A 56251-nucleotide genomic window follows, 5' to 3' on the forward strand; every position below is an offset into this window, starting at 1 on the left:
CCGTCGAGCGCATGATGCGCGACGCCAAGATCACCCAGATCTACGAAGGCACCAACCAGGTCCAGCGCATCGTCATGGCCCGCAACCTCCCGTAATCGTCTGCCACTGGAAAGGAGCCAGGCCGTGACCCTGAGGATCGCTGTCTGTGTGAAGTACGTACCCGACGCGAGCGGCGACCGCGGCTTCGCGGACGACCTGACCGTGGACCGCGACGAGGTCGACGGTCTGCTGTCGGAGCTCGACGAGTACGCGGTCGAGCAGGCGCTGCGGATCGCCGAGGAGGCGGACGAAGCCGAGGTCACCGTCATCACCGTCGGCCCGGACGACGCCAAGGACGCCCTGCGCAAGGCGCTGTCCATGGGCGCCGACAAGGCCGTCCACGTCAACGACGACGACATCCACGGCAGCGATGTCATCGGCACCTCCGCGATCGTCGCCAAGGCGCTGGAGAAGACCGGGTTCGACCTGGTCGTCTGCGGTATGGCCTCGACGGACGGCACGATGGGCGTGCTGCCCGCGCTGCTCGCCGAGCGGCTGAGCCTGCCGCAGATCACCCTGCTCTCCGAGGTCTCGGTCGAGGACGGGCGGGTCAAGGGGCGCCGGGACGGCGACGCCGCCACCGAGCTCCTGGAGGCCCCGCTGCCGGCCGTCGTCTCGGTCACCGACCAGTCGGGCGAGGCCCGTTACCCCTCCTTCAAGGGGATCATGGCCGCCAAGAAGAAGCCGGTCGAGGAGCTGGACCTGGACGACCTCGGCATCGACGCCGACGAGGTCGGTCTGGCCGGGTCCTGGACCCTGGTCGAGTCGGTCGCCGCGCGCCCGGCCCGTACCGCGGGCACGATCGTCACGGACGAGGGCGACGGCGGCAAGCAGCTCGCCGCGTTCCTCTCGGCCCAGAAGTTCATCTGACCCACCGTCACTATCCTTCAGGAGCAAGGAATCATGGCTGAGATCCTGGTTCTCGTGGACCACGCCGACGGTGCGGTCCGCAAGCCGGCCCTCGAACTGCTCACCCTGGCCCGCCGGATCGGCGAGCCCTCGGCGGTCGTGCTCGGCGCCGGTGACGCCGCGGCGTCGATCGCCGCCACCGCCGGCGAGTACGGCGCGGCCACCGTGTACGTCGCGGACGGCGCCGAGTTCGCCGAGCAACTCGTCGTGCCGAAGGTCGACGCGCTCACCCAGATCGCGAAGGACAAGGGTGCCGCCGCCGTCCTGGTGACCTCGTCCGGCGAGGGCAAGGAGGTCGCCGCGCGCGTCGCCCTGCGTCTCGGCTCGGGTCTCATCACCGACGCCGTGGAGCTGGAGGCCGGCGAGAACGGCCCGGTCGCGACCCAGTCCGTCTTCGCCGCCTCGTACCAGGTGAGGTCGACCGTCTCGCACGGTGTCCCGGTCATCACCGTCAAGCCCAACTCGGCCGCTCCCGAGGCCGCTCCGGCCGCCGGTACCGTCGAGAACGTGTCCGTCGCCTTCACCGGCAACGCCGCCACGGTCGTCTCGCGCACCCCGCGCGTCTCCACCGGCCGCCCCGAGCTGACCGAGTCCGCGATCGTGGTCTCCGGCGGCCGCGGTGTCGGCGCGGCCGAGGGCTTCGGGGTCGTCGAGAAGCTCGCCGACTCGCTCGGCGCGGCGGTCGGCGCCTCGCGCGCCGCGGTCGACGCGGGCTGGTACCCGCACGCCAACCAGGTCGGCCAGACCGGTAAGCAGGTCTCGCCGCAGCTGTACATCGCGGCGGGCATCTCCGGGGCGATCCAGCACCGGGCCGGCATGCAGACCTCGAAGACGATCGTGGCCGTCAACAAGGACCCGGAGGCCCCGATCTTCGACCTGGTCGACTACGGCGTGGTCGGCGACCTGTTCGCCGTGCTGCCGCAGCTGACGGACGAGATCGGCGCCCGCTGAGACAGCGGGCCCGGTGAACGAAAGGGCCGGTCGGTGGCACTGAGTGCCACCGACCGGCCCTTCGCTGTCCGGGGAGACTCAGAGCCAGCCGTCGAGAGGGACCTCTTCGCAGAGCCGGACGACCGGCTGACCCGGCGCCGTCCCGGCGGAGGAGAGCTTGACCCGCACGCCGGGGCGCACCGCGTGCAGCGGCCCGTCGACCCGGCAGCGGACGACGAAGCCCTCGGCCATGTGGACCGGCCAGAGGTCGGCGTGGGCGGCGGTGAACCCGCGGCGCACGGTGATCACCCCCTCGCCCTGGCTGCGTTCGGGCGCCAGGTCGGTCGACCCGCAGGTCGGACAGAGCAGGCGCTGGAAGGTGGTGGTGTGGCACCAGCGGCAGCGCTGGAAGTAGAGCTCGGCGCCGGCGCCCGATTCCTCGGTCCGGACGGCGCTCCCGCTCCTCAGTCCCGTGTGGAACACGATGCCTTCTCCTCGCACTCGGCGGCTCGACCGTGCATGGTGCAAAGATATGGCACTGAGTGCCATAGAATAAAGACCTGAGTTCCCTTAATTCGAGATACTGAGATCCCTGCGAGCGTTTCCGGACAGGGCCTAGCCCTCTCCGATGCTCGACTCCACCTCGCGCACCACCCGCCACATCGGGGTGGAGCGCTTGGTGATCACGACCACGACGTCCTCGGCCTCCTCTGCGGGGGCGCCCGGGCCGCCGGGAACGCCCTGCGGGCTCCAGGTGTCGCGGACGAACTCCAGGGCCCGGTCGACCTCGGCCAGCGGATCGCCCTCGCCGCCCGAGCGAAGCCAGTGCCGCAGGGCGTGGTTGTGGGCGGCGACCACGGCGGCGGCGATCACATTGGCGCGCAGGGTGCCGTCGCGCCGGTCGGCGAAGCGGGTGCGCAGATAGTCGCCGAGGGTCTTCTCGTACCGCCAGACGACGGAGAGTTCGTAGGTGCGAAGGCCGGTCACCTCGCGGGTGAGGCGGTAGCGCTGCACGGAGAACGTGGGGTTCTCGGCGTACATCCGCATGACGAGCCGGGCGGCGTCGCAGACCCGGACCAGCGGGTCGTCGCCGTCCCCGCTCGCGGCGAGGAACGCGGTCATGTCGGCGAGGCACTGCTCGTGGTCGGGGAAGACCACGTCCTCCTTGGAGGGGAAGTAGCGGAAGAAGGACCGGCGGCCGACCCCGGCGGTCCGGACGATGTCGTCGACGGTGGTCTGTTCGTACCCCCGCTCCAGGAAGAGCTGGAAGGCCGCGGCGATGAGGGAGTCCCGCATGCCGGGCTTCGCGGAGTTCGTCGGCGCTGTTCCCGTTCCCATGGCCCGAACCTAACACCCCGGGCAGGCAAGGGCGGCACTTGGTGCCACCACAAGGCGGCACCAAGTGCTACGGAAGAGACAGGGCGGTCGGGCGTGGCTCAGCGGGCGGCCATGCGCAGGGCGCCGTCCATCCGGATGGTCTCGCCGTTGAGGTAGTCGTGCTCGGTGACCATGGTGACGAGCCGGGCGTACTCCTCGGGCCGGGCGAGCCGCTGCGGGAAGGTGACGCCGGCGGCGAGGCCGGCCCGGACCTCCTCGCCGAACCCGGCCATCATCGGGGTGTCGACGATGCCGGGCGCGATGGTGACGACGCGGATGCCGAACTGCGCGAGGTCGCGGGCGGCGGTGATCGTCATGCCGGCGACGCCCGCCTTGGAGGCGGCGTAGGCGATCTGGCCGACCTGGCCCTCGAAGGCGGCGATGGAGGCGGTGTTGACGACCAGGCCGCGCTGGCCGTGCTCGTCGGCCTCCTGCCGGGCGATGACCTCGGCGGCGAGGCGCATCACGTTGAAGGTGCCCAGCAGGTTGACCTGGAGGACCGTACGGAAGAGGTCGAGGTCGTGCGGTCCCTTGCGGCCCAGGATGCGGGCCGAGGGGGCGATGCCCGCACAGTTGACGGCGAGCCGCAGCTCGGCGCCGTCGGCCTCGATGCGGGCGAGGGCCTCGCGGACCGGGCCCTCCTCGGTGACGTCGGCGGCGAGCAGGGTGACGCCGTCGGGCAGCGGCCCGGCCGCCGCGACGGCCTTGTCCAGGTCCAGGCCGTAGACGGTGGCACCTCGGGCGGCGAGTGCGGCGGCGGTGGCGGCGCCGAGGCCCGAGGCCGCGCCGGTGACGAGCGCGGCGGATCCGGCGATGTCCATGGATGCTCCTTGCGGGAAGAGGTCCGTCGGCAGACGGCGGCGGCGTGCGGAGGCGGTCAGCGGGCGAGGGAGCGGCTGATGACGAGCCGCTGGATCTGGTTCGTGCCTTCGAAGATCTGCATGATCTTGGCCTCGCGCATATAGCGCTCGACCGGGAAGTCGCGGGTGTATCCGTACCCGCCGAGGACCTGGACGGCGTCCGTGGTCACCTTCATGGCGGCGTCGGTGGCGGTCAGCTTGGCCACGCTGGCCTGGCGGCTGAACGGGCGGCCGAGGTCGCGGCGGCGTGCGGCGTCCAGATAGGTCGCGCGGGCGGAGTCGACGGCGGCGGCCATGTCCGCCAGGAGGAAGCCGAGCCCCTGATGGTCGACGATCCGCCGGCCGAAGGTGGTGCGCTCGTTGGCGTACGCGACGGCGGCGTCGAGGGCGGCCTGGGCGAGGCCGGTGGCGCAGGCGGCGATGCCGAGGCGGCCGCAGTCCAGCGCGCTGAAGGCGATCTGGAGTCCCTGCCCCTCCGCCCCGATGCGGCGGTCGGCGTCGATGAGGGCGCCGTCCCAGTGGGCGGAGGTGGTGGGCACGGCCTGGAGGCCCATCTTGCGCTCCGGCTTGCCGAAGGTGAGGCCGTCGGCGGCTCCCGGGGCGAGGAAGCAGGTGATGCCGTGGCCGCCGGGGGCGGTGCGGGCGAAGAGGGCGTAGAAGCCGGCCTTGCCGCCGTGGGTGATCCACGCCTTGTTGCCGGTGATCCGGTACGCGTCGCCCCTCTCCGTGCGCTCCGCCTTGCAGGACAGGGCGGCGGCGTCGGAGCCGGCCTGGGGCTCGGAGAGGCTGTAGCCGCCGACGAGCTCGCCTTCGAGCATCGCGGGGAGCCAGCGCTCCTTCTGCTCCGAGGTACCGAAGGAGTGCAGGGGGTGGCAGGCGAGCGTGTGGACGCTGGTGGCGACGGCGACGGCCGCCCAGCGGGCCGCCAGCTCCTCCAGGACCTGGAGGTAGACCTCGTACGGCTGGCCTCCGCCGCCGAACTCCTCGGGGTACGCCAGGCCGAGCAGTCCGGCCTCGCCGAGGGTGGCGAACAGGCCCTCCGGGTACGTCTCGGCGGCCTCGTGCTCGTCCACGCGGGGAGAGAGTTCCTTGTCGGCGATCTCCCGGGTGAGGGCGATGAGGTCCGCTGCCTCGGGGGTGGGAAGCAGGCGGTCGACATCCATGGCGACTCCAGTGACAACAGAAGCGGTACTGCGGCCGGTACGGCAGTACCGGTTAGCGTAGCGCAGAAGGGTTTCCCCGTAACCCCCGAACGGGTCGCCCGGCATACTGTTCGGGTGATCGAGACCTCAGCCGCCGACGCACCCAAGCTGACGGGCCGCGGTGCGGCCCGCCGGTCCGCCCTGTTCGAGGAGCTGGTCGCCCTCCTGGTCGGTGAGGGCTTCGCCCAGCTGACGCTCGACGATCTCGCCGCGCGGCTGCGCTGTTCGAAGCGCACCCTCTACGGCCTGGCGGGCAGCAAGGAACAGCTCGTCCGGGCGGCGGTGGTCCACTTCTTCCGGCGCGCGACGACCAGGGTGGAGTCGGTGCTGGCCGCCGAGACCGAGCCGGCCGAGCGGCTGGCCGCCTACCTGCGGGCCGTCGCGGCCGAACTGGCCCCGGTCTCCCCGCAGTTCTTCGACGACGTGGCCGCCTTCGAGCCGGCCGCGGAGGTGTACGAGCGCAACACGCGCGCGGCGGCGGGGCGGGTGCAGCAGCTGATCGAGGAAGGCGTGCGCGCGGGCGTCTTCCGCGAGGTCCATGTGACCTTCGCCGCCGATGTCATCGCCTCCGTGATGGTCCGCATCCAGCAGCGCCAGGTGGCAGCGGCGACGGGGCTCGCGGACGCGGAGGCGTACGAACAGCTCGCGGAGCTCCTGCTGAAGGGACTGACGAAGTGAGCGATCCCCTGTCCGAGGACAGGGGATCGCTCACCGAGTTCGATCGGGAAGGGGCCGGCGGGCGAGCGCCGGCCGGGCGCGGAGCGCCGGGTTACGCGACGGAACCTATCCGTCCGTCGGCTTCGCGCGGGCCGTCGTGGTGGATGGGGGTGTGCGCGCCGGTGAGGGAGGCGCCGCTGCCGCCGCGGCGGTTGGCGACGATCTCGGCCGCGATGGAGAGGGCCGTCTCCTCCGGGGTGCGGGCGCCGAGGTCGAGGCCGATCGGCGACCTCAGCCGGGCGAGTTCGAGCTCGCTGACGCCGACCTCGCGCAGCCGCTTGTTGCGGTCCTCGTGGGTGCGGCGGGAGCCCATCGCGCCGATGTAGGCGACCGGGAGCCGCAGGGCCGCTTCCAGCAGGGGGACGTCGAACTTGGCGTCGTGCGTGAGGACGCACAGCGCCGTACGGCCGTCGACCTCGGTCGACGCCAGATAGCGGTGGGGCCACTCGACGACGATCTCGTCGGCCTCGAGGAAGCGGGCGCGGGTGGCGAAGACGGGGCGCGCGTCGCACACGGTGACGTGGTAGCCGAGGAACTTGCCGACCCTCACCAGCGCGGAGGCGAAGTCGATGGCGCCGAAGACGATCATGCGGGGGGCGGGGACGGACGACTCGACCAGGAGGGTGAGCGGCTGCCCGCAGCGGCTGCCGTCCGCACCGATCCCGACGGTGCCGGTCCGGCCGGCGTCCAGCATCGCGCGGGCCTCGCCCGCGGCGGTGCGGTCCAGCTCCGGGTGGCCGCCGAGGCCGCCTTCGTACGATCCGTCGGGACGGACGAGGAGCGCCCGGCCCATCAGGTCGTCGGGGCCCTCGACGATCCGGGCCAAGGCCGCCGCCTCCGCCGAGGCGGCGGCCCGGAGTGCCGCGGGGAAGACCCCGCCGCGTACCGGGGTGACGAGGATGTCGATGACTCCGCCGCAGGTCAGGCCCACGGCGAAGGCGTCCTCGTCGCTGTATCCGAAGCGCTCGACGACGGTGTTGCCGTCTTCGAGTGCCTGTTGGCACAGGTCGTAGACCGCGCCCTCCACACATCCGCCGGACACCGAGCCGATCGCCGTGCCGTCGCTGTCGACGGCGAGTGCGGCGCCGGGCAGACGGGGCGCGCTGCCACCGACCGCCACCACGGTGGCGACGGCGAACTCGCGTCCCTGCTCGACCCACCGGTGCAGCTCTTCGGCGATGTCCAGCATCTCGAACTCCTCGATTTGTGTGGAGGGCGGCGGTACGGCGTCAGCTGACGCCCAGCCAGCTCTCGATCGGATGGATCGCGAAGTACACGACGAAGATCGCGGTCAGGCCCCACATGAAGGCCCCCACTTCGCGTGCCCTGCCCTGCGCCACCTTGATGACGGCGTAGGAGATGACACCGGCCGCCACACCCGTGGTGATGGTGTACGTGAACGGCATCAGGACCACGGTGAGGAACACCGGGATCGCGACGGAGCGGTCGCTCCAGTCGACGTGCTTGGCGTTCTGCATCATCATCGCGCCGATGACGACCAGGGCCGCGGAGGCGACCTCGGCGGGCACGATCGCGGTGAGCGGGGTGAAGAAGAGACAGGCGGCGAAGAACGCGCCGGTGACGACGGAGGACAGGCCCGTACGGGCTCCCTCGCCGACGCCCGTGGCGGACTCCACGAAGACGGTCTGGCCGGAGCCGCCGACACCGCCGCCGATGACCCCGCCGGCGCCGTCGATGAACAGGGCCTTGGACAGGCCCGGCATCCGGCCCTTGTCGTCGGCGAGGTTGGCCTCGGAGCCGACACCGATGATGGTCGCCATGGCGTCGAAGAAGCCGGCGAGCACCAGCGTGAAGACGATCATGGTGATCGTGATGTAGCCGACGTCGCCCCAGCCGCTGAAGGACACCTCGCCTATGAGCGAGAAGTCCGGTGCGGAGACGGCGCTGCCGTTGAGCTCCGGCGCGCCGGCGAACCAGGCGCCCGCGCCCTTGGCGGGGATGTCGGCGATCGCGTTGACGATCATGGCGACGATGGTGCCGACGACGATGCCGATCAGGATGGCGCCGGGGATGTGGCGGGCCTGGAGGGCGAAGATCAGCAGCAGGGTGACCGCGAAGATCAGGACGGGCCAGCCCTGGAGTTCACCGAGGGGGCCGAGGGTGACCGGGCCACCGCCGGGAGAGGGGTTCTCGTGGACGAAGCCGGCCTTGACGAAGCCGATGATCGCGATGAAGAGGCCGATGCCGATGGTGATCGCGTGCTTGATCGCCAGCGGGATCGCGTTCATGATCATCTCGCGGAGGCCGGTGACCACCAGGAGACAGATGATCACGCCGTAGGCCACACACATGGCCATCGCCTGCGGCCAGGTCATGACGGAGACGACCTGCGAGGACAGCACGCCGGAGACGCTGAGGCCGGCCGCCAGGGCGAGCGGGACCTTGCCCCAGAAGCCCATCAGGAGAGTGGTCGCAGCGGCGGCCAGAGCGGTCGCCGTGATGAGGGCGGGCTGGCTGAGGACGTTGCCGTCCACATCCTTGCCGCCGAGGATCAGGGGGTTGAGCAGGAGAATGTACGCCATCGCCATGAAGGTGGTGACGCCGCCGCGGATCTCCGTCGCGACGGTGGATCCTCTCTCCGAGATGTGAAAGTACCGGTCGAGCCAAGATCTGCCGGCGGGGACGTTCGAGCCGGAGCCCGCGTCCTCCGAAGCGGTCTTGGGCTCCACAGACGACTGGGTCATGGGGCCTACTCCCAAGGTTCAAAGGGGCACCCGCATAAGACTTTCCGAAGGTCAGAGAAGCTGCGGGATTTGGGATGCTGCGTGGGCTGCACGACCCGGGGGACGGCCCGAGACGAACGGGTGGATCAGTACTGCTGGTACTGCCGGGGGGTTGCTCCGGGCGGTGGGGGCGGGGAAGTGTGACGTTCCTGGGAGGCACACACCGCCCGGAGGGTCCTACAGGGTGCCGGTGAGCGCCTCGGGGCGGACCGGCGTCTTGTTCAGCTCCAGGCCCGTCGCGTTCCGGATCGCCGCGAGGACGGCCGGGGTCGACGACAGGGTCGGGGCCTCGCCGAGTCCCCGCAGGCCGTACGGCGCGTTGGGGTCGGCCAGTTCGAGTACGTCGACCGGGATGGTCGGCGTGTCGAGGATCGTCGGGATCAGGTAGTCCGTGAAGGAGGGGTTCTTCACCTTCGCGGTCTTCGGGTCCACGATGATCTCTTCCATCACCGCGACGCCCAGGCCCTGGGTGGTACCACCCTGGATCTGGCCGACGACGGAGAGCATGTTGAGCGCCTTGCCGACGTCCTGGGCGGTCGCGAGCTCGATGACCTTCACCAGGCCGAGCTCGGTGTCCACCTCCACCACCGCGCGGTGCGCGGCGAAGGTGTACTGGACATGGCCGTCGCCCTGGCCCGTCTTCAGGTCGAACGCCTGGGTGGGACGGTGGCGGAACTCGAGCTCGATGTCGATCGGCTCCTCGCCCTCCAGGATGTCGGCGATGTCCGCGAGGACCTCGCCGCCGTCGGTGACGACCTTGCCGCTCTCCAGGAGCAGCTCGGCGGTCGCCCAGGCGGGGTGGTACGAGCCGTTCTTGCGCCGGCCGATCTCCAGGACCTTCTCGCGGACGGCCTCGCAGGTGTTCTTCACCGCGCCACCGGTCATGTACGTCTGCCGGGAGGCGGACGTCGAACCGGCGGAGCCGACCTGCGTGTCGGCCGGGTGGATGGTCACCTGGGTGACGCCCAGCTCCGTGCGGGCGATCTGGGCGTGCACGGTGACACCGCCCTGGCCGACCTCCGCCATGGCCGTGTGGACCATCGCGACGGGCTCGCCGTTGATGAGCTGCAGGACCACGCGGGCGGTGGAGTAGTCGTCGAAGCCCTCGGAGAAGCCGACGTTCTTGATGCCGACGGCGTAGCCGACACCGCGGACGACACCCTCGCCGTGCGTGGTGTTCGACAGACCACCGGGCAGCGCGCGGACGTCCGCGCCCTCGCCCGCGGACTCCCACTGGCGCTCCGGCGGCATCGGACGGGCCTTGACCCGGCGCAGCAGCTCGGCGACCGGGGCCGGCGAGTCCACGACCTGGCCGGTCGGCATGATCGTGCCCTGCTCCATGGCGTTGAGCTGGCGGAACTCGACCGGGTCCATGCCCAGCTTCGCCGCGAGCTTGTCCATCTGCGCCTCGTACGCGAAGCACGCCTGGACGGCGCCGAAGCCGCGCATCGCACCGCAGGGCGGGTTGTTGGTGTAGAGGGCGATCGCCTCGATGTCGACGTCGTCGACGACGTACGGTCCGACCGAGAGGGACGAGGCGTTGCCGACGACGGCCGGGGAGGCCGAGGCGTAGGCACCGCCGTCGAGCACGATCCGGCACTTCATGTGCGTGATCTTGCCGTCCTTGGTGGCGCCGTGCTCGTACCAGAGCTTCGCCGGGTGGCGGTGCACGTGGCCGAAGAAGGACTCGAAGCGGTTGTAGACGATCTTGACCGGCTTGCCGGTGCGCAGCGCCAGGAGGCAGGCGTGGATCTGCATCGAGATGTCCTCGCGGCCACCGAAGGCACCGCCGACGCCGGAGAGCGTCATCCGCACCTTCTCCTCGGGGAGACCGAGGACGGGGGCGATCTGCTTGAGGTCAGAGTGCAGCCACTGGGTGGCGACGTAGAGGTCGACACCGCCGTCCTCGGCGGGCACGGCGAGACCGGACTCCGGGCCGAGGAACGCCTGGTCCTGCATGCCGAAGGTGTACTCGCCCTCGACGATCACGTCGGCCCTCTTGCGGGCCTCCTCCACGTTGCCGCGGATGATCGGCTGGCGGTGCACGATGTTCGGGTGCGGGACGTGACCGGCGTGGTGGTCGTCGCGGCCCTCGTGGATCAGCGGCGCGTCGGGAGCGAGCGCGGAGGCCTCGTCGGTGACGAGGGGCAGCTCCCGGTACTCGATCTTGATCTTGGCGGCCGCGCGGCGGGCGGTCTCCGGGTGGTCGGCGGCGACCAGGGCCACCGGCTCACCGTGGTGCCGTACCCGGCCGTGGGCGAGGACCGGGGTGTCCTGGATCTCCAGACCGTAGTTCTTCATCTCGGCCGGCAGGTCGTCGTACGTCAGGACGGCGTACACGCCGCCCATCGCGAGCGCCTCGGAGACGTCGATGGAGACGATCTCGGCGTGGGCGACGGTGGAGCGCAGGGTCTGGCCCCACAGCATGTCCTCGTGCCACATGTCCGAGGAGTACGCGAACTCGCCCGTGACCTTCAGGGTGCCGTCCGGGCGGAGCGTGGACTCGCCGATGCCGCCCTTGGTGTGGTTCTGCGTGACGTTCGTCGGCGTACCGGCCGGAACGGTGCGGGTGTTCTGAGCCATGTCAGACCGCCTCTCCCTGACGTTCCTGGCGGGCCGCCGCCAGGCGGACCGCGTCGAGGATCTTCTCGTAACCCGTGCAACGGCAGAGGTTGCCGGAGAGGGCCTCACGGATGTCCTGGTCGGACGGGTCGCTGTGCCGCTCCAGGAGCTCGTCGGCTGCGATCAGCAGACCCGGGGTGCAGAAGCCGCACTGGACGGCGCCGGCGTCGATGAACGCCTGCTGGATCGGGGAGAGTGCGACACCCTCACCGGTCTGCGAGTCCTGACCCGGCTTGGCCTCCCACCTCTTGGCCTCGTCGAGCGTGGTGCCGCAGGCGCCGCTCGCGCAGCCGCCGTGCTCCTCGCGCTGCTTGGCGAAGTCGGCGAGACCCTCGACCGTGACGACGTCACGGCCCTCGACCTGCCCGGCGGCGACCAGACACGAACAGACCGGCACACCGTCCAGGCGGACCGTGCAGGAACCGCACTCGCCCTGCTCGCAGGCGTTCTTGGAGCCGGGCAGGCCCATCCGCTCACGCAGGACGTAGAGGAGGGACTCCCCCTCCCAGACGTCGTCGGCTTCCTGCGGACGACCGTTGACCGTGAAATTGACGCGCATGGTTATGCAGCTCCCTCAAGCGTGCGGCCGGTGCCGCGGTACTGCTCCCAGGTCCAGCCGAGCTGGCGGCGAGCCATGATGCCTACGGCGTGACGGCGGTACTTGGCGGTGCCTCGGACGTCGTCGATCGGGTTGGCGGCACCCGAGCACAGGTCGGCGAACTGCTTGGCCACCGACGGCGTGATGATCTTGCCGCTGTCCCAGAAGCCGCCTTCCTCCAGAGCCGCGTTCAGGAAGGCCTCGGCCTCCTTGGCGCGGATCGGGGTCGGCGCGGCCGAACCGATGCCGGTACGCACCGTCCGGGTCTCCGGGTGCAGCGCCAGGCCGAAGGCGCAGACCGCGATGACCATGGCGTTGCGCGTGCCGACCTTGGAGTACTGCTGGGGCCCGTCCGCCTTCTTGATGTGGACGGTCTTGATCAGCTCGTCGGGCTCCAGCGCGTTGCGCTTCACGCCCGTGTAGAACTCGTCGATCGGGATCAGGCGGCTGCCGCGGGCCTGCGACTCGACCTCGACCTCGGCACCCGCCGCGAGCAGCGCGGGATGCGCGTCACCGGCCGGCGACGCCGTGCCCAGGTTGCCGCCGACACCACCGCGGTTGCGGATCTGCGGCGAGGCGACCGTGTGCGAGGCCAGCGCCAGACCGGGGAGCTCGGCCCGCAGGTTCTCCATGATCTGGGTGTACGGGACGGAGGCACCGAGGCGGACGTTCTCCTCGCCGACCTCCCACTCGCGCAGCAGCTCGATACGGTTCAGGTCCAGGAGGTACTCGGGACGCCGGTGGTCGAAGTTGATCTCGACCATGATGTCCGTACCACCCGCGATGGGCACGGCCGTGGGGTGCTCGGCCTTGGCGGCGAGCGCCTCCTCCCAGCTGGCGGGGCGAAGGAAGTCCATGGTGGCTCTCTTCTAGTGATTCTGATGATCAGGGGTCCGTCGCACGGGCCCGGGGGGACGGCCGGCCCTCGACTTCGATTGCTAGTTCATGTGCTGTTCACGCGATGTGTGGCCTAGTACACAAGCCCGGCAGGCCAGGGTGCAGTCACCGAAAACATGAAGGAGTTGGCTGGTGACCTTCCTCGTCTTGTAGATTCGAACGAAAGGCGGGGCTCGGTAACCTCGCCGTTTTCCCCTGGAAACGGCGGCACGACGCCACCGACGACAACGGGACAGTTTTCGCGACGCACGAGCGCGACGGACGAAAAGGAACGGCGGAGACGAGATGCGGCTGCGCGCACTGCTGGAAACCGACGCGCTGGGGCTGCGCCTCCTCGGTGGCGAGGAAGAGCTGGACCGCACGGTCCGTGGCGTGATGACGACGGACCTCAAGGACCCCAGCAGGTATCTGTCCGGTGGCGAACTGGTCCTCACCGGCCTCGCCTGGCTGAGGGAGCCCGAGGACGCCGAACCCTTCGTACGGATCCTCGCCTCCGCCGGAGTGGCGGCCCTGGCGGCCGGCGAAGCCGAACTCGGCGACATCCCGGACGATCTCGTACAGGCGTGTTTGCGCCATCGGCTGCCCCTGTTCGCAGTGAATGAATCCGTTGCGTTCGCAACGATCACCGAACACGTTGTTCGACAGGTCTCCGGCGAGCGCGCCGGCGACCTCGCCGCCGTCGTCGACCGCCACCGACGCCTGATGACCTCCGGCCCCGCCGGCGGCGGACCCGAGGTCGTCCTCGACCTCCTCGGCTCCGACCTGGACCTTCACGCCTGGGTCCTCTCCCCCACGGGCCGCCAGATCGCCGGCGCCGGGGAACCCCTCGAAGCCGGACTCGCCGCCACACTCGCCGGCGAACACCTCGCCGCCACCCGCACCGGACGGCGCGGCCCCCACCGCCTCCCGCTCGGCGGAACCACCTACTCGCTCTTCCCGATCCGCAACACCGGACGCGGCGCCCCGTCCGCCTCGCGAGACGTGCGCGAAACCGTCCTGTCCGACTGGCTGCTCGCCGTCGAAGCCGACGCAGGCGACTGGCCCGCCGCCCGGCTCGACCTCCTCCAGGGCGTCACCCAGCTCATCGCCGTCGAACGCGACCGGCGCGACGCCGCCCGCACCGTACGGCGCCGACTCGCCCAGGAAGTCCTCGAACTCGTCCAGACCGGCGCCGCACCCGCCGAGATCGCCGCCCGCCTCCGCGTCGCCGCCCCCGTCCTGCTCCCCGGCCTCGGCACCGCACCGCACTGGCAGGTCGTCGTCGCACGCGTCGAATGGGACCAGGAAGGCGCCACCGGCACCCCCCTCGACACCGGGCCCGTCGCCCAGGCGCTCCTCGAGGAAATCCTCGTCGACCCCGCCACCGTCGGCGCCGACTCGGCCGACCGGATCGCCGTCGCCCACCACGGCGACGAAGCCATCGCCCTCGTCCCCCTCCCCGCCGGCCCCCTCCCCGACAGCGAGGACGAAGGCCAGACCCCCGGCATCGGCCTCCACGCCGACGCCCTCCTCGCCGCCGTACGCGACCCCCTCTCCTCCGGCCTCGCCGACGACGGCCGCCTCACCCTCGGCGTCAGCGCCGCCGTCCACTCCGCCGAAGGACTCCGCGGCGCCCTCGAAGAAGCCCGCCACGCCCGCCGCGTCGCCGCCGCCCGCCCAGGCCGCGTCTGCGCCGCAGGCCACCACGAACTCGCCTCCCACGTCCTCCTCCTCCCCTTCGTCCCCGACGACGTCCGCCGCGCCTTCACCGCCCGCCTTCTCGACCCCCTCCGCGACTACGACCGCCGCCACCGCGCCGAACTCATCCCCACCCTCGAAGCCTTCCTCGACTGCGACGGCTCCTGGACCCGCTGCGCGACCCGCCTCCACCTGCATGTGAACACCCTGCGCTACCGAGTCGGCAGGATCGAGCAACTGACCGGCAGAGACCTCTCGCGCCTGGAAGACAAGCTGGACTTCTTCCTCGCCCTCCGCATGAGCTGATTTTTTTGGGGGCTCGGTTCGCCTCGGCGCAGGGGGTCACCGGGGGAGGCGGTCGTTTCTGCCGTCACCTGGGGGTCTCGGCGGGGATTCACCTTTTCGGGGGGCCTTGGTGGCAACGGCGACGGGGGCGGGCCGAGTGGAGCGGGCGCTGAGTGCGGGGCCCGGACGGGGCAGTGGAGGTGTCCGTATACCGGAGTCCGTCAGGCTCTTGTGAAATAATTCACCTGACCCCTTGGCCAGGCCCTCTGGTTCGTGCTGAGATGCGACCTGACCCAACGGCTCAATGGCGCGCTCGGGGAGGGCAATGTGGCGGACACCGCCATGTCTGGTTCCGAAACGACGGGTGGCGACGATCCGTCCCTTGCCTACGGCAAGGAGACCCCCATGGAGACCGCCATATGGCGGCTGCGCTCACGCGGCTGCTGGACGGACGCGGCCGCCCTGCTCACGCCCCGCGCGGCCGAACCGGCCGCGGCGCTCGAAAGGGCCGCGCTGCTGATCGAGCGCTGCCTCTACACCGAGCAGGGCTGGGCTGACGCGGAAGAGGCGCTGCGGGCGGCCGAGGCGGTCGCCCAGAGCGACGAGGAGCGCGGGGCGGCGGCGTGCGAACGCGGTTATCTCGCCTACGCGTCGACGCTCCTCGGCGTACGGGACCGGGCCGACGAGGCCCGTGCGGCGCTCGGCCGGGCGGCCGCGCTCATCGGTCCCGCGGCCGAGGGACGCCCGCTGCTCGACTTCCGGCGCGGGCTGATCGCCCAGAACCTCGGCGACTCCCCCCAGGCGGCCCGGGCGGCCTACCGCCGCGCCCACGCGGGCGCCACGGACCGGGGCGACACGCTGCTGCTCTCCTCCACCTGGCGCCATCTGGCCGGACTGGCCCTGCGCGAGGGCGAGTTGGCGGAGGCCCGGCACGGCTTCGCCGAGTCGCTGCGCATCCGCGAGGAGCTCGGCTTCCTCGTCGGTACGGCCCCGGCACTGACGGCCCTGGCGGACACCGAGACCGAACCCGAGGCCGGCCGGCTGCGCGCGGAGGCGGCCCGCCTCTTCCGCCTCCTGGGTGGCGTCCCGACCTGGCTGGCGGCCCAACTCGCCCCGAGGCCAGCTGTCTGACGGCCCGTCGGCCGCCCTCGCGCGACGGTCGGGGTCGCAAAGGGGCGGCGGCGGCCCGACCACCGGGCGGCGAACAGGGAACTCAGCGAGCGCCGCCGACGGGCTCCAGGCGTACCAGTGCGTCGTCCATGCCCACGATCAGGTCGCCCTCCCCGGTGACCGCGACCGCGCGGACGGGTGGGCCGGGGCGGAAGCGGTGGAGGGCTCCGGTGTCGAGGTGGCGCAGCTCCACGAGGCCGTCGGCCCAGGCGGCCGCGAGGACCGGGCCGCGGGGGGTCTCCGCCGCGTGGAGGGTGACGACCGGGGCCGGGCGCTGGGCGAGCGGGGCGGGGTGCGGGTTCGGCTCCTTCCCCGGGGTCCAGAGACGGACGGCTCCATCGGTACCGCCGCTGCACACGAAGGGCGTGGAGGTCTCGACGGCGGTGACCGCAGCGACCCGGCCGCTGTGCAGGGCCGCCTGGTGAATGCCCGTCAGCCCGAAGGCGTGCACGGACCCGAGCCGGTCGCCCACCACGACCGAGCCGCCGATCGCCGCGAGGGCGGTGCCCGGGTGCCGGGTGAGGGTCGCCGTGACGGCCTGGGTGAGCCGCTCCAGATAAGCCGGGCGGGGCGCCGTTCCCCGTACGGTGTGCAGCCGGCCCCGCTCGTCGAGCAGGAGCACGGTCCCGTCCGCCGCGGGCGCGAGCGCCTTGACCCGGCCCGCCGGGCCCGGAACGAGCCGACCGGCGGGCCGCGCGTCCCCGGAATCCAGCAGGTGGACGTCGCCGGTGGGACCGGCGACCAGCAGCCGGTCACCTATGGCGCCGAGGGCGGTGACGGGCCCTGTCCAGGGCGGGGAGAGATCGCCGCGTGCCCGGGTCCAGCGGACCCGCCAGGGCGAGCGGGCGGCCAGCTCTTCGAGGGCGGGGCGCAGCCGGGGGTCCGCGCCGTCGCCGAGGGCGGCGAGCAGGACCACGGCCCGGTCGGCGGAGCTCTGCTCCCGGGAGAGGGACTGCCCGGCGCGCATCCAGGCGGAGCGGAGCCCGCCGTGGTCGTCGCCGGGGTCCGCCAGATAGGCGCGGGTCACCTGCGAGGGGTCGGCCGCGCAGACGGCGACCGGGTCGGCCGGGTCCGCCGCGTGCCGCCCCGCCCCGTACGCCTGGCCGGGCTCGCCGGGCCGACGACCGCCGCCGGAGCCACCGCCCCCTCGCGGCGCCCGCACGGGCTCGTCGTCACCGTCCGGCCGCTCGGCGCACTCGTCGGATCCCAGGTCGACGATCGTGGCGTGCCGGGCGGCGAGGAGCGTGTGGGGCGGGGTTCCGGTGCGGGTCTCGACGAGGAGGCGTATCCGGCCCGACGCGTCCAGCTCCGCGATCAGTTCGGCGACGGCGTCCGGTTCGGCGGCCTCGTCCAGGTCCGACAGGATGAGGGCCGCGCGGCGCACATCGGTGGTGGCGAGAACCTGGACCAGCTCGCCGGGCGTACCGGCCACCACGCCGAGCCGGTTGGCGATCGTCCAGGCCGCGCCCAGCACGCTCTGCCCGGCCAGCGGGATCAGTTCGCGCCCCGCACGTCTGCGCCGGGAGCCGCCGGAACGGGTGCCGTGTGCGGCGAGCCAGGCGAGCAGGTCGCTCTTGCCCTGCCCCGGGCCTCCGGTGACCAGACATAGGCGGGGAGCGTCCGGGTCGGTGAGCCAGCCGAGCAGAGCCGCGGCCTCGGTCTCCCGGCCGGGCGCGGGGCGCTCGACCCGTACGGGACCGGTCATGGGCGCCCACCCCCCGCCTTCGGCGAGGGGAGCCCCCATCGCGCCGTGGACAGGGCCGGGGACGGCATGGGACACCTCACGCCACCGACCTTAGTCGGTGCGGGTGTCGGGGAGGAGTCAGCCGTCGGAACCCGTGAAGTGCTCCCGCACGAGGGACCGCACGACGGTCAGGTCCTGGGCGACGAGCGCGTCGAGGAGGGCGGTGTGCTCCGCCGCGTCCGCGACGAGGTCGGCGTGCCGGGTGGCGGGGGCGCTGGTCAGGGGCCACTGGGAGCGGCGGTGCAGATCGTCGGCGACGGCGACGAGCTGGGCGTTGCCTGCGAAGGAGAGGACCGCGCGGTGGAAGGCCCGGTCCGCCTCGGCGTAGTGGGCGCGGTCGCCGCGGGCGGCGGCGGCCGACGTCGCCTCGGCGAGCGGGCGGAGCTCGGCCCAGCGGTCGGCCGGGACCGTGCGGGCCAGCCGCAGCATGACCGGGACCTCCAGGAGTGCGCGGACCTCGGCGAGCTCGGCGAGCTCGCGCGGGGTGCGTTCGGTGACCCGGAAGCCCCGGTTCGGTACGACCTCGACGGCGCCCTCGGTCGCCAGCTGCTGCATCGCCTCGCGCACCGGGGTCGCCGAGACGCCGAAGCGTTCACCAAGGGCGGGGGCGGAGTAGACCTCGCCGGGGGTCAGGTCGCCGCCGACGAGCGCGGCGCGCAGCGCCTGGAGGATCTGGCCGCGTACGGAGTGCCGCTGGACGGAGCGCGGGGCGAGCGGCGCCGGGACGGGCGCCGGCGGTGCGGGCGGCCCGCCGCGTGCCTGCTCGGGGAGGAGTACGGCGTCGTCGTACGGTGGGTACGGCTCCTCCGCCGCGCGCTCGCGCGCTCCGCCCTGCTCCACCCGGGTCCTCCTGCGGGATCGTGCCGGGCCCGGCTTCGCGATACCGGCGCCCCGTGTGCACCCTAGGCGACGGCCCCGCCCGGAGGAGGCCGGGGGCCTTCCCCCCAGGTGAGAAGGGCAAACATCGATCGGTTCGGGTAAGGTAAGGCTAACTTGCTAACGATCGCGATTCGGTGGTCCCCCCATGGCCGTCCCCGCCCTGCTCCCCACCCCCTCCACCTCGCCCGTCGCGGCCTCCTACGCCCGCGTCGGCGATGTGTTCGGCGGACTGCGGATGACGGAGGCGGGCCCCGGCGAGCGGCTGCCGCGCGGCGGCGGCTGGGTCGGCGCGGACGAGCTCGCGGCCGGGGGCGCCGCGCTCGACGCCTTCCTCGCCTGGGACGACGCGCAGGTGCTGCGCGACTACGGCCGGCGGGCCCGACCCGATGTGGTCGCGAGTTTCGGACTGCACCGGTACGCCTGGCCCGCCTGCCTGCTGGTGACCGTCCCCTGGTTCCTGCACCGCAGGGTCCCCCGCGTGCCCGTCCGCAACGTCTCCTTCCACCGCACGCTCGGACGGATGACCGTCCGCGTCGAGGAGTTCGCCTGCCTGCCCGGCGATCCCGCCGCCGCGCTGCCCGGTGCCCGGGTCGTCGCCGACGAGGAGGCGCTGCGCGCCGAGGTCAGGGCCTCGCTCGCCGAGCACTTCGAGGACGTCCTGACCGGCTTCGGACCCCGGATGCGGCGCGGGCGGCGCGCGCTGTGGGGCATGGCGACGGACGAGATCGTCGAGGGGCTCTGGTACATCGCCGGCCTGCTCGGCGAGGAGCCCAGGGCGATGGAGGAGCTGGAGCTCCTGATGCCCGGCACCGCCAAGCCCTTCGCCGGTACTGCCGGCTTCCGCGAACTGGCCGGGACGGGGACGGCCGACACCCCGCCCGCCGCCACCCGGGACCGGGCCGCCTGCTGCTTCTTCTACACGCTGCGCCCCGAGGACACCTGCACGACGTGTCCGCGCACCTGCGACGCCGAGCGGGTCCGCCGGCTCGCCGCGACCGCCTGACGCTCCCCCGGTGCTTACGCCACCCCCAGGGGTGGCGTACGTCGAACACAACGCCCTTCCCTCGCGCAGTAGTTCGACCAGATCGCACCTATTCGTATGCCGTGCGGCCCCGATGGCGTGCTCTTGCCGCGAAAGCCCTTGAGGGTCCGTCGAGGTCGGCCAGTATGGCCGCCGAAACGCCCTACTGCGATGCAAGGGACACCGCATGAGACTGACCGACATATCGCTGGACTGGCTGCTTCCGGGCGGCGTCATGGTGGCCGGAGTCCTGACGGCGGTGGCGGTGCTCGCGCGCGGCAAGCGCGCCGGTGACCAGGCCGCGGCCGACGACTCCTGGGAACGCAGCGAGGAACGCCGCAGACGCAAGGAAGCGATCTACGGCACCGCCTCCTACGTCCTGCTCTTCTGCTGCGCGGCCGTCGCGGCCGCCCTCTCCTTCCACGGGCTCGTCGGCTTCGGCCGGCAGAACCTCAACCTCACCGGGGGCTGGGAGTATCTCGTCCCCTTCGGCCTCGACGGCGCGGCCATGTTCTGCTCGGTCCTCGCGGTCCGCGAGGCCAGCCACGGCGACGCCGCCCTCGGCTCACGCCTCCTCGTCTGGACGTTCGCCGGGGCCGCGGCCTGGTTCAACTGGGTGCACGCCCCCAGGGGCCTGGGGCACGCGGGCGCCCCGCAGTTCTTCGCGGGCATGTCCCTCTCGGCGGCGGTCCTCTTCGACCGCGCGCTCAAGCAGACCCGCCGGGCGGCGCTCCGCGAACAGGGCCTGGTGCCCCGTCCGCTGCCGCAGATCCGGATCGTCCGGTGGCTGCGGGCGCCCCGCGAGACCTTCGCCGCCTGGTCGCTGATGCTGCTCGAAGGCGTACGGACGCTGGACGAGGCGGTCGACGAGGTCCGCGAGGACCGGCGCGAGAAGCGGCAGAACCGGCTGCGCAGACGCGAGCAGGGAAGGCTCGACCGGGCCAGGCTCAGGGCGATCAACCGGCAGCACCGGGCCTTCGGGCTCGGCCGCGGCGGCGGGCGGCCCGTCGAGATGGCCGCGCTGAACTCCGGCACGGGCTCCGCGACGTCCGTGGGGACGGCCGTCGCGGAGCCCGCCATAGCGGAACCCGGACAACTGCCGCTTCGACCCCGGCCCTCCCTCCAGGCCGTGCAGGGCGTTGAACCGCGGACGGTGGACCTCACCGCCGAGGACGACACCCAGGCGCTGCCGCGGCTCGACTCCCTGGAGCGCAAGCTCAAGGACCTCGAGCAGCAGTTCGGCTGAGCACGGTACGCGTGAACTGAACGGCGGGGCCGCCCTCATCGGGCGGCCCCGCCGTTCAGTTCGAACCACACCACCTTGCCCACCCCCTGCTCCTCGACGCCCCAGGAGTCGGCCAGCGCTTCGACCAGGACGAGCCCCCGACCGTGCGTACCGTCGTCGGCGGTCGGTACGTCCGGCTCGGTCAGGCCGGAGACGAAGTCCCGCACCTCGACCCTGAGGCTCTCGGGAACGACGGTCGCGGTCACCACCGCGCCGTGCTCCGTGTGGACCAGGGCATTGGTCACCAGCTCGCTCGTGAGCAGCTCCGCCACGTCGGAGGCGCCCGGTCTTCCCCACTTCCGCAGCATCGCGCGTAACGCGTGCCGTACCTCCGGCACCGCGGTGAGATCGGCGCATCCCACCTTCTTCAGCAGTTGAGTCGGCTGTCCCGCCTCGCCGGCCATAACCCCCCACCCAGACGTCGTCGAACAGGCTCACGGGGATGCATGCCCCGCCCACCGGCCCGCATTCACGGCCGGGGAACGTTGCGCAAGTTGGAGCGGGCCATCTGGAGCATCCGTCCGACGCCTCCGTCGAGCACGATCTTGCCCGCCGAGAGGGCGAATCCGGTCACCATGTCCGCTTTGATCTTCGGCGGGATGGAGAGCGCGTTGGGGTCGGTGACGACGTCCACGAGGGCCGGGCCCTTGTGCTTGAAGGCGTCCTTGAGGGCGCCCGCGAGCTGCTTCGGCTTCTCGACCCGTACCCCGTAGGCGCCTGCCGCCCGGGCGATGGCGGCGAAGTCGGGGTTGTGGTTGGTCGTGCCGTACGACGGTAGTCCGGCGACCAGCATCTCCAGCTCGACCATGCCGAGCGAGGAGTTGTTGAACAGGACGATCTTCACGGGCAGGTCGTGCTGGACGAGGGTGAGGAACTCGCCCATCAGCATGGCGAAGCCGCCGTCGCCGGACATCGAGATCACCTGGCGGCGGCGGTCGGTGAACTGGGCGCCGATGGCCTGCGGAAGGGCGTTGGCCATCGAGCCGTGGCTGAAGGAGCCGATGATCCGGCGGCGGCCGTTGGGCGAGATGTAACGGGCCGCCCAGACATTGCACATACCGGTGTCGACGGTGAAGACGGCGTCGTCGTCGGCGAGTTCGTCGAGCACGGAGGCGACGTACTCCGGGTGGATCGGGACGTGCTTCTCGACCTTGCGGGTGTACGCCTTCACGACCCCTTCGAGCGCGGCGGCGTGCTTCTTCAGCATCTTGTCGAGGAAGCGGCGGTCCGTCTTGGCGCGCACGCGCGGGGTGAGGCAGCGCAGCGTCTCGCGGACGTCGCCCCAGACGGCGAGGTCGAGCTTGGAGCGGCGCCCGAGGTGCTCGGGCCGGACGTCCACCTGGGCGATCTTGACGTCGTCGGGCAGGAAGGCGTTGTACGGGAAGTCGGTGCCGAGCAGGAGCAGCAGATCGCACTCGTGGGTGGCCTCGTAGGCGGCGCCGTAGCCCAGCAGTCCGCTCATACCGACGTCGAACGGATTGTCGTACTGGATCCACTCCTTGCCGCGCAGGGCGTGGCCGATCGGTGCCTTGACGCGCTCGGCGAACTGCATGACCTCGGCGTGCGCGCCGGCGGTGCCGCTGCCGCAGAACAGGGTCACCCGGTCGGCGTCGTCGACGAGGCGGGCCAGCGCCTCGATCTCGGTGTCACCCGGCCGGACGGTGGGCCGGGTGGTGACGAGGGCGTGCTCCACCGTCTTCTCGGGGGCGGGCTCGGCGGCGATGTCGCCCGGGAGGCAGACGACGCTGACGCCGCCCTGTCCGACGGCGTGCTGAATGGCCGTCTGGAGCAGCCGGGGCATCTGCTTCGGACTGGAGATCAGCTCGCTGTAGTGGCTGCACTCGGTGAAGAGCCGGTCGGGGTGGGTCTCCTGGAAGAAGCTGAGGCCGATCTCGGCGGTCGGGATGTGCGAGGCGAGGGCCAGAACCGGGGCCATCGAGCGGTGGGCGTCGTACAGGCCGTTGATGAGGTGCAGATTGCCCGGGCCGCAGGAGCCGGCACAGGCGGCGAGGCGGCCGGTGATCTGTGCCTCGGCGCCCGCCGCGAAAGCGGCGGCCTCCTCGTGCCGGACCTGGATCCAGTCGATGCCGGAGGTGCGGCGGATGGCGTCGACGACGGGGTTCAGGCTGTCGCCCACGACGCCGTACACGCGGGGGACGCCCGCCCGGACGAGGAGGTCGACGAACTGTTCTGCGACGTTCTGTTTGGCCATGGCTCCATCAACCCATGGGCGCGGCGGTTACGCCTCCCAGACGGCGACCGCCGTACGGTCATCGGCGTACCCCTTCACCCTCAGCTGGGTGTCGGCGAGGAAGGCGGCGAGTCCGGGCGGTTTGGGGGCGTCCCAGCGCTCGGCCAGCTCGCGTGCGAGGGCGGGCTCGCCGCGCATCGGCTCGGCGAGGCCGTGCGACGCGAGGAGCAGGATGTCGCCGGGGCGGGCCACGGAGGCGCGGAAACGGAACGGCTCGGCGGGGGGCGCGAGCGAAGGGTCCCCGTGGGAGGCGGGGGGCGGGTCCTCGACGGACGGGCCGGGGGCGGTGGGGATGCCCAGCTCCATGGTGAGCCGGTCGCCCTCCTCCGTCTCGGACGGGGTCGCCGCCGGGGCTCCGGAGAGCGGCGCCTCTGTCGGGGAGGGCGGCGCGGGCGGGGGCACCAGGGGCGGGGAGCCGAAGCCGACGACGGGCGCGCCGGTCAGCGCCGCCGGTTCGGGGACCGGCGGCTCGATGTCCTGCCAGGCGCCGTCGCGGAGCCGGAAGAGACCGCCGCGGCCGATGCCGAAGAAGACCCGGGTCCGGCAGCCGGGGTCGGCGGAGAGCAGCAGACAGCGCAGGCTCGCGGTGTACTCCGCCGGGTCCACGCCCAGCTCGGCGGCGCGGGCGCGGAGTCGGCCGTAGGTCCGGTCGGTGAGCCGGTGGAGTCCGGACTTGAGGTCGCCGCGGCGGCCGGCCCGGATGTCCTCGGAGAGCCGGGCGTGGCTGCGGCCGACGGCCTCGCCGATCCAGCGGCAGGCGTCGGCGGCGGCGAGATGGGCGCCGTCGGCGGCGCGGGCGCCGCCCGCCACGGCGACGAGGACGAGGGCGGCTTCGTCGTGGCCGAAGCGGGCGGTGAGCAGGGCGTCGCGGCGGGGTTCGCCGCGGTAGCGGGCGGAGTCGCCGCGGACGGAGGCGGCGCGCAGGGTGTAGGTGCCGTAGCGGGCGCCGTCGAGGACGGTGTCGGTGACCAGATCGGCCAGTTCGCGGGGGTGGGCGGCGGGCAGGGCGGTGGGTTCGGGCTCGTAGGTGGGCGGGCGGTTGCCGATGTGCGCGGTACGGGGGCGGGGCGCGGGGACCCGGACGGTCGCCTCGGGGGGTGGAGCCGGCTCGGGGTCCTGCGGGGCGGCGGCCCGGACGGTCGGGGCCTCCGTGGGAGGTGGGGGTGGCGGAGGGGGCGGGGGCGGGACTTCGGGCGCCGACGGGAACGTACGGGGGCCGCCCGCGTGCGCGTCGGGGGGTTCCCACGGGGCCTTCGCCGGACGGGGCGGGGCGGTGTCCCGCCGTACCGACGCGGGCACAGCGCGGGACGCGGAGTCGAAGCGGTCGTCCAGCGTGTCACCGGTCGCGGTCGGCGCCGTGTCCCCGACGGAGTCGTCGTACAGCTTGTCCCACCAGTTGTCCCCCTGCTGAGTCATGCCCTTATTGTCCACCGCGCGGGCCGCGCGAAAAGGGGACATCCGGAAAAGGAACGAAAAAGGGGTCCGCCGGGCGACCCCACCCCCCACGGGAAGGACGCCCGGCGGACCGGCGTGATCAGCGCACGTCGTCAGCGCGGACCACGGTCTGGGTGACGGAGTCGCCGTGAGCGTCCGTCAGTTCGGTCCTGAGGGTGACGGGCTTGCCGGCCGCGCCCGCGTGGTTCACGGTCGCGGTCCACTCACCGCCCTGCCGCGAGACCTGCGCCCGCGTCCAGGTCGTGCCTCCGTCGTACGCGTACGAGAGCGTGGCCGATGTGAGCGCGGCGGGCGTGTAGCCCGCGTGACCCGTCGCGGTGAGGGTGACCTTCTGGCCGTCGGTCGCGGCGAGGGTCTTGAGTCCGTCCTCCGGAGGGTTGTACCGGGGGAAGAGCATCGGGATGCCTTGAGAGTAGACGTTCTCGTCCCGCTCGGAGGTGAATTCCCACACCAGGGTGGTCTCGGCGGCGGCGGTCGCCGCCCATGGAACCGCACGCGAAATCGGGCGCACCGCTCTCCCCCTCTCATTCCGGCACGGAGGCAGGCAAAAGTCCCAGGGCCGCAGGCCGTTGGTGCTGCGGTGGCGCCACATTGGCAGAGGTGAGGGTGGTACAGGGATGATGGGCGCGGCGGGAATACGCCGTGGCCGATTCCCGCCAGAGCACCGACGGAATGTACGCGTCCGCCGAACGTCCGGGGTATGTCCGGGTCGTCCGGGGACGTCCGGGCACGTCCGGAGAGATCCGGCGAGGGGTGGGGCAGCGATGCTGGGAGCGATAGGTCTCGACGAGCGGCAGGAGTCCGCGTACCGGGCGCTGGTCGCGCTGGGCGCGGCCGAAGTCACGGATCTGGCACACCGGCTCGCCCTGCCGGAGAGGGAGACCGAGCGGGCGCTGCGGCGGCTGGAGTCGCAGGGTCTGGCGGCGCAGTCCTCGGCCGGGACGGGGCGGTGGGTGGCCGCGCCGCCGGGGGTCGCGCTGGGGGCGCTGCTGACGCAGCAGCGGCACGAGCTGGAGCAGGCGGAGCTGGCGGCGGCGCTGCTGGCGGAGGAGTACCGCGCGGAGGCGGCGGAACCGGCCGTGCACGACCTGGTGGAGGTGGTGACCGGGGCGAGCGCCGTCACCCACCGTTTCCTCCAGCTCCAGCTGGGGGCGGCCGACGAGGTCTGCGCGCTGGTGACCGGAAAGCCGATCGCGGTGAGCGGCATGGAGAACGAGGCGGAGGAGCTGGCGGCGGGGCGGGGCGTGCGGTACCGGGTGGTGATCGAGCGGGAGGTCCTGACGCAGCCGTCGGGCCTCGTCGAACTGGCGGCGGCGCTCGGCCGCGAGGAGCGGATCCGGGTGGTGGACCGGGTCCCCACCAAGCTGGTGGTCGCGGACCGCACCCTGGCGATGCTCCCGCTGACGGGCCGTGGCGCGGAGCCGGCGGCGCTGGTGGTTCACGCGAGCGGGCTCCTGGAGTCCTTGATGGGTCTCTTCGAGTCGGTCTGGCGCGACGCGCTCCCCCTGCGGCTCGGCGCGGGCGCGCGGATACGGGAGACGGAGGCGCCGGGTCCGGACGCGACGGACCTGGAGATCCTCTCGCTCCTGCTCGCCGGGATGACGGACGCGAGCGTGGCCAAGCAGCTGGACCTGGGGCTGCGCACGGTCCAGCGCCGGGTGAAGGGCCTGATGGAGCTGACGGGGGTGACGACCCGGCTCCAGCTGGGCTGGCACGCGTACGAGAAGGGGTGGGTGGCCCGGGGCTGACGGGCGGCGACGGCGCCGGGCGCCCGTCCGTACGGAAGGGGCCCGGTGGCCGGGGACACCCGCGCGGTTCGTCCGTACGGTCGCGGCCTGCGCGGACGCCGTGGATCCTGCACGCTGGACAGATGGGTGTGTGGCAGCTGTTGCTGGTGGCGATGGTGATGCTGCTGGGCCTGTTCGGGGTGCTCGCTCCCGGCGTGCCCGGGCCGTGGCTCGTCTGGGCCGCCGTGCTCTGGTGGTCCCTGCAACAGCAGAGCGGCCTGGCCTGGATCCTGCTCGTCGCCTCGACCGCGCTGCTGCTGCTCACCCAGGTGGTCGTCTGGCAGCTGCCCCCGCGCCGGTTCCGCGGCGTCGGCATCTCACGGCGGATGGTGACGTACGCCGGGGTCGGAGCGTTCCTCGGCTTCTTCCTGGTTCCCGTGGTGGGCGCGATCCCGGGATTCGTCGGCGGGATCTACCTCTCCGAGCGCCTCCGCCTCGGCGGTCACGGCCAGGCGAAGGCGTCCACGCGCGCGCTGATGCGGGCGGCCGGCACGAGCGTTCTCGTCGAGCTCTTCTCGTGCCTGCTGATCGTCGGGGCCTGGGTGGGGGCCGTGTTCTGGGGCTGACCCGCTCCATGCGCCGCTACCGGGGAAGGTCGATCTGGTACTTGATGAAGCCGGTGTCGCGGGCGACCTTGTCGTACAGGTGCCGTGCCGTGGTGTTGGACTCCTGGGTGTTCCAGTAGACCCGGTCGCAGCCCTGGGCCCCGGCCCACTCCGCGACGGCGGCGATCAGGGCGCGGGCGGCGCCCTTGCCGCGCGCCTCGGGATCGGTGAACAGGTCCTGGAGGTAGCAGACGTCGGGTCCGGAGGTGCTGGGGTGGACGAAGAAGTGGGTGAAGCCGACGAGCCGGCCGTCGAACCGCGCGGCCAGGGCGTGCAGCCGGGTGTCGTCCTGGAACTCCCGCCAGGCCCGCTCGTACGTCTCGGGGCCTTCGGTGCGGCCGTAGACGTCCAGGTAGGCGCGGAAGAGCCGCTCCCACTCCGGGCGGTCGTCACGCGCGAGACGGTCGATGGTGATCATGCCGGACATCCTTGCAGGTGGCGCAGGGCGTAGGACCTCCAGGGTCGCCATGCCTCCGCGTCGGGGACGCCGTCCGGGAACACGTCGGGGTCACCGTCCGGGAACACGTCCGGGTCGCCCAGGGCGCGCATCCGGATGAGGGCGGCGGCGGTCGGGGTGACGCCGGGGACGGCGCGCAGGGCCCGCTCGGCCTCGTCCCGGTCGGCGCCGGGGTCGAGCCGTACGGCTCCGGTGGCGAGCGCGGCCGCGAGCGGGCCGGCGACGGGGTGGCCGGTGAGCGCGGCGGGTTCGGGGAAGAGGTGGGTGAGCCCGCCGCACGCGGTGTCGAGGGCCGTCCCGCGGGTCTCGGCCAGCCGGGCCGCCTCGTGCGGGCCGAGCAGGGTGCGGAGGGCGAACTCCTCGGGGTCGGCCGCGCCGGGCGAGCGCACGCCGGGGCGGGCGGCCACGCGCGCGGCGAGCCGCGGGTCGGAGCCGAGGCGCTCGGCGACGGCGTACGGATCGGCGTCCAGGTCGAGGAGCCGGCGCAGGCGTTGCACGGCGGTGGTCAGATCGCGCAGGTCGGTGAGGTGGATCCGGGCCTCCAGCCAGGGCCCGGCGGTGCGCTCGTCGACGGAGACGATGCCGGTGCCGTACGGGAGGCGGAGCGTACGGCGGTAGGTGCGGGCGCCGGGCACGCCGGCCACCTCCTCGACGCGGGGCAGGGCCTCGGCGGCGAGCAGGTCGAAGACCTCGCGGGCGGCGTAGGGGCCGCGGTGGGCGAGCCGCAGGGGGACGCCGGCGGCGTGGGCGGTGGCGGGCGGTGTGCCGGTGCCGGGCTTGGCGCGGGGGGTGCGGGGCGGCGTGCCGGTGCCGGACTCGGCGCGGAGTTCGGAGGGGGTACGGGCGTAGATGCGGCGGATGGTGTCGTTGAACTGGCGCACGCTCGCGAAGCCGGACGCGAAGGCGATCTCGGTGATCGGCAGGCCGGTGGTCTGCAGGAGCAGCCGTGCGGTGTGGGCCCGCTGGGCGCGGGCGAGCGCGACGGGGCCCGCGCCGAGCTCGGCGGTGAGCTGGCGCTGCACCTGCCGTGCGCTGTAGCCGAGCCGGCCGGCGAGCCCGGGCACGCCCTCGCGGTCGACGACACCGTCCCCGATCAACCGCATGGCGCGCCCGACGACGTCGGCCCGCACGTTCCACTCGGCGGAGCCGGGCACGGCGTCGGGCCGGCAGCGCCGGCAGGCGCGGAAGCCGTGGCCCTGGGCGGCGGCGGCGGTCGGGAAGAAGGTGACGTTCTTCCGCTGGGGGGTGACGGCGGGGCAGCTGGGCCGGCAGTAGATCCCGGTGGTCCGCACGGCGAAGAAGAACTCCCCGTCGAACCGCGCGTCCCGGCTGCTGACCGCCTCGTACCGGGTGTCTTCGTCCATCACGATCTCCAGTGTGCGGGACCCGGAGAGACGCTTCTGGCGGTTTTCGGACATGCAGGTGGGTGGCGGGGCGGGGGCGCGGAGGCGGCTTCGCGGGAGGCCAGGCGGCTTCTCTGGAGGGCGGCCGGTGGCGCGCCCCCGCGCCGGAGGGCGCCGTGCGGGCGGGCAGACCCCTCGGCGCGAGGGGCCTGCCCGCCCGAGTGCTATCGCACGTGGCCGCGCTTCAGGGTCATCGCCGCCCGGCCCTCCGCGCCCTTGCGCTTCCAGTCCTTCAGCATCTCGGCCCGCACGCGGGCGTCGGTCTTCGCGACGATGCGCTGGTTCTCGCGGAGCAGCTTGCGGTAGCTCTCCAGCCGCCGCACCGGCAGTGTGCCGTCCTCGACCGCCGCCGTGACCGCGCAGCCCGGCTCCGCCTCGTGGGCGCAGTCGTGGAAGCGGCAGTCCTCCGCCAGGCTCTCGATCTCCGAGAAGACCTGCCCCACCCCCGCCCCGGCGTCCCAGAGGCCGACGCCGCGCAGCCCCGGCGTGTCGATCAGGACGCCGCCCCCGGGCAGCAGGAGCAGATTCCGCGTGGTCGTGGTGTGGCGGCCCTTGCCGTCCACGTCACGGGCGGTCCGGACGCTCATGACGTCCTCGCCGAGAAGGGTGTTGGCGAGCGTCGACTTGCCCGCACCGGAGACGCCGAGCAGCACGCTCGTACCGCCCGCCACCACCTCCGCGAGGAGCTCCATGCCCTCGCCCGTCGAGGCGCTGACCGGCAGCACCGGCACGCCCGGCGCCGTGGTCTCCACGTCCTGGACGAGGTAGGAGAGCCCGACCGGGTCGGGCACGAGGTCGGCCTTGCTGAGCACGACGACGGGCTGGGCGCCCGACTCCCACGCCAGTGCGAGGAAGCGTTCGACGCGGCCGAGGTCCAGCTCGACGGCGAGCGAGACGACGATGATCGCGTGGTCGACGTTGGCCGCGAGGATCTGGCCCTCGGAGCGCTTGGACGACGTCGACCGCACGAAGGCCGTACGGCGCGGAAGCAACGTCCGTACGTACCGCGGGTCGCCGTCCGGGTCGACCGCGGCCCAGTCCCCCGTGCAGACGACCTTCATGGGGTCGCGGGGGACGACGAACTCGGTGTCGGCGCGCACGGTGCCGACGGGGGTGACGACATCGCACTGGCCTCGGTCGACCCGCACGACCCGGCCGGGCAGCAGACCCTGCGCGGCGTACGGGGCGAAGTCGGCCTCCCAGCCCGCGTCCCAGCCGTACGGAACCAGCGGGTGCGAGGCGGACGACGAGGCGGTCGAGCCCTGAAGAGAGGAGAAAGACAAGGGGAACCCTTCGAAGGGTGGCCCCGGCACACGCCGAACGGCGCGAAGAGAGGAAGGTCAGCCGGCGACCACGGAGGTGGGGTGGAAGAACTGCTGGGAGCGGGCAGTGCCCATCGCGACAACAGCCATCGGTCACACCTCCTGGATCACACCGAGCGAACAGACGCGGACAGACGTGGTCGGCCCATCGGCCGGTCCGCGAGAACGACCAGACCTTAACGCGGCCTCACCCGACCGCGCCAAGCGTTTTTCCGACCGACCCCGGCTCCGCCTGCCGGCTCGGTGCGCTCGCCTTCGGGGTGGGCCGATCCGCTGACATGCACGGGACCGTCGGACAGAATGGTGTGTGATCCAACTGGTCTGGCCTCGGGGGTTGTTGTGAGCACACTGATGGAGTTCACCACGGAGAGCGGTGCGCAGGTGATGGTGGAGGCCGACGGGCATCAACCGGGCGCCCAACTGGTCTCGCGCGGTGGGAACTCCCTGGTCCAGGCCGGTCGTACGCTCGACGAGGCGCTCCAGGGCATCCGCTCCGCGGCCGAGTCGGCGCTCACGGTCTTCCGGGCGGGACCGCTCCAGCCCGACGGGGTGGAGCTGGAGTTCGGGGTGAAGCTGACGGCGGAGGCGGGTGCCGTGATCGCCAAGACCGCGGTCGAGGGCCATCTGACGGTCAAGCTGTCCTGGGCCCCCAACGGAGCGGGTCGCCTCGCGGACGAGGGTACCGCCGCGCTCACCGGCACCGCCGCCGCAGTCGGCGCCGGTACGGCCTCGGCCACCGGCGCGGGTGCGGCCGCGGTGGCCGGCGGGCGGTGACGCGCTCCCCCGCGTGGCACGTGCGTGTGGAGCACGAGGGCACGGTCCACGGCTCGGGCTTCCTTGTGGGCGGCAGCACCGTCCTCACCTGCGCGCACGTGGTCCACGGTCTCGAACGCGCCTCGGTCTCCTTCCCCGGCGTCCCCGGGTTCGGCGCCGTGCCGTCCCGGGTCGGTGAACGGGGGCTCTGGGCGGGCGGCAGGACCGACCCCGGCGATGTGGCCGTGCTGACCCTGGAAGCGCCCGCCCCCGCCGAACCCGCCGTGTTCGCGGCCCCCTTCGCGGACCCGGACATGACGCTGGGCGACGGGAGGCCGCCGCGACTGGTCGCGTACGGCTTTCCCCACGGCTACACCGTGGAGGGCGCGCAGAGCGAGCTGCGGGTCACCCACGACCGTCAGCTGATCTCCGGCGAGTGGAACCAGGTCGAGTTCTGGAAGGCGTACGGCCAGGAGCCCTCGCACGGTTTCAGCGGGTCGGCCGCGATGCGGGCGGACAGCGGCGCCGTGGTCGGCATGATCTCCTCGTACGACCCGGTGAGCCGCAACGGGCGGATGATCCCCGCGCGGGTCCTGGCCCGGCATGTGCCCGGCCTGGCCGAGCTGGTCCCGACCCCGGGCTACACCGCCGAGGAGAAGCGCTGGTTACGGGAGCTGGTGGACCGGGTCGGCACCCCGCCGTACCCGGTGGAGCGGCTGCTGAGCACGGCGACCGGCCGGCTCGGTCCGACAGTGCCCCCGGCCTGGCTGGGCGGGCTCTGGCAGGGGATCTGGTACCTGTTCTGCGAGGTCCCCCCGCACCGCGGCCGGCTCCCGCTCGCCGAACTGACCCTGCGCCTCGCGGACCTGGTGGCCGACCGGGAGCTCGGGCGCGAGTTGCGCGCCTGGTCACGGGAGCACCGCTCCCGCCACGAGACCGGCCCGGCGCCCCACGCCGGCCCCGCCTCCCCGGCCCCGGCGGCGTCCTGTCCCGCGCCGACGGCCGTCACGTGCGACGACGGGCGGGGCGACGAGCCCGTCGAGCGGTGCCACGACCCTGCGCCGGACTCTGTGCGCGACGGCGCCGGCGCCGGAGCGACGTACGACGGGACGCGGGCGGCCGCGCTCCCATGGGCGCCGATCCTCGTCGAGATCCGGCGCAGCGGCGCCGACCGCAACGCGGTCATGGCGGAGGTCTCCGTCTACCGGGACGGCGACCGGCTCCTCGTCAACGAGAAGCGGCTCACCACCGCCCAGTTGCGCTCCTGGGTCCTGGACCGGATCGACGACGCGCACGACGAGATCGGCGACGGCCGCCCGCTCATCGCGTTCGCCCTGCCCCGTGACTGGCTCAACCGGCCGGTCGACCTGTGGACCAGGAGCAAGGGCAAGGAGGCCCCGCTCGGCTGCACGTCGCCTGTCGTGGTGATGGACCACGACCGGCGCGGGAAGGCGCGCCTGCAGTTCCAGCTCAAGCGGGCGTGGGCCGAGCTCGACCGTCAGGACGGCTCCCCGCTGCACCGGGTCGCCTGCTCCAGCACCCACCGGCCCCCGCAGCTGTCCGTGCTGCTCCAGGACGTGCGCGGTCCGGTGGGGTTCACCCGGCCGCCGAAGACGGCCCGCGACCGCGAGTTGCACGGCGCCGCCCTGAACGCGCCCGCGCCGATCCTGCTGTGGCCGCGCACCGGCTGCCCGCCCGGCGGCCCGTGCGCGGGGGCCTGTCCGGGCACCGGGTTCCTGGACCGGATGGCCGAGCGGATCTCGCTCCTGCCGCCCGGCGAACTGCCGGACCTGGTCTTCCGGTTGCGCAAGGAGGCCTTCCTCCACGAGGGTCCGGAACCGCACTGGGCCGCCGAGCTGTCCCTCGTATGGGAGGACCCGCGCCGCTTCCCGGAGGTCCGCCCCCTACGGCGGTCCCCCGTCGCCTGACGGCATCCCGACAGCGCCCTGAACGGCCCGCCGCACCGCCCCCGTGCCTCACCGGAGAACTGGAGCTTCCCCGATGTCCCTCTGGCCCGTCTACACCGGATCGAGCGAGCCGCACGACGGCATCGACGCGCTGCCCGCGCCGCCGCCGTGGCGCGCCTTCGACGGCGGGCCCGCCCTCCCTCCGGCGCGGGTGGCGGGCGAGCGTGCCGGCGGCTCCCCCGGCAGGGCCCACCGGGCGCGGACCTACCAGCCGACCGCCGAGACGGTGCAACTCGTCAACGCCGCGCTGCATCTGCGCCGCCCGCTCCTGGTGACCGGACCACCCGGCAGCGGCAAGTCGAGCCTTCCGTACGCGGTCGCACGGGAGTTGAAACTGGGCGGGGTGCTGCGCTGGAACATCACGAGCCGGACCGCGCTCACGGACGGCCTGTACCAGTACGACCCGCTGTCCCGGCTGTACGCGGCGGGGCGCGGCGGCGGTGGACGGGGGCCGCTGACGGAGGGGAGGGACGGGGCGGAGACCGCGATCGAGGACCATCTGCGGCTCGGACCGCTGGGCACCGCCCTCCTCCCGTACGAACGGCCGCGGGTGCTGCTCATCGACGAGATCGACAAGAGCGACCTCGATCTGCCGAACGACCTGCTGCACATCCTGGAGGAGGGGCAGTACGAGATCCCCGAGCTGGTACGGGCGGCCAGGACGCACCCGGTGGCCGAGGTGATGGTCGCCGACTCGGAGGAGCGGGTGCCCGTCCGGCACGGTGAGGTGCGCTGCCGTGCCTTCCCGTTCGTCGTGCTCACCAGCAACGGCGAGCGCGAGTTCCCGCCCGCCTTCCTGCGCCGCTGCGTACGGCTCGAACTGCGGCAGCCGCTGCGCGAGCAGCTGGAGGACATCGTGCGGGCGCATCTCGGGCCCCTGGACGAGCGGGACCAGGCGCTCGTCGACACGTTCCTGCACCGCGGCAGCGCCGGTGAACTGGCCACCGACCAGCTGCTGAACGCGATCTATCTGACCCGGACGTCGGGCCTGGACGCGGCCTCCAGGGAGGAGCTGGCGGAGGCCCTGATGCCGTATCTGGGCCGGGCGGCGGAGACCTGGGACGTCGATGACGTCTGAGCGGTCCGGCCGGGCCCTGGACGCCCTGGCGGCGGTCCTGGGCCGGGCGGGCGAGGAGCCGCCGACGGGCCGGGAGCTCGCGGAACTCCTCTGGCTGGCCCGGCACATGCGCGCGCCTGAGGAGCCGCGGGACGTGCCGCCCGTACAGTCGGCGCACCCGCCTCCGCCGCCGCCCGCGCCCGCTTCCTCGCCGGTGGACCACGCCACCGGTCCCGCCGGTCCGGTCGGGCCCGTGCCCCCGGCCGTCGGGCCGCACCCGGCGCCCTCCGTTCCCGCGCCACCGCCCCGGGTTCCTCTCCACACGCCCGCCGCCGGGCCACGCCCCATGCCCGAGGAGGCCGAATCGGCGCCCCGGCACACCGCGTTGCTCGCTCCCGCTCCCCCGATGCTCTCCCACCCGCTGGCCCTCCAGCGGTCCGTGCGTCCGCTGCGGCGCACCGTGCCGAGCGCCGCGCGGCGGGAACTGGACGAGACGGCGACCGCGCACCGCATCGCCTCGCTCGGTGCCCGGCCGGAGCTGTGGCTGCCGGTGCTGCGCCCCGAGCGGGAGCGCTGGCTCCATCTGCGGATCGTGTTCGACGCCGGTCCGACGATGACGATGTGGCGCCCTCTGGTGCGCGATCTGCAGACCGCGCTCGCCCAGACCGGCGCCTTCCGCACCCTCGACGTCCTGCATCTGGGCGAGGACGGTCGGCTGCCACGGCGGCATCGGGAACGGGGCCGTACGGCGGTGCTGGTGGTGAGCGACTGCATGGGCCCGCAGTGGCGTGACGGCCGGTCCGGGCTGCGCTGGCGCTCCACGCTGGCAGCGCTGGGCCGTGAGCTGCCGGTCGCGATCGTCCAGCCCCTGCCGGAGCGGTTGTGGCGGCACACCGCGGCCCCGCCGCTGCCGGGCGTCTTCGCCGCCCCCGGGCCTGGCGCCCCGAACGCGGGCCTGGATTTCGCCGCGTACCGCGGTGGACCGGCCCCGGACGGGGTGCCGGTCCCGGTCCTCGAGCCCTCGGGCGGCTGGCTGGGGCACTGGGCGTCCCTGGTGGCCTCGCCCGGCGGCACGGAGGTCCCCGGCGCGGCGGCCTTCATGGGCGCCGAGGGCCTGTTGGCGGGTCACGAGGACGACGAGGGCTTCGACCCGGAGGAGGTTGATCCGGAGGAGCTGGTGCTCCGCTTCCGCGCCCTCGCCTCCCCGCAGGCGTTCCGCCTCGCCTCGCATCTGGCGGTGGGGTCGGCGCACCTGCCGGTGATGCGGCTCGTCCAGGCGGCGGTCGAGGAGCGTCCCGAGCCGCAGCACCTCGCGGAGGTCGTGCTCAGCGGCATGCTGCGCGCGGAGCCGGGCGCGGTGGCGGGGGCGTACGAATTCCGCCCCGGCGTACGGGAGGTGCTGCTCGGCACCCTGCCCCGTACCGCGCTGGTGGGCACGGCGGGCCTGCTGGCCCGGATCAGCGCCGAGATCGAGAACCGGGCGGGCGCGCTGCCCGGCGAGTTCCGCGCGCTGGTGGAGAGCCTGGGCCGGGCGACCGGCGAACGCGCGGCCGGACGCCCCTTCGCCCTGGTGAGCGAGGAGAGCGTACGGCTGCTGCGGGGGCCGGAGCGGCTTCCCGCGCGGGGTCCGGAGCGGGCGGCACCGGACGACGGTGCCACAGGGACGGAGGAGCCTGGGGCGGCCGGGACCGAGGCGCCTGGGGCGGAGGAGCCGGAGGCGGGCAGCACGGAGGTGCCCGGGGCGGCGGGGCGGGAGGAGGAGGCGCCCCCGCTGACGAGCGATCGGTACGAGCTGTACGAACGGATCGGGGGCCCCGGGAGCCGCGTCTGGCGGGGGTACGACCACTACCTCTCGCGCCAGGTGGCCCTGACCTACCTCCCCTTCCTCCCCACCTCCCAGCGCTTCCGGGCGAATCTCACGGGCGGCAAGGACACGCAGTCCGCCACCGCCGACTTCCTCGCCAGTACGTACGAGGCGACACGGATCAGCGACCCTCGGCTCGTGCGGGTGTACGACGCCCTGGTCCTCGACGAAGGCTGCTGTCTCGTCACCGAGTTCGTCGGCGGCCGCTCGCTGCGCGAGCACCTGGACGACGTGCCGGGCGGCAGGCTGTCCGTCACCGAGGCCACCGGGATCGCGCAGGGCATTCTGCGGGGGCTCTGGGCTCTGCATCACGGGCCCGGGATCACGCACGGCAACCTCACCCCCGGGAAGGTAGTGGGCATCGGACAGATGACCCTGCGGCTGCGCGACTTCGGCCTGCGCTGGCCCTACACGGAACGCCCCGATGACCCGGATGGAACGCGCCTGTACCCGCTCACTCCCGGCCAGGGCGTCGAGGTGGCGCCGGGCACGGCCCGCTATCTGGCGCCCGAGCGCCAGCAGGGAGTGCTGCGGCCGGAGGGGGACCTGTACGCGCTGGGCTGCATCCTGTACGAGATGCTCACCGGTTCCCCGCCGTTCCCGGCCGAAGACCTGGACTCCGTACTCCGGCAGCACGCCGAGTCGACCCCCCGGAGTCCCGGGTCGCTCCGGCAGGACCTGCCCGGCGAGCTGGAGAGGGCGGTGCTCAGTCTGCTCTCCAAGCATCCGGGCGAGCGGCAGCGCGGTGCCCGGGTGCTCGCCAACATGCGCCGGAAACCGCAGCTCCAGGTTCCCGAGACGCCCGTGTCGTACACCGTGCTGGGCCCGCCGAGAGCGCGCATCCACGGCGGGGACGTGTCGATGGACGCCTATCACGACAGCTCCTTCCTCTGCCGGCTGCTGCTGGCGCGCGGGGAGCCCGTCTCGGACGCGCACATGCGGCAGGTGCTGACCGGGACCCCGGACATCACCCCCGCGCAGCACGCGCAGCAGGTCCAGACGCTCGGCCACCCCGTCCAGGTGGGCGACATGGAGTACTGGCTGCCGATCTCGGAGGCCTCCCTGGACCTGGTGCAGGCCGAGACCTACGCGGCGCAGGCGGAACGGGCGGCGGAGCGCGGCGAGCGGGCGCTGGAGCGTGACTACCTCACGTCGGCGCTCGACCTCTGGTACGGGGAGGCCCTGGAGGGCGTGCCGGGGACCTGGGCGCAGGCCGAGCGGAGGCGGCTCGCGGAGTGGCGGAGGGAGCTCACCGAGCGGCTGGCGTCGGTCGACCGCCCGGAGGCGGCGACGCCGGGCTGGCTCCTGATCCGGCAGCCGTACGGCGCGCGGACGCTGTCGGCGGAGCATCAGGCGATCGTGCGGGAGTTGGCGCAGGACGTCCTCGGTGGCGCACGGGTCTGGTCGGCGGGCTGGACCACCGTCCTGACGCCGATTCCGCCGGACCGTACGGCGGAGGAGCTGGTGGAGTGGGCCGTCGACACGTTCCCCCGCCTCCTCGGCATGCGGCTGCCGCCGGGCGCCGCGTCGCCCCTGCGGCTCAGCGTCGTGATCCACGAGGAGACGGAGCGCGCGGCGGTCGCGCTGGCGGAGGCGACCGGTGTGCGGACATGGAGCGAGGAGCGGAGCGCCGTCGTCGTGACCGTCCTGATCTCCCATGGTCTGCGCGCTCGCCTCCCACGCGCACGGCAGCGGGACTTCGACCTGATCACGGCGACGGCGGGCGGCTGGCACCACGTGGTGGAGGTGCCGGAGTCCGGCCCGGCGGCCCAGGGGGCGCCGACCCCGACGGCGGTAGGGGCGCCGGACGCGGGCCCGCCGTCGAAGACGGGGGCGAACCGTCGGGGCGGCGGCTGGCTCTCCGGCCTCGCCTCCCGGCTGACCGGCACCGGGTCCCGGCCTTCGAAGGGCGGTGAGGTTCAGGAGACGGAGGGCGTACGGAAGGGCGGCGAGGTTCAGGAGACCGAGGGCGTACGGAAGGGCGGCGACGCTCCGGAAGCCGACGGCGGCTCCGGGACCGAGGACGATGCCCGGCGCGCGCCGCGCCGCCGCGGGGAGTCGCCCGGGTCGTGGGGCGGGCCGGTCTCGGGCGACGACGGTTAGCGTCCGGAGAGGGCGGGCGCCGGCCCCGTGCGCCCCGGAGTCCTCACCCCACCCCCCTAAGAGCTGTCCTTCTCCCAGCCCGAGTGCAGGCGGGACTTGACGTCGTCCGGCGGCAGGAACCTCGACCACCGTTCCGGGAACTCCGACGGCATGTCCGGGTCGTCCTCGTCCACGTCCTCCGCCTCCGCGCGCAGCCGGGCGACGAGGTCGGCGGCCTGGGCGGCGCGGGCGCGTTCGTTGGCCTCGCGGGCGGCGGCGGTGGCGACCGAGGGCCAGACGCGGTCGATCGCCGCGTTCACGGCCGCGCCGACGAGGACCGCGAAGGCCGAGATGCCGATCCAGAGCAGCACCGCGATCGGCGCGGCCAGGGAGCCGTAGATCGTGGGCCCCTCGACCTGGCTGGTCAGATAGATCCGCAGCAGGAAGCTGCCCAGCACCCACATGCCGAGGGCCATCAGCGCGCCGGGGATGTCCTCGATCCATGGGGAGCGGACGGGGACGGACACGTGGTACAGCGTGGTGAGGAAGGCGATCGAGAGCAGGATGACGGCCGGCCAGTAGAGCACGGAGACGACCTCCGTCCCCCAGGGGATCAGTTCGACCACCCGGTCCGGGCCGACGACCGCGAGCGGCAGGACGACCGCGCCGATGAGCAGCGCCACGATGTAGAGCAGGAAGGCGAGGAGCCGGGTCTTCACGATGCCGCGGTGGCCGTCGAGTCCGTACATGACGGTGATCGTGTCGATGAAGACGTTCACGGCGCGCGAGCCGGACCACAGGGCGATGGCGAAGCCGATCGAGATGAGGTCGGGCCGTTTGCCCTGGGTGACGTCGTCCAGGAGGGGTTTGGCGATGTCGCGGACGCCCCGCTCGGACAGGACGGTCCGGGCGGCGCGCAGGATGTTCTCCTCGATGCTGGCGACCGTGTTGGTGTTGGTCCAGTCGTCGGCGTAGCCGAGGAGCGCGATCAGTCCGAGCAGCAGCGGGGGCAGGGACAGCAGGGTGAAGAAGGCGGCCTCGGCGGCGAGGCCGAGGATGCGGTACTCGATGCACGAGTTGACGGTGTCCTTCAGGAGCAGCCAGACCATCTTCCGCTTCGACACGTTGCGGTAGAGGACGCGCGCCCGGTGGAGTCTGCTCCCGGGCCGCCGCTCGGGTGTTTCGTTTGCTGCCTGCACCTCCTTACCGTATCGGCATGGCAGCCACCACCCACACCGTGACCAATCAGCCTCCGCCCCTGGTGGGGTACGACGTCTTCCTGTCCGACCGGGCTCTGGCGGAGGCCGTGGAGCGCCATCTGGCGCCGGACGTGTTCCCGGACGCACGGGACGAACTGACGACCCTGGGCAAGTCGGCCGGGTCGGCGCAGGTGCGGGAGTGGGGGGCGCTCGCCAACGAGTTCCCGCCGCGGCTGCGGACGCACGACCGGTACGGGCACCGGATCGACGAGGTCGACTTCCATCCGTCCTGGCACCGGCTGCTCGGGAAGTCCGTCAACGCGGGGCTGACGGCGGCGTGGAGCCGTCCGGGTGGTCATGTGCGCCGCGCGGCCGGGTTCATGGTGCAGACGCAGGTCGAGGCGGGGCACTGCTGCCCGCTGTCGATGACCCACGCCGCGGTGCCCGCGCTGCGCGCCGACCCGGAGCTGGCCGCCGTCTGGGAGCCGCTGCTGACCTCCCTCGTGTACGAGGAGGGGCTGCGGCCGCCGCACGAGAAGACCGGGGTGCTCTTCGGGATGGGCATGACGGAGAAGCAGGGCGGCAGCGACGTACGGGAGAACACGACCCGCGCCCAGCCGCTGAGTGGGGACGGCACGTACGCCCTGACCGGGCACAAGTGGTTCTGCTCGGCACCCATGTCGGACGGGTTCCTGGTCCTGGCGCAGGCTCCGGAAGGGCTGACCTGCTTCCTGGTGCCGCGGGTGCTGGAGGACGGCTCGCGCAACGCGTTCGCGATCCAGCGCCTGAAGGACAAGCTCGGCAACCGGTCGAACGCCTCCGCGGAGGTCGAGTTCGACGGGACGACCTGGGCGCGCAGGGTCGGGGGCGAGGGGCGCGGGATCCGCACGATCATCGGGATGGTGACGGCGACCCGGCTGGACTGCGCCCTGGGGTCGGCGGGGCTGATGCGCCAGGCGGTGGCGCAGGCGGTGCACCACGCGGCGTACCGTCGCGCCTTCGGCGGGCTGCTGATCGACAAGCCGCTGATGCGCAACGTGCTGGCGGATCTGGCTCTGGAGTCGGAGGCGGCGACGGTCCTCGGGATGCGGCTCGCGGCCGCCTACGACACCGACACGGAGGCGGAGCGGGCGTTCGCGCGGATCGCGGTGCCGGTGGCGAAGTACTGGGTGACGAAGCGGTGCACGCCGGTCGTGGCGGAGGCGCTGGAGTGCCTGGGCGGCAACGGCTATGTGGAGGAGTCCGGGATGCCCCGGCTGCTGCGGGAGTCGCCGCTGAACTCGATCTGGGAGGGGTCGGGCAATGTCCTGGCGCTCGATGTGCTGCGGGCGTTGCGGAGGGAGCCGGAGGCGCTGAACGCCTTCCTGACGGAGGTCGGGAAGGCGCGGGGCGCGGACCACCGCCTGGACGGGGCGATCAAGGGGATGCTGACCGAACTCGCCGATCTGGACGGGATCGAGGGGCGGGCGCGGCGGCTCGTGGAGCGGATGGCGCTGGTGCTCCAGGGGTCGCTGCTGGTGCGGTGGGCGCCCGCGGAGGTGGCCGACGCGTTCTGCGCGTCGCGGCTCGGCGGGGACCGGGGGTCGGCGTTCGGGACGCTGCCGACCGCTCTGGACCTTCGTACGGTCGTCGAACGGGCGCGGGTGGAGATCTGAGCCCGACCGGTCACGGGCGCGGGTGGAGATCTGATCCGACCGGTCACGGGCCCGATGCGCGAAAAGCCGGGGGTGGTGCTGCGCCGACACGGCACCACCCCCGGCTGTGCACCAGCCTCATGCACGGGCCGGGTGACCGCCAGAGTTGCAAGGGGTTGCAGGATTACCCGAACCGCCCTTCATCCGGGAGCACCGGGCGGCACGATGGGCACACACGCCGGGCACTGCAGAACCGATACAGCACCGCGGGTGGCTGGGAGGGACCGATGAAGAACACGCAGCTCGACATGGGCCGGCTCGCCGCCATGGACGCCGTCCAGGCCGCCCGTCTGCTGCACCGGGTCCGCGAGGCGAGGCTGGCGGGCCGCACGCCGCCGATCGCGCCCCGCCCGGTCATCGACGCCTCCTGGCAGCGGATGTTCCGGCTCGGCCTCGATCCCGACCAGGGCACCAGCAGTGTGCTGCTCCAGCGCGACGAGCTGGAGCAGAGGCGGCGCACGACGGTCCTGGGCGAGGTGATGCGGACGCTGAGCGCGGGGCTCGCCGGGATCGCGGACGCCTCCCTGCAGATCATGGTGGTGACCGACGAACAGGGCCGGGTGCTCTGGCGGGAGGGAAACCCCGCCGTGATGCGGCAGGCGAACGGCATCTGCCTGGAGGAGGGCGCGGCCTGGACGGAGCACACGACCGGTACGAACGCGGTGGGGACGGCGCTCGCCATGCGCCGGCCCGTCCAGGTCCACTCGGCCGAGCACTACGTCCATACGCTGCACAACTGGACCTGCGCCGCGGCACCGGTCCACGACCCGCGCGACCACCGGCTGCTGGGCATCGTGGATGTGAGCGGGCCCGCGTCGAGTTTCCATCCGTCGACGCTGGCCCTGGTCGGTTCGGTGGCCCGGCTCGCCGAGGCGGAGATGCGCGAGCGCCATCTGCGGTCGATCGAGCGGCTGCGCTCCGTGGCCGCTCCGATACTGTGCCGGGTCGGCGGGCGTGCCGTCGCGGTGGACACGCACGGCTGGACGGCGGCGGTGACCGGGATGGCGCCGGTGGACCGGATCGGGCTGCCCAAGTCGTTCCGTGCGGGGCGGGTCTGGCTGCCGTCGCTGGGCATGTGCGCGGTGGAGCCGCTGCCGGGCGGCTGGCTGCTGCGGGTCGAGGAGGAGCGGGCGGCGGCGGACGCCGCCACGGGCGCGCCGAGCCGGGTGGTGCTCGATGTGAGCCGGCCCCGCCGCTGGTCGGTGTCGGTGTCGGGGGCGGCGGGCAGCTGGTCGCAGGAGCTCAGCCCGCGCCACGCCGAACTGCTGTACGTCCTCGCGCTGCACCGTGACGGGCGGACGGCGGCGGAGCTGGCTCAGGACGTGTTCGGCGACCGGACGAGGACGGTGACGGTACGGGCGGAGATGTCCCGGGTCCGCCGCACCCTGGGGAGCGTGCTCGCCCACCGCCCGTACCGCTTCAGCGAGGAGGTCGACGTCGCGGTCGTCCGCCCGGACCATCCCGACGACCTGCTCCCGCACTCGACGGCCCCGGCGATCCGCACGCCCCGCACGGCCTGACGGCCTCAGGACGCGCGGCCGGGCGAGCGAGATGCGAGGCGCGGGGCCGTCAGGCCGCCGCCGGCAGTTCCTCCGCGCGCGGCGGGTTCGCGCCGCGGACCGCGCAGGTGGCCGCGGCGACCGTGGCGGCGAAGGCGACCGCCTCGTGGAGCGTGTCCGGGGCGAGCCCGTCGAGGCGGCCGCCGAGCGCGCCGGCGGCGTGCAGGCGGTGGAGCAGACCGGCGGTGAAGGCGTCGCCCGCGCCGACGGTGTCGACGACATCGACGGGCGGGGCGGGGACGCGGGCGCGGACGCCGTCGTACGAGACGAGGGCGCCGGCCCCGCCGAGGGTGACGACCACGAGGGGTACGCCGGCCCGGTGCCAGGCGTCGCAGGCGGCCTCGGGGCGCAGGCCGGGATGGAGGTGCGCGAGGTCGTCCTCGCTGAGCCGGAGGAGGTCGGCCAGGGCGCACCAGCGAGGGAGGCGGGCCCGGTACTCCTCCGGCGCGACCAGCAGCGGACGCACGTTGGGGTCGAGGCAGAGCGTGGTGGTGGGGCGCAGTTCCGCGAGCAGTTCCTCGACGGCCGCGGCACCGGGCTCCCGTACCAGCGCGAGCGATCCGGTGTGCAGGCAGGCGGCGTCGAGGCCGGTGACGGGGGCGAGTTCCCGGCGGGTCCACTGCCAGTCGGCGGTGGCCTCGGCGTGGAAGGAGTACTCGGCGGCGCCGTCGGGGCCGAGGCCGGCGACGGCGAGCGTGCTCGGCTCGGCGGCCTCCGGGCACAGGTCGATCCGGACGCCCGACTCGACGAGCCTGCGCCGGAACAGGCCGCCGAAGGCGTCCGTGGAGAGGCGGCCGAGGAAGTGGGTGGGGGTGCCGAGGCGGGCGAGCGCCACGGCGGTGTTCGCGGGCCCGCCGCCGGGCAGCACGTCGAGCCGGAGGGCCGGGCCGTCGGCCGCGGTGGGCCCGGTGGCTCGGGTGGTTCCGGTGGCGGCTTCGGTGACTCCGGTGGCTCCGGTGGCGACTCCGGTGACTCCGGTGACTCCGGTGACTCCGACGGGTACGACGAAGGCGTCGGCGACGCATTCGCCGAGTACGGCCACGGGGCGGCGGGGCGCGATCATGCGGGGAACCTTTCGGTGAGGGCCTGTCGGCCGGTCAGTCGGGCAGGACGCTGGAGCCGAGCCGGGTCAGTCCGGCGCTCCGCAGCCGGATCCGGTCGCCGCCGTCCGCCACGAACTCGACGGCGTCGGACTCGCGGTAGCGCGGGTACACCCGGGCCGTGAGCGCGGCCCCGTCGCCGGTGAAGACCTCCACCGACGAGCGGTCGACGAAGATGTCGAGTGCGAGGGTCGAGTCCGCCGTGGGCTCGACCTGCGTGGAGTAGGTGGCCCGGGTGCCGTAGCCGGAGTCGGTGGTGTCGAGGGTGAGGGTGCCGGTGGACTTGCGGTAGCGCAGCACGGTCGCCTCGGCTGCGGACGCCTTCAGCCGGAGGGTGACGGTGTCGCCGGTGGTCCGCGCCAGGTCGACGACGGCCTTCAGCCGGACGGTGTCGCCTCGGCCGATGCGCCAATCCCCGCTGACCGTACGGTCCTCGACCGTGACGGGACGCCCGGCGGCCAGCGAGTCGGCGGCCGCGACGGGGCGTTGGCCCAGGCGTCCGCCGGCGGTGAGGAAGAGCTCCCGGTGGAGTGACTGGGCTCCGGCCCAGCCGCCCACCCTGGTCGGCTCCTTGACGTTCCAGTCGCTCATCCAGGCGGACATCAGCCGGCGCCCGGCGTCGTCACGGTAGCTCTGCGCGGCGTAGACGTCGCCGCCGCCGTCGAGGACGCCGTGCCGCTCGGCGGTGAACCGGCTGCCGTCGTAACTGCCGACGGCGTAGCGCTGGAGCGACCGGCCGCCCTCGTTGGTGGAGTACAGCAGCACCCACTTGCCGTCGAGTTCGAAGAGGTCGGGGCACTCCCACATCGCTCCGGTCGTGCCGTCGCCCTCCGTCAGGACTCCGGTGTACGTCCAGGTGCGCAGGTCGTCGGAGGCGTACAGCTGGACCTTGCCGCGGCCGCCGTCACCGGAGCCGACGACCATCTTCCAGCGTCCGTCGAGCGGGTCGCGGAAGAGCTTGGGGTCGCGGAATCCGGCGGAGGAGCCGGGCGGGGCCTGGGTGATCACCTCGGTGCCGGGGGTGAAGGTGACCCCGTCCGTGCTGGTGGCGACGGCGACGGTCTCGGGGGTGGCGCCGGGGTGGGCGCCCGTGTCGGTGAACTTGGTGTAGGCGACGGTCAGGGTGCCGTCGTCGTCGACGGCGCTGCCGCTGAAGACGCCGCTGTTGTCGGTGGGGGTCGCGCGGGGCGGCGGGGTGAGGGCGACGGGCAGTTCGCGCCAGTGGACGGCGTCGGGGCCCTCGGCGTGCGCCCAGTGCATGGGGCCCCACTTGGGGGCGTCGGGGTAGTACTGGCTGAAGAGGTGGTGGCGGCCGCGCCACTGGATCACGCCGTTGGGGTCGTTGATCCAGCCCTGGTAGGGCGTGTAGTGGAACTGCGGCCGCAGCGGGTCGGCGGCGTGATCGCGCTCCTGGGTGGGCTGGTTGGCCTGCCCGAGGGTACGGAAGGTCAGTCCGTTGTCGTCCCGGGCGGCGGCGTCGCCGACGCGTACGTCGTCGAGGTTGAGGTGGCCCCAGCCGCCGGTCTTGCGGTCGACGACCTCCAGGTGGACGGCCTGGCCGCGCCAGGGCGAGGTGTCCCAGAGGATCCGGATGTACGCCTCGTCCTCGGGGCCTGTCTGCTGGAGGAGCCGCTTGCCGTCGCTGTCCCTCACCAGGGCGACGTAGAGGCGCTCGGGGTCCCAGCCGCCGCCCACGAGGAAGCTGATCCGCGAAGGGGCGGCGAAGGACGAGGACCTGACGGACCCGGTGGCGTCGTCGCCCGCGGCGGCGTGGCCCCAGAGGTGGTGGCGGCCCCGGTGATGGAACGGGCCTCCCCAGTAGGTGTCGGCGCTGCTGACGGCGCCGGCGCCGAAGGCGGTGCCCTCGGTGACGGTCCAGCCGGTGAGATCCCCGGTTTCGAATCCGGGATTGACCGGGCCCGCGGGGAGCGTGGTGCGGGGGGTGGCGGGTGGTGCGGCGTTCGCGCTGATGGGGGCGGACGCGGCGACGAGCAGGGCCGCGACGCCGATCAGTTGCGGTGCTTTCCAGCGGCTCATCCGGAAGCCTCCGTTGCCAACTCGTGACGAGTAAGGGGCATTGACGTTGCTCGCGGCGGAGTCCATCATCCCGTCCTGTCGATGTCAACGTTGACATAAGTCAACGATGACAGCGCCGTGTCGTCTCCGTGTCACTCCTGACACGTCCGTCGTCAGTGCCGACACGTCCGTCCCCGTCGTCCCCGAGTCACGAGGAGCCGCGCCATGAAGCGCTCTTTCCGCACCGCCCTCCCCCTCGCCGCCACCCTCACCTCCGCGGCCCTGCTGCTCACCGCCTGCGGCGAGGGCGCCCAGGGCTCCGCCGGGGCCGGCGGCACCGGCGGCCCGGTGAAGGTCGGGCTGATCACCAAGACCGACACCAACCCGTTCTTCGTGAAGATGAAGGAGGGCGCCGAGCAGGCGGCGAAGAAGTCGGGCGCCGAACTCTCCACCGCGGCGGGCCGGTTCGACGGCGACAACGAGGGCCAGGTGACGGCGATCGAGAACATGGTGGCGTCCGGCGTCAAGGGCATCCTGATCACCCCGAACGACTCCAAGGCGATCGTCCCGGCGATCCAGCAGGCCCGGAGGAAGGGCGTGCTCGTCATCGCCCTCGACAGCCCCACGGACCCGCGGGACGCCGCCGACGCGCTCTTCGCCACCGACAACCTCAAGGCCGGCGAGCTGATCGGGCGGTACGCCAAGGCCGCGATGGCCGGCAAGCCCGCGAAGATCGCCACCCTCGACCTCGCACCCGGGGTGGCCGTCGGGCAGTTGCGGCACGACGGCTTCCTCAAGGGGTACGGCATCGAGGAGGGCGACCCGGCCGTCGTCTGCTCCCAGGACACCGGCGGTGACCAGGCCAAGGGCCAGACGGCCATGGAGAACTGCCTGCAGAAGGCCCCGGACGTCAACGTCGTCTACACGATCAACGAGCCCGCCGCGCTGGGCGCGTACACCGCGCTCAAGGCGAAGGGGCGCGAGAAGGACGTCCTGATCGTCTCCGTCGACGGCGGCTGCACGGGCACGGAGGCGGTCAAGTCCGGGCGGATCGCCGCCACTTCGCAGCAGTACCCGCTGGCGATGGCGGCCAAGGGCGTCGACGCGGTCGTCGCGTACGCCAAGGACGGCACGAAGGCGTCCGGCTACGTCGACACGGGCGTCACGCTGATCACCGACCGGCCGGCCACCGCGGTTGCTGCCAAGGACACGGCGTACGGCCTGGAGAACTGCTGGGGCTGACCCCCGCCGCCGCCCCGTTTCTGCCCTCCCCTCCCCCGCTCAAGGAGCACCGTTGACCACGACCGCCACCGCGCCTCCGACCGCCGCGCCCCCGTCCGTATCGCGCTCCGCCACCGCGCGCGGGCTGATCACCCATCCCACCGCCGGGCCGCTCGTCGCGCTGCTCGTCGCGTGCGTCTTCTTCTCCCTCCAGAGCGATCAGTTCCTCTCCGGCGGGAACCTCTCGCTCGTCGTCCAGCAGGTGATGGTCGTCGGTACCCTCGCCCTGGGCCAGACGCTGATCATCCTCACCGCCGGCATCGATCTCTCCTGCGGTGCCGTGATGGCCTTCGGCACGATCGTCATGGCGAAGCTCGCCGCCGAGGGCACCCTTCCGCCGCTGGTCGCCGTCGCCGCCGGCATCGGCGTCTGCGCGCTCTTCGGGCTCGCCAACGGCGCGCTCGTCACCTTCGTGAAACTGCCGCCGTTCATCGTGACGCTCGGCATGCTGAACGTCGCCTTCGCGCTCACCCACATCTACTCCGAAGAGCAGACCATCACCGAACTCCCCGGCCTGCTCACGGGGTTGGGCGAGACGTTCCCGCTCGGCCGCACCGACATCACGTACGGCTCGGTGCTCACCATCGCGCTCTTCCTCTGCTTCGCGTTCCTGCTCGGTCAGACGGCCTGGGGCAAGCACACCTACGCGCTCGGCAACAGCCCCGAGGTCGCCCGGCTCACCGGTATCCGCACCACCCGCCTCCAGCTCGGGATCTACACCCTCGCCGGGGTGATCTACGGCATCGCCGCCCTGCTGCTCGTCTCGCGCACCGGTGTCGGCGACCCGAAGGCCGGCCAGACCGACAACCTGGACGCGATCACCGCGGTCGTGCTCGGCGGTACGAGCCTGTTCGGCGGCCGTGGCGCCGTACTGGGCACGCTCGTCGGGGCGCTGATCGTCGGCGTCTTCCGCAACGGCCTCCAACTGATGGGCGTCGGCTCGATCTACCAGACCCTGATCACCGGCGGTCTGGTGATCCTCGCCGTGACCGTCGACCAGTTCTCCCGCAGGAAGGCCCGCCGATGACCACCCCTGTTCTCAAGGCCCGCGGCCTGGTGAAGCGGTACGGCCACGTCACCGCGCTCGACGGCGCCGACTTCGATCTCATGCCCGGCGAGGTGCTCGCCGTCATCGGGGACAACGGCGCCGGCAAGTCCAGCCTGATCAAGGCGCTGACCGGGGCGCTGCAGCCCGACGAGGGCACGATCGAGCTCGACGGCGAGCCGGTCCGCTTCCGCGATCCGATCGACGCCCGCCGGCACGGCATCGAGACCGTCTACCAGGATCTGGCGGTCGCGGCCTCGCTCGACATCGCCAGCAACATGTTCCTGGGGCGCGAGGTGCGGCGCCGCGGCCCGCTCGGGTCGGTGCTGCGGATGCTCGACAACAAGAGGATGCGCGAGGAGTCCGCCGCGCACATGGCGGAGCTGAAGATCGGTCTTCGCTCCCTCACCCAGGCCGTGGAGACGCTCTCCGGCGGCCAGCGGCAGGGCGTCGCGGTGGCGCGGGCCGTGGCGTGGGCGCGGCACGTGGTGGTGATGGACGAGCCGACGGCCGCGCTCGGGGTGAAGGAGTCGGGTCAGGTCCTGGACATGATCCGGCGGGTCCGGGACCGGGGTCTGCCGACCGTGCTGATCAGCCACAACATGCCGCATGTCTTCGAGATCGCCGACCGGATCCATGTGCAGCGGCTGGGCCGCCGGGTGGCGAGCATCCGGCCCGGTGACCACTCGATGTCGGATGTCGTGGCGATCATGACCGGGGCTCTGACGGTGGAGGACGCGAACGGCGGTACGGTCGTGGCGGGCAAGGACTGAGGCGACGACGTACGACGGAGATGCGGTGACCATGGGGAGCACCCGGCGGCCGACCCTGGCCGATGTGGCGGAGCGGGTCGGGGTGACCCCGAAGACCGTGTCACGGGTGCTCAACGAGGACGGGCCGGTCTCGGCGGCGACCCGGGCGAAGGTGCTCGCGGTCGTCGAGGAGCTCGGGTTCCGCCCCAACCTCATGGCCCGCAACATGCGGGTGGGCGCCCGTGACTCGACGGTCGGCCTGGTCGTGCCGGACATGGGCAACCCGTTCTTCGGTACGGTCGCGGGCGGCGTGGAGGAGGTCGTACGGGACCGGGGGCTGACGCTCCTCATGGGGTCGTCGGCCGAGCGCGAGCCGCTGGAGCACGCGCTCATCACCACGTTCCTGGCCCGCCGGATCAGCGGTCTGCTGGTGGTCCCCGCGGCCGGCAGCGACCACCGCTTCCTGCGCCGCGAGCGGGAGAGCGGGCTGCCGGTGGTCTTCGTGGACCGGCCGGGCACGGGGCTCGCGGCGGACGCGGTGGTGAGCGCGAACGAGGAGGGCGCGCGGCGGGGCGTGGCGCATCTGATCGCGCACGGCCACCGGCGCATCGCCTTCATCGGCGACCGGCCGGCCGGCCTCTACACCCGCAAGACGCGGCAGCGCGGGTACCGGTCGGCGCTGGAGGCGGCCGGGATCCGCCACGATCCCGCACTGGTCGTCACGGCGCACGACCCGTACGCCGCCGGGGTCGCCGTCCGGCGGCTGCTGGCGCTGCCCGACCCGCCGACCGCCGTGTTCGCCGCGAACAACTTCGCCTCGCTCGGGGTCGTGCCGGCCCTGGCCGAGGCGGGCCGGCGCGAGGTCGCCCTGGTCGGCTTCGACGACCTGCCGCTGGCGGCGGTCCTGGAGCCGGGCCTGACGGTGGTGGCCCAGGACCCGGCGGCGGTCGGCCGGGCGGCGGCGGAGCAGATCCTGGCCCGCCTCGGCGGCGACCGCTCGCGCGCGGTGACGCGCACGGTCCCGGTGACCCTGATCGAACGCGGCAGCGGAGAGCTCCGGCCTCCGTCCGCCTGACGGGCGCGGCGAGGACGGGGCCTCGTCGGGTCGTCGGTCGGGCGGGACGGTCGGGTCGCCGGTCGGGCGGGACGGTCCTGAAGGGGCGCCGCCCCCGTGGGTTGTGCCCACCACCCCCTAGGACTTCGTCATGGGGTCCCCCATGCGGGACGATTGCCCACAACCTGGACCCCCTGTCCGATCTCGCGCTCCGCATGATGCGATGGGCCTATGAGCACCACTCTCACCACCTGGTCCCTCGAACAGACCTCGCCCTCCGATCTGCGTCCCGCCACCCCGCCCGAGGGCGACGACATCACGATCGCGCGGGCTGAGGTGCCCTCCGCCGAGTTCAGCCGCTTCCTCTATACGGCCGTAGGCGGCGACATCCACTGGAACGACCGGCTGAGCCTGTCGTACAAGGAGTGGCAGGAGCTCGTCGAGCGGCCGGGGGCCGAGATCTGGGTGGCGTACGAGAGGGGGACGCCGGCCGGGTACGTGGAGCTGGATCCGCAGGCCGACGGGGTCGTCGAGATCGTCTACTTCGGGCTCATCCCGGCCTTCCGGGGGCGCCGGATCGGCGGCCATCTGCTGACGGAGGGCGTGCGGCGCGCCTGGGACCTGGCCGAGCGCTGGCCGGACCGCGAGCCGACCCGGCGGGTGTGGCTGCACACCTGCTCGCTGGACGGGCCGCACGCGATGGCCAACTACGAGCGGCGCGGCTTCCGGCTCTTCGACACCAAGGTCGAAGAGGTGGAGGAGACCTCGACGCCCGGCCCCTGGCCCGGCGCCCACTCCTGAACACCAGCGCGTCTCCGCCCCTGAGCGGCACCCCTTCGAAGTGACCCACGGCACACCGTCTCGCGATGCGGGACGGTGATGTCCACATCCCGGACATTGCTGGACTGGGTCCAAAGTCCCGTGACACGCTTCCGTCATGTCTGGAACTGGAATTGCCTTGGTGAGTCGGCGGCACGTCGACCTCGGCCGCATGTCCAGCGCCATGTGTCCGGTGCGCTGAGAGAACCAGCTCCGCCGCGAACATCTTCTGCCCGACCCTGCTGCGCACCAACGCGCCACCCTCTGACCTGAGCGCGAGTGTGCAGGTCAGAGCCGCCCTCCCGCAGTCCCGAAGGACGAATCGCCATGGCCGCCACCCCGGAAAACCCCACTCCCGTCGCCGCCCGCCGCAAGGCCGGGCGCCACCGTGGCGAGGGTCAGTGGGCCGTGGGGCACTTCACCCCGCTGAACGGCAATGAGCAGTTCAAGAAGGACGACGACGGTCTCAATGTGCGGACACGTATTGAGACGATCTACTCGAAGCGTGGATTCGACTCCATCGACCCCAACGACCTGCGCGGCCGCATGCGCTGGTGGGGCCTCTACACCCAGCGCAAGCAGGGTCTGGACGGCACCAAGACCGGTGTCCTGGAGCCGGAGGAGCTGGACGACGAGTACTTCATGCTCCGGGTCCGCATCGACGGCGGCCGGCTGACGACGCAGCAGCTCCGGGTCATCGGCGAGATCTCGCAGGAGTTCGCCCGGGGCACGGCCGACATCACGGACCGGCAGAACGTCCAGTACCACTGGATCCGCATCGAGGACGTCCCGGAGATCTGGAACCGCCTGGAGGCGGTCGGCCTGTCCACGACCGAGGCCTGTGGCGACACCCCGCGTGTCATCCTCGGCTCGCCGGTCGCCGGGATCGCCGAGGACGAGATCATCGACGGCACCTCCGCCATCGACGAGATCCACCGCCGGATCGTGGGCAACAAGGACTTCTCCAACCTGCCCCGCAAGTTCAAGTCCGCGGTCTCCGGCTCGCCGCTGCTCGACGTGGCGCACGAGATCAACGACATCGCCTTCGTCGGCGTCAACCACCCGGAGCACGGCCCCGGCTTCGACGTCTGGGTCGGCGGCGGCCTGTCCACCAACCCCAAGCTGGGCGTCCGTCTGGGCACCTGGGTCTCGCTCGACGAGGTCCCGGACGTCTACGAAGGCGTCATCTCGATCTTCCGCGACTACGGCTACCGCCGGCTGCGCACCCGCGCCCGCCTGAAGTTCCTGGTCGCCGACTGGGGCCCGGAGAAGTTCCGCCAGGTCCTGGAGGACGAGTACCTCAAGCGCAAGCTGACCGACGGCCCGGCTCCCGAGCAGCCCGCCGGCCAGTGGCGCGACCACGTCGGCGTGCACCGGCAGAAGGACGGCCGGTTCTACGTCGGTTTCGCGCCGCGCGTCGGCCGGGTCGACGGCGCCGCGCTCACCAAGATCGCCGAGATCGCCGAGGCGCACGGTTCGGGCCGGGTCCGTACCACCGCCGAGCAGAAGATGATCGTCCTCGACATCGAGGAGGCGCAGGTCGAGTCCCTCGTCTCCGCCCTTGAGGCGATGGATCTGCGGGTCAGCCCCTCGCCGTTCCGGCGCGGCACGATGGCCTGCACCGGTATCGAGTTCTGCAAGCTGGCGATCGTCGAGACCAAGGCGCGCGGTGCCTCGCTGATCGACGAACTCGAGCGCCGCATCCCGGAGTTCGACGAGCCGATCACCATCAACATCAACGGCTGCCCGAACGCCTGCGCCCGTATCCAGGTGGCGGACATCGGTCTCAAGGGCCAGCTGGTCCTGGACGACGACGGCAACCGGGTCGAGGGCTACCAGGTCCACCTGGGCGGCGCGCTCGGCCTGGAGGCCGGCTTCGGCCGCAAGGTCCGTGGCCTGAAGGTCACCTCGGCCGAGCTGCCGGACTACGTCGAGCGGGTCCTCAAGCGCTTCCAGGAGGAGCGCGAGGACGGCGAGCGCTTCGCCACCTGGGCTGCGCGGGCCTCGGAAGAGGCCCTGTCATGAGCGAGCGTGCGGCGCCCTTCTACTGCCCGTACTGCGGCGACGAGGACCTGTTTCCGAACGAGCAGGGTCACGGCGCCTGGGAATGCCGGGCATGCGGTCGAGCCTTCCAGCTGAAGTTCCTGGGGCTCCTCGCCCCGGGCACTTCGAGCAACTCCACTGGAGGGGAAGAGATATGACGACCGCTCACACCATCACCGAGTCCACCGACCTCAAGGCGCTCGCCGAGCAGGCGGGGCGCGACCTGGAGGACGCCTCCGCGCTGGAGATCCTCCAGTGGGCGGCCGGCACCTTCGGCAGGCAGTTCTGCGTCACCTCCTCCATGGAGGACGCGGTCGTCGCCCACCTCGCCTCCCGCGCCATGCCGGGCGTGGACGTCGTCTTCCTCGACACCGGCTACCACTTCCCCGAGACCATCGGCACCCGCGACGCGGTCGACGCGGTGATGGACGTCAACGTCATCACCCTGACGCCGCGGCAGACCGTCGCCGAGCAGGACGCGGAGCACGGCCCGAGGCTGCACGACCGCGACCCCGACCTGTGCTGCGCGCTGCGCAAGGTCAAGCCGCTGGAGGAGGGCCTGACCGCCTACCGCGCGTGGGCGACCGGCCTGCGCCGCGACGAGTCCCCGACCCGGGCGAACACCCCGGTCGTCGGCTGGGACGAGAAGCGGCGGAAGGTCAAGGTCTCCCCCATCGCCCGCTGGACCCAGGACGACGTCGACGCCTACGTCGCCGAGCACGGCGTGCTCACCAACCCGCTGCTGATGGACGGTTACGCCTCCGTCGGCTGCGCCCCCTGCACCCGCCGGGTCGTGGAGGGCGAGGACGCCCGCGCCGGCCGCTGGGCGGGGCGCGCCAAGACGGAATGCGGGCTGCACGGCTGATGACCACCATCGAGACTTCCCAGGAGAACCACGTGACCGGTGCCACCATCTGGCTCACGGGCCTGCCGAGCGCCGGCAAGACGACCATCGCGTACGAGCTGGCCGGCCGCCTGCGCGGCGAGGGCCACCGCGTCGAGGTGCTCGACGGCGACGAGATCCGCGAGTTCCTCTCCGCGGGCCTCGGCTTCACCCGCGAGGACCGGCACACCAACGTGCAGCGGATCGGCTTCGTCGCCGAGCTGCTGGCGTCGAACGGCGTGAAGGTCCTGGTCCCGGTCATCGCTCCGTACGAGGACAGCCGCGAGGCGGTCCGCAAGCGGCACCAGTCCGAGGGCACCCCCTACATCGAGGTGCACGTCGCCACTCCGGTGGACGTGTGCTCCGTACGCGATGTGAAGGGGCTGTACGCCAAGCAGGCCGCGGGCGAGATCAGCGGACTGACCGGGGTCGACGACCCGTACGACGAGCCGCGGAACCCCGATCTGCGGATCGAGTCCCAGAACCAGACCGTGCAGGAGTCGGCAGCACAGCTCCACGCGCTGCTCACCGAGAGGGGTCTCTCATGACGACCGCCGTCACCATCGACGAAGCGACCGACAGCCCGTTCGCGCTGTCGCACCTGGACTCGCTCGAGTCCGAGGCCGTCCACATCTTCCGTGAGGTGGCGGGCGAGTTCGAGCGGCCGGTGATCCTCTTCTCCGGTGGCAAGGACTCCATCGTCATGCTGCACCTGGCGCTGAAGGCGTTCGCGCCGGCGCCGGTGCCGTTCACGCTGCTGCACGTCGACACCGGGCACAACTTCCCCGAGGTCATCGAGTACCGCGACCGCACGGTGGAGAAGCACGGTCTGCGGCTGCACGTCGCCTCCGTCCAGGAGTACATCGACGCCGGGAAGTTGCGGGAGCGTCCCGACGGGACGCGCAACCCGCTCCAGACGGTGCCGCTGACCGAGGCGATCCAGCAGCACCGTTTCGACGCCGTCTTCGGCGGCGGGCGCCGCGACGAGGAGAAGGCCCGCGCCAAGGAGCGGGTGTTCTCGCTGCGCGACGAGTTCTCCCAGTGGGACCCGCGCCGGCAGCGCCCGGAGCTGTGGCAGCTCTACAACGGCCGGCACGCCCCCGGTGAGCACGTCCGTGTCTTCCCGCTCTCCAACTGGACCGAGCTGGACGTCTGGCAGTACATCGCCCGCGAGGGCATCGAGCTGCCGGAGATCTACTTCGCCCACGAGCGCGAGGTCTTCGCCCGCAACGGCATGTGGCTGACCGCCGGCGAGTGGGGCGGCCCCAAGGACACCGAGACGGTCGAGAAGCGGATGATCCGCTACCGCACCGTCGGTGACATGTCCTGCACGGGCGCCGTCGACTCCGACGCGACCACGCTGGACGCCGTGATCGCCGAGATCGCCGCCTCCCGTCTCACCGAGCGGGGCGCGACCCGCGCCGACGACAAGATGTCCGAGGCCGCGATGGAAGACCGCAAGCGCGAAGGGTACTTCTAGCCATGACGAGCACGAGCACGAGCACGACCGAGCAGTTCGCCGACGTCTCGGCGACCACCCTGCTGCGCTTCGCCACCGCCGGTTCCGTCGACGACGGCAAGTCCACCCTGGTGGGCCGGCTCCTCCACGACTCCAAGTCGGTCCTCACCGACCAGCTGGAGGCCGTCGAGGCCGCCTCCCTCAAGCGCGGCCAGGAGGCGCCGGACCTGGCGCTGCTGACCGACGGCCTGCGCGCCGAGCGCGAGCAGGGCATCACCATCGACGTGGCCTACCGCTACTTCGCCACCGCCCGCCGCCGGTTCATCCTCGCCGACACCCCCGGGCACGTGCAGTACACCCGGAACATGGTCACCGGCGCCTCCACCGCCGAGCTGGCCGTGGTCCTGGTCGACGCCCGCAACGGCGTCGTCGAGCAGACCCGCCGGCACGCCGCCGTCGCCGCGCTGCTGCGCGTGCCGCACGTCGTCCTGGCCGTGAACAAGATGGACCTCGTCGACTACGCCGAGCCCGTCTTCGCCGCGATCGCCGAGGAGTTCACGACGTACGCCTCCGAGCTCGGCGTCCCGGAGATCACCGCGATCCCGATCTCGGCGCTGGCCGGTGACAACGTCGTGGAGCCGTCCGCCAACATGGACTGGTACGGCGGCCCCACCGTCCTGGAGCACCTGGAGACCGTGCCGGTCAGCCATGACCTGACGGCCTGCCACGCGCGCTTCCCGGTGCAGTACGTCATCCGTCCGCAGACGGCCGAGCACCCCGACTACCGGGGTTACGCCGGGCAGATCGCGGCCGGGGCCTTCCGGGTCGGCGAGCCGGTCACCGTCCTGCCCTCGGGCCGGACCTCCACGATCACGGCGATCGACGCGCTGGGCGAGTCGGTGGACATCGCCTGGGCCCCGCAATCGGTCACCATCCGCCTCGCCGACGACATCGACATCTCGCGCGGCGACCTGCTGGCGCCGAGCGGTGACGCCCCGGCGACCAGCCAGGACGTCGAGGCGACGGTCTGCCATGTGGCCGACCAGCCGCTGACCGTCGGCCAGCGGGTGCTCCTCAAGCACACCACCCGTACGGTCAAGGCGATCGTCAAGGAGATCCCGTCCCGGCTCACGCTGGACGACCTCTCCCAGCACCCCGAGCCGGGGCAGCTGGTCGCCAACGACATCGGCCGGGTGAAGGTCCGTACCGCCGAGCCGCTCGCGCTCGACGCGTACGCGGACTCCCGCCGCACCGGCTCCTTCCTGCTGATCGACCCGGCGGACGGCACCACGCTCGCCGCCGGCATGGCGGGCGAGGCCTTCGCCGCGGCCAAGGCCGTGGCCGTCGCGGACGCCGCCGACGACGAGGGCTGGGACTTCTGATGATCC

General features: G+C 72.7%; 49 protein-coding genes. 28 read left to right on the forward strand and 21 right to left on the reverse strand.

What is annotated here, in order from left to right; genetic code table 11:
- The 3 genes from ACIRB4_RS26720 to ACIRB4_RS26730 form a co-directional block, all read left to right on the forward strand.
- A partial coding sequence (locus ACIRB4_RS26720; protein WP_132919430.1) for an acyl-CoA dehydrogenase family protein occupies positions 1-95 on the forward strand: 95 nt, incomplete at its 5' end.
- A 28-nt stretch (positions 96-123) separates the two neighbouring features.
- Positions 124-909, forward strand: a complete 786-nt coding sequence (locus ACIRB4_RS26725) for an electron transfer flavoprotein subunit beta/FixA family protein (protein ID WP_403294728.1) — start codon at positions 124-126, stop codon at positions 907-909.
- A gap of 33 nt (positions 910-942) precedes the next feature.
- Entirely contained in the window at positions 943-1899 is a 957-nt protein-coding gene (locus ACIRB4_RS26730; RefSeq protein ID WP_403294729.1) for an electron transfer flavoprotein subunit alpha/FixB family protein, read from the forward strand.
- Positions 1900-1977: 78 nt separating this feature from the next.
- Here ACIRB4_RS26730 and ACIRB4_RS26735 read toward each other — a convergent pair whose 3' ends face one another.
- From ACIRB4_RS26735 to ACIRB4_RS26750, 4 genes are all read right to left on the reverse strand, one after another.
- The gene (locus ACIRB4_RS26735) at positions 1978-2361 is read right to left on the reverse strand and encodes a Zn-ribbon domain-containing OB-fold protein (RefSeq protein ID WP_403294730.1); all 384 of its coding nucleotides are present in this window, start codon (positions 2359-2361) and stop codon (positions 1978-1980) included.
- Between the two features lie 132 nt (positions 2362-2493).
- Entirely contained in the window at positions 2494-3216 is a 723-nt protein-coding gene (locus ACIRB4_RS26740) for a TetR/AcrR family transcriptional regulator (protein WP_403294731.1), read from the reverse strand.
- Between the two features lie 98 nt (positions 3217-3314).
- Positions 3315-4076 (reverse strand): SDR family NAD(P)-dependent oxidoreductase, encoded by a 762-nt coding sequence (locus ACIRB4_RS26745; protein ID WP_403294732.1) that lies wholly within the window; start codon positions 4074-4076, stop codon positions 3315-3317.
- A gap of 56 nt (positions 4077-4132) precedes the next feature.
- The gene (locus tag ACIRB4_RS26750) at positions 4133-5278 is read right to left on the reverse strand and encodes an acyl-CoA dehydrogenase family protein (RefSeq protein WP_403294733.1); all 1146 of its coding nucleotides are present in this window, start codon (positions 5276-5278) and stop codon (positions 4133-4135) included.
- A gap of 114 nt (positions 5279-5392) precedes the next feature.
- Here ACIRB4_RS26750 and ACIRB4_RS26755 point away from each other — a divergent pair, with 114 nt between their 5' ends.
- On the forward strand, positions 5393-5995 hold the full coding sequence (locus tag ACIRB4_RS26755) for a TetR/AcrR family transcriptional regulator (RefSeq protein WP_403294734.1): 603 nt from the start codon (positions 5393-5395) through the stop codon (positions 5993-5995).
- A gap of 91 nt (positions 5996-6086) precedes the next feature.
- On the opposite strand, the gene ACIRB4_RS26760 is transcribed toward ACIRB4_RS26755, so the two are convergent.
- The 5 genes from ACIRB4_RS26760 to ACIRB4_RS26780 form a co-directional block, all read right to left on the reverse strand.
- A complete protein-coding gene (locus ACIRB4_RS26760) occupies positions 6087-7223 on the reverse strand; it encodes an XdhC family protein (protein ID WP_403294735.1) in 1137 nt (378 codons plus the stop codon).
- 40 nt (positions 7224-7263) lie between these two features.
- The gene (locus ACIRB4_RS26765; protein WP_403294736.1) at positions 7264-8739 is read right to left on the reverse strand and encodes an NCS2 family permease; all 1476 of its coding nucleotides are present in this window, start codon (positions 8737-8739) and stop codon (positions 7264-7266) included.
- 216 nt (positions 8740-8955) lie between these two features.
- A complete protein-coding gene (pucD, locus tag ACIRB4_RS26770; RefSeq protein WP_403294737.1) occupies positions 8956-11361 on the reverse strand; it encodes a xanthine dehydrogenase subunit D in 2406 nt (801 codons plus the stop codon).
- Position 11362: 1 nt separating this feature from the next.
- Positions 11363-11959 carry a (2Fe-2S)-binding protein gene (locus tag ACIRB4_RS26775; protein WP_403294738.1) on the reverse strand — a complete coding sequence of 199 codons (597 nt, stop codon included), beginning with the start codon at positions 11957-11959 and terminating at the stop codon, positions 11363-11365.
- A 2-nt stretch (positions 11960-11961) separates the two neighbouring features.
- The gene (locus ACIRB4_RS26780; RefSeq protein WP_403294739.1) at positions 11962-12855 is read right to left on the reverse strand and encodes an FAD binding domain-containing protein; all 894 of its coding nucleotides are present in this window, start codon (positions 12853-12855) and stop codon (positions 11962-11964) included.
- Positions 12856-13180: 325 nt separating this feature from the next.
- On the opposite strand from ACIRB4_RS26780, the gene ACIRB4_RS26785 reads away from it, so the two are divergent.
- Positions 13181-14878 (forward strand): PucR family transcriptional regulator, encoded by a 1698-nt coding sequence (locus ACIRB4_RS26785; RefSeq protein WP_403294740.1) that lies wholly within the window; start codon positions 13181-13183, stop codon positions 14876-14878.
- Between the two features lie 321 nt (positions 14879-15199).
- Positions 15200-15988, forward strand: coding sequence for a hypothetical protein (locus ACIRB4_RS26790; RefSeq protein ID WP_403294741.1), 789 nt, complete (start codon positions 15200-15202; stop codon positions 15986-15988).
- An 82-nt stretch (positions 15989-16070) separates the two neighbouring features.
- Here ACIRB4_RS26790 and ACIRB4_RS26795 read toward each other — a convergent pair whose 3' ends face one another.
- Together ACIRB4_RS26795 and ACIRB4_RS26800 are read right to left on the reverse strand one after the other, a co-directional pair.
- On the reverse strand, positions 16071-17732 hold the full coding sequence (locus ACIRB4_RS26795; protein WP_403294742.1) for a WD40 repeat domain-containing protein: 1662 nt from the start codon (positions 17730-17732) through the stop codon (positions 16071-16073).
- A 117-nt stretch (positions 17733-17849) separates the two neighbouring features.
- Positions 17850-18611 (reverse strand): GntR family transcriptional regulator, encoded by a 762-nt coding sequence (locus tag ACIRB4_RS26800; RefSeq protein WP_403294743.1) that lies wholly within the window; start codon positions 18609-18611, stop codon positions 17850-17852.
- A gap of 184 nt (positions 18612-18795) precedes the next feature.
- Here ACIRB4_RS26800 and ACIRB4_RS26805 point away from each other — a divergent pair, with 184 nt between their 5' ends.
- Together ACIRB4_RS26805 and ACIRB4_RS26810 are read left to right on the forward strand one after the other, a co-directional pair.
- Positions 18796-19653, forward strand: a complete 858-nt coding sequence (locus ACIRB4_RS26805; protein WP_403294744.1) for a (2Fe-2S)-binding protein — start codon at positions 18796-18798, stop codon at positions 19651-19653.
- A 205-nt stretch (positions 19654-19858) separates the two neighbouring features.
- Complete coding sequence (locus tag ACIRB4_RS26810; RefSeq protein ID WP_403294745.1) at positions 19859-20917, forward strand: DUF2637 domain-containing protein; 1059 nt, start codon at positions 19859-19861, stop codon at positions 20915-20917.
- 35 nt (positions 20918-20952) lie between these two features.
- Here ACIRB4_RS26810 and ACIRB4_RS26815 read toward each other — a convergent pair whose 3' ends face one another.
- From ACIRB4_RS26815 to ACIRB4_RS26830, 4 genes are all read right to left on the reverse strand, one after another.
- Positions 20953-21360 (reverse strand): ATP-binding protein, encoded by a 408-nt coding sequence (locus ACIRB4_RS26815; RefSeq protein ID WP_403294746.1) that lies wholly within the window; start codon positions 21358-21360, stop codon positions 20953-20955.
- A 65-nt stretch (positions 21361-21425) separates the two neighbouring features.
- On the reverse strand, positions 21426-23168 hold the full coding sequence (locus ACIRB4_RS26820; RefSeq protein WP_403294747.1) for a pyruvate dehydrogenase: 1743 nt from the start codon (positions 23166-23168) through the stop codon (positions 21426-21428).
- A 27-nt stretch (positions 23169-23195) separates the two neighbouring features.
- Positions 23196-24623: a protein phosphatase 2C domain-containing protein gene (locus tag ACIRB4_RS26825; RefSeq protein ID WP_403294748.1), complete on the reverse strand. Its 1428-nt coding sequence runs from the start codon at positions 24621-24623 to the stop codon at positions 23196-23198.
- 118 nt (positions 24624-24741) lie between these two features.
- Complete coding sequence (locus tag ACIRB4_RS26830; RefSeq protein WP_403294749.1) at positions 24742-25173, reverse strand: hypothetical protein; 432 nt, start codon at positions 25171-25173, stop codon at positions 24742-24744.
- Between the two features lie 253 nt (positions 25174-25426).
- Between ACIRB4_RS26830 and ACIRB4_RS26835 the strand changes: the two genes are divergently transcribed.
- Together ACIRB4_RS26835 and ACIRB4_RS26840 are read left to right on the forward strand one after the other, a co-directional pair.
- A complete protein-coding gene (locus tag ACIRB4_RS26835; RefSeq protein ID WP_403294750.1) occupies positions 25427-26410 on the forward strand; it encodes a helix-turn-helix domain-containing protein in 984 nt (327 codons plus the stop codon).
- A 122-nt stretch (positions 26411-26532) separates the two neighbouring features.
- Positions 26533-27015 carry a DUF456 domain-containing protein gene (locus tag ACIRB4_RS26840; RefSeq protein WP_403294751.1) on the forward strand — a complete coding sequence of 161 codons (483 nt, stop codon included), beginning with the start codon at positions 26533-26535 and terminating at the stop codon, positions 27013-27015.
- Between the two features lie 16 nt (positions 27016-27031).
- On the opposite strand, the gene ACIRB4_RS26845 is transcribed toward ACIRB4_RS26840, so the two are convergent.
- The 3 genes from ACIRB4_RS26845 to rsgA all read right to left on the reverse strand — a co-directional run bounded on the left by ACIRB4_RS26845 (position 27032) and on the right by rsgA (position 30197).
- The gene (locus ACIRB4_RS26845; protein ID WP_403294753.1) at positions 27032-27472 is read right to left on the reverse strand and encodes a GNAT family N-acetyltransferase; all 441 of its coding nucleotides are present in this window, start codon (positions 27470-27472) and stop codon (positions 27032-27034) included.
- On the reverse strand, positions 27469-28875 hold the full coding sequence (locus ACIRB4_RS26850; protein WP_403294865.1) for a DNA-3-methyladenine glycosylase 2 family protein: 1407 nt from the start codon (positions 28873-28875) through the stop codon (positions 27469-27471). Before ACIRB4_RS26850 ends, ACIRB4_RS26845 begins: the two co-directional genes overlap by 4 nt.
- A gap of 203 nt (positions 28876-29078) precedes the next feature.
- Positions 29079-30197: a ribosome small subunit-dependent GTPase A gene (gene rsgA, locus ACIRB4_RS26855; protein WP_403294754.1), complete on the reverse strand. Its 1119-nt coding sequence runs from the start codon at positions 30195-30197 to the stop codon at positions 29079-29081.
- Between the two features lie 378 nt (positions 30198-30575).
- Between rsgA and ACIRB4_RS26860 the strand changes: the two genes are divergently transcribed.
- The 4 genes from ACIRB4_RS26860 (at position 30576) to ACIRB4_RS26875 (ending at position 37980) form a co-directional block, all read left to right on the forward strand.
- On the forward strand, positions 30576-31010 hold the full coding sequence (locus ACIRB4_RS26860; protein ID WP_403294755.1) for a CU044_2847 family protein: 435 nt from the start codon (positions 30576-30578) through the stop codon (positions 31008-31010).
- Positions 31007-32917 carry a trypsin-like peptidase domain-containing protein gene (locus ACIRB4_RS26865; protein ID WP_403294756.1) on the forward strand — a complete coding sequence of 637 codons (1911 nt, stop codon included), beginning with the start codon at positions 31007-31009 and terminating at the stop codon, positions 32915-32917. The genes ACIRB4_RS26860 and ACIRB4_RS26865 overlap by 4 nt, the downstream gene beginning before the upstream one ends.
- Before the next feature lie 73 nt (positions 32918-32990).
- The gene (locus tag ACIRB4_RS26870; protein WP_403294757.1) at positions 32991-34034 is read left to right on the forward strand and encodes an AAA family ATPase; all 1044 of its coding nucleotides are present in this window, start codon (positions 32991-32993) and stop codon (positions 34032-34034) included.
- Positions 34024-37980: an SAV_2336 N-terminal domain-related protein gene (locus tag ACIRB4_RS26875; RefSeq protein WP_403294758.1), complete on the forward strand. Its 3957-nt coding sequence runs from the start codon at positions 34024-34026 to the stop codon at positions 37978-37980. The genes ACIRB4_RS26870 and ACIRB4_RS26875 overlap by 11 nt, the downstream gene beginning before the upstream one ends.
- A 56-nt stretch (positions 37981-38036) precedes the next feature.
- Here the strand turns inward: ACIRB4_RS26875 and ACIRB4_RS26880 are convergent, their stop codons facing one another.
- Positions 38037-39158 carry a YihY/virulence factor BrkB family protein gene (locus ACIRB4_RS26880; protein ID WP_403294759.1) on the reverse strand — a complete coding sequence of 374 codons (1122 nt, stop codon included), beginning with the start codon at positions 39156-39158 and terminating at the stop codon, positions 38037-38039.
- A 17-nt stretch (positions 39159-39175) separates the two neighbouring features.
- Here ACIRB4_RS26880 and ACIRB4_RS26885 point away from each other — a divergent pair, with 17 nt between their 5' ends.
- Together ACIRB4_RS26885 and ACIRB4_RS26890 are read left to right on the forward strand one after the other, a co-directional pair.
- A complete protein-coding gene (locus ACIRB4_RS26885) occupies positions 39176-40813 on the forward strand; it encodes an acyl-CoA dehydrogenase family protein (protein WP_403294760.1) in 1638 nt (545 codons plus the stop codon).
- Positions 40814-41079: 266 nt separating this feature from the next.
- The gene (locus tag ACIRB4_RS26890; protein ID WP_403294761.1) at positions 41080-42372 is read left to right on the forward strand and encodes a GAF domain-containing protein; all 1293 of its coding nucleotides are present in this window, start codon (positions 41080-41082) and stop codon (positions 42370-42372) included.
- Between the two features lie 49 nt (positions 42373-42421).
- Here ACIRB4_RS26890 and ACIRB4_RS26895 read toward each other — a convergent pair whose 3' ends face one another.
- Positions 42422-43474: a carbohydrate kinase gene (locus ACIRB4_RS26895; protein ID WP_403294762.1), complete on the reverse strand. Its 1053-nt coding sequence runs from the start codon at positions 43472-43474 to the stop codon at positions 42422-42424.
- Between the two features lie 34 nt (positions 43475-43508).
- Positions 43509-45548 carry a glycoside hydrolase family 32 protein gene (locus ACIRB4_RS26900; RefSeq protein WP_403294763.1) on the reverse strand — a complete coding sequence of 680 codons (2040 nt, stop codon included), beginning with the start codon at positions 45546-45548 and terminating at the stop codon, positions 43509-43511.
- Between the two features lie 204 nt (positions 45549-45752).
- On the opposite strand from ACIRB4_RS26900, the gene ACIRB4_RS26905 reads away from it, so the two are divergent.
- The 12 genes from ACIRB4_RS26905 (at position 45753) to ACIRB4_RS26960 (ending at position 56245) form a co-directional block, all read left to right on the forward strand.
- Positions 45753-46769 (forward strand): sugar ABC transporter substrate-binding protein, encoded by a 1017-nt coding sequence (locus tag ACIRB4_RS26905; protein ID WP_403294764.1) that lies wholly within the window; start codon positions 45753-45755, stop codon positions 46767-46769.
- A 52-nt stretch (positions 46770-46821) separates the two neighbouring features.
- Positions 46822-47835 carry an ABC transporter permease gene (locus ACIRB4_RS26910; RefSeq protein ID WP_403294765.1) on the forward strand — a complete coding sequence of 338 codons (1014 nt, stop codon included), beginning with the start codon at positions 46822-46824 and terminating at the stop codon, positions 47833-47835.
- Complete coding sequence (locus ACIRB4_RS26915) at positions 47832-48626, forward strand: ATP-binding cassette domain-containing protein (protein ID WP_403294766.1); 795 nt, start codon at positions 47832-47834, stop codon at positions 48624-48626. The genes ACIRB4_RS26910 and ACIRB4_RS26915 overlap by 4 nt, the downstream gene beginning before the upstream one ends.
- A gap of 31 nt (positions 48627-48657) precedes the next feature.
- Positions 48658-49680 (forward strand): LacI family DNA-binding transcriptional regulator, encoded by a 1023-nt coding sequence (locus ACIRB4_RS26920; protein ID WP_403294768.1) that lies wholly within the window; start codon positions 48658-48660, stop codon positions 49678-49680.
- Between the two features lie 210 nt (positions 49681-49890).
- Positions 49891-50460, forward strand: a complete 570-nt coding sequence (locus tag ACIRB4_RS26925) for a GNAT family N-acetyltransferase (RefSeq protein WP_403294769.1) — start codon at positions 49891-49893, stop codon at positions 50458-50460.
- A 136-nt stretch (positions 50461-50596) separates the two neighbouring features.
- On the forward strand, positions 50597-50680 hold the full coding sequence (locus ACIRB4_RS26930) for a putative leader peptide (RefSeq protein WP_329125294.1): 84 nt from the start codon (positions 50597-50599) through the stop codon (positions 50678-50680).
- Positions 50681-50805: 125 nt separating this feature from the next.
- Positions 50806-52503 (forward strand): nitrite/sulfite reductase, encoded by a 1698-nt coding sequence (locus ACIRB4_RS26935; RefSeq protein WP_403294770.1) that lies wholly within the window; start codon positions 50806-50808, stop codon positions 52501-52503.
- The gene (locus ACIRB4_RS26940) at positions 52500-52679 is read left to right on the forward strand and encodes a hypothetical protein (RefSeq protein ID WP_403294771.1); all 180 of its coding nucleotides are present in this window, start codon (positions 52500-52502) and stop codon (positions 52677-52679) included. Before ACIRB4_RS26935 ends, ACIRB4_RS26940 begins: the two co-directional genes overlap by 4 nt.
- Complete coding sequence (locus ACIRB4_RS26945; RefSeq protein WP_403294772.1) at positions 52676-53386, forward strand: phosphoadenylyl-sulfate reductase; 711 nt, start codon at positions 52676-52678, stop codon at positions 53384-53386. The genes ACIRB4_RS26940 and ACIRB4_RS26945 overlap by 4 nt, the downstream gene beginning before the upstream one ends.
- Complete coding sequence (cysC, locus tag ACIRB4_RS26950) at positions 53386-53952, forward strand: adenylyl-sulfate kinase (RefSeq protein ID WP_403294773.1); 567 nt, start codon at positions 53386-53388, stop codon at positions 53950-53952. Before ACIRB4_RS26945 ends, cysC begins: the two co-directional genes overlap by 1 nt.
- Positions 53949-54884: a sulfate adenylyltransferase subunit CysD gene (gene cysD, locus ACIRB4_RS26955; RefSeq protein WP_403294774.1), complete on the forward strand. Its 936-nt coding sequence runs from the start codon at positions 53949-53951 to the stop codon at positions 54882-54884. Before cysC ends, cysD begins: the two co-directional genes overlap by 4 nt.
- A 2-nt stretch (positions 54885-54886) precedes the next feature.
- The gene (locus ACIRB4_RS26960; protein WP_403294775.1) at positions 54887-56245 is read left to right on the forward strand and encodes a sulfate adenylyltransferase subunit 1; all 1359 of its coding nucleotides are present in this window, start codon (positions 54887-54889) and stop codon (positions 56243-56245) included.
- Positions 56246-56251: the final 6 nt, after the last annotated feature.

The organism is Streptomyces sp. NPDC093600 (assembly GCF_044764755.1).
In the GTDB taxonomy this organism is placed as follows: domain Bacteria; phylum Actinomycetota; class Actinomycetes; order Streptomycetales; family Streptomycetaceae; genus Streptomyces.

Coding starts and splice junctions, on each gene's coding strand:
- ACIRB4_RS26730 (WP_403294729.1), top strand. CDS start 943: ATGGCTGAGATCCTGGTTCTCGTGGACCACGCCGACGGTGCGGTCCGC.
- ACIRB4_RS26740 (WP_403294731.1), bottom strand. CDS start 3,216: ATGGGAACGGGAACAGCGCCGACGAACTCCGCGAAGCCCGGCATGCGG.
- ACIRB4_RS26745 (WP_403294732.1), bottom strand. CDS start 4,076: ATGGACATCGCCGGATCCGCCGCGCTCGTCACCGGCGCGGCCTCGGGC.
- ACIRB4_RS26750 (WP_403294733.1), bottom strand. CDS start 5,278: ATGGATGTCGACCGCCTGCTTCCCACCCCCGAGGCAGCGGACCTCATC.
- ACIRB4_RS26760 (WP_403294735.1), bottom strand. CDS start 7,223: ATGCTGGACATCGCCGAAGAGCTGCACCGGTGGGTCGAGCAGGGACGC.
- ACIRB4_RS26765 (WP_403294736.1), bottom strand. CDS start 8,739: ATGACCCAGTCGTCTGTGGAGCCCAAGACCGCTTCGGAGGACGCGGGC.
- pucD (WP_403294737.1), bottom strand. CDS start 11,361: ATGGCTCAGAACACCCGCACCGTTCCGGCCGGTACGCCGACGAACGTC.
- ACIRB4_RS26775 (WP_403294738.1), bottom strand. CDS start 11,959: ATGCGCGTCAATTTCACGGTCAACGGTCGTCCGCAGGAAGCCGACGAC.
- ACIRB4_RS26780 (WP_403294739.1), bottom strand. CDS start 12,855: ATGGACTTCCTTCGCCCCGCCAGCTGGGAGGAGGCGCTCGCCGCCAAG.
- ACIRB4_RS26785 (WP_403294740.1), top strand. CDS start 13,181: ATGCGGCTGCGCGCACTGCTGGAAACCGACGCGCTGGGGCTGCGCCTC.
- ACIRB4_RS26790 (WP_403294741.1), top strand. CDS start 15,200: ATGTCTGGTTCCGAAACGACGGGTGGCGACGATCCGTCCCTTGCCTAC.
- ACIRB4_RS26795 (WP_403294742.1), bottom strand. CDS start 17,732: ATGACCGGTCCCGTACGGGTCGAGCGCCCCGCGCCCGGCCGGGAGACC.
- ACIRB4_RS26805 (WP_403294744.1), top strand. CDS start 18,796: ATGGCCGTCCCCGCCCTGCTCCCCACCCCCTCCACCTCGCCCGTCGCG.
- ACIRB4_RS26810 (WP_403294745.1), top strand. CDS start 19,859: ATGAGACTGACCGACATATCGCTGGACTGGCTGCTTCCGGGCGGCGTC.
- ACIRB4_RS26815 (WP_403294746.1), bottom strand. CDS start 21,360: ATGGCCGGCGAGGCGGGACAGCCGACTCAACTGCTGAAGAAGGTGGGA.
- ACIRB4_RS26820 (WP_403294747.1), bottom strand. CDS start 23,168: ATGGCCAAACAGAACGTCGCAGAACAGTTCGTCGACCTCCTCGTCCGG.
- ACIRB4_RS26825 (WP_403294748.1), bottom strand. CDS start 24,623: ATGACTCAGCAGGGGGACAACTGGTGGGACAAGCTGTACGACGACTCC.
- ACIRB4_RS26835 (WP_403294750.1), top strand. CDS start 25,427: ATGCTGGGAGCGATAGGTCTCGACGAGCGGCAGGAGTCCGCGTACCGG.
- ACIRB4_RS26840 (WP_403294751.1), top strand. CDS start 26,533: ATGGGTGTGTGGCAGCTGTTGCTGGTGGCGATGGTGATGCTGCTGGGC.
- ACIRB4_RS26845 (WP_403294753.1), bottom strand. CDS start 27,472: ATGATCACCATCGACCGTCTCGCGCGTGACGACCGCCCGGAGTGGGAG.
- ACIRB4_RS26850 (WP_403294865.1), bottom strand. CDS start 28,875: ATGGACGAAGACACCCGGTACGAGGCGGTCAGCAGCCGGGACGCGCGG.
- ACIRB4_RS26870 (WP_403294757.1), top strand. CDS start 32,991: ATGTCCCTCTGGCCCGTCTACACCGGATCGAGCGAGCCGCACGACGGC.
- ACIRB4_RS26875 (WP_403294758.1), top strand. CDS start 34,024: ATGACGTCTGAGCGGTCCGGCCGGGCCCTGGACGCCCTGGCGGCGGTC.
- ACIRB4_RS26885 (WP_403294760.1), top strand. CDS start 39,176: ATGGCAGCCACCACCCACACCGTGACCAATCAGCCTCCGCCCCTGGTG.
- ACIRB4_RS26890 (WP_403294761.1), top strand. CDS start 41,080: ATGAAGAACACGCAGCTCGACATGGGCCGGCTCGCCGCCATGGACGCC.
- ACIRB4_RS26895 (WP_403294762.1), bottom strand. CDS start 43,474: ATGATCGCGCCCCGCCGCCCCGTGGCCGTACTCGGCGAATGCGTCGCC.
- ACIRB4_RS26900 (WP_403294763.1), bottom strand. CDS start 45,548: ATGAGCCGCTGGAAAGCACCGCAACTGATCGGCGTCGCGGCCCTGCTC.
- ACIRB4_RS26905 (WP_403294764.1), top strand. CDS start 45,753: ATGAAGCGCTCTTTCCGCACCGCCCTCCCCCTCGCCGCCACCCTCACC.
- ACIRB4_RS26915 (WP_403294766.1), top strand. CDS start 47,832: ATGACCACCCCTGTTCTCAAGGCCCGCGGCCTGGTGAAGCGGTACGGC.
- ACIRB4_RS26920 (WP_403294768.1), top strand. CDS start 48,658: ATGGGGAGCACCCGGCGGCCGACCCTGGCCGATGTGGCGGAGCGGGTC.
- ACIRB4_RS26925 (WP_403294769.1), top strand. CDS start 49,891: ATGAGCACCACTCTCACCACCTGGTCCCTCGAACAGACCTCGCCCTCC.
- ACIRB4_RS26930 (WP_329125294.1), top strand. CDS start 50,597: ATGTCTGGAACTGGAATTGCCTTGGTGAGTCGGCGGCACGTCGACCTC.
- ACIRB4_RS26935 (WP_403294770.1), top strand. CDS start 50,806: ATGGCCGCCACCCCGGAAAACCCCACTCCCGTCGCCGCCCGCCGCAAG.
- ACIRB4_RS26940 (WP_403294771.1), top strand. CDS start 52,500: ATGAGCGAGCGTGCGGCGCCCTTCTACTGCCCGTACTGCGGCGACGAG.
- ACIRB4_RS26945 (WP_403294772.1), top strand. CDS start 52,676: ATGACGACCGCTCACACCATCACCGAGTCCACCGACCTCAAGGCGCTC.
- cysC (WP_403294773.1), top strand. CDS start 53,386: ATGACCACCATCGAGACTTCCCAGGAGAACCACGTGACCGGTGCCACC.
- cysD (WP_403294774.1), top strand. CDS start 53,949: ATGACGACCGCCGTCACCATCGACGAAGCGACCGACAGCCCGTTCGCG.
- ACIRB4_RS26960 (WP_403294775.1), top strand. CDS start 54,887: ATGACGAGCACGAGCACGAGCACGACCGAGCAGTTCGCCGACGTCTCG.